Consider the following 57,671-nt stretch of genomic DNA (forward strand, 5'->3'; position numbering starts at 1 on the left):
GCACCGTTGGCTTTCAAAAAATTCACCATCTCTTCCTGTTCCTTTTCCTCTGCCATGCTTAATGCCGTTTTTCCATTAGGTGCTTTATGATTTATATCCGCTCCTGCATCTAGTAAAACCTGAGCCATTTCTAAGTTTCCTCTAATAGCTGACCCCATTAATGCCGTATACCCCTCTTTAGTAACAGCTTCAATATCCGCTCCAGCATTTAATAAAGCCTCAACTATTACTATATGATCTTCTATAGCAGAAACTATCAATGGACAATATCCTACATTATCACCTTTGTTAATATCAGCATTATTTTTTATTAATTCTTTTACAATATCACTGTGTCCGTCTATACATGCAGCCAATATAGGTGAAGTACCATCATCAGCTGTAATATTAACATCAGCATTATTTTTTAATAATTCCCTCACTACCTCTATTCGTCCAAACCTTGATGCATATATTAAAGCAGATCCTCCATTAGATCCTTTTTCATCTATATTTGCCCCAGCTTTAATTAATTCTCTTACAATAACAGCATCGCCAATAATAGCTCCCATCATTATGGCAGTATCTCCAAAATTATTCTTTTCATTTACATTAACATCTAATTTTATAAGCTCTTTAACTATATCAGTATATCCGCTGTCTGATGCCACCATTAAAGGCGTACTTCCATTAACATCTTTTACATTAATCTCAGCCCTTGCATTAACAAGCATTTTAAGAACAGATAAATTACCATTAACACAAGCCCACATTACAGCAGTCCATCCATCTTTATTTTTAATATTTAAATCAGCACCTTTTGATATTAAAGTTCTTATAGTACTATTATTCCCCTCTAATACCGCAGCCATTATAGGAGTATTTCCAAAACTATTACCAATATTAATATCAGCACCGCTTGATAACAACTCTTCTACAATCTTATCCAACCCAAGAAGCGAAGCCCATATAAGCGGAGTATTGCCTTCTGCATCTTTAACATTCACATCAGCACCATCTTCTATCAATTTCTGTAAAGTCTTAATATCATTATTGGCTATAGCCTTTATTATTGGTATATTTACAGGAGGCTCCTGAGACTCCTGAGAATATAAAATACCTGTAATCAAAAGAAAAATTATAATTAATGATTTTCTTAACATAATACTTTCCAAAGCATAAGATTTAATTATTATACCATATATGTAATATTATTATAATCATTAATATTACAATTTTTTTATTTTTTTAATAAAAAAAGAATTATTCATATTGATAATAACATGTATACATACTATTGTTTACAAATAAATTACACAATGAAGAAAAGTTGATGCTATTTTGGAAAAAAATATTTTTTATTTATTTAATATTAATTTTTTCACTATTTGCCGCTGAAAAAACTCCAATGGATTACCTAAACGACAACACCCCATTAAAACCTACAAAAGTATTTAATAATGTATAGGTTCTGTGAGTGTTGCCGCTTGGGTAATAAGTACATCAGAAGGCTTAATATTAATAGATTCTATGTGGGACAACAGAGATGCAAAACTCATATAAGACGGCATTAAATCTTTTGGATTATATCCAAAAGATTTGAAATATATTAGACTTGTTTCAAAACTACTTGACAAGATTATATATGAAAATTTCGTAATTTTATAATTTACAAAATAATGTTTCACATGTTTTATAAATTATTATTTTAGTATATAAATATGCAGTCCTTCGCCGCAGGCGTACTTCGTATGGGTCACCAAAAGAAGTGGGGTGTGGGGGCTAGTCCCCACAAAATTATAAAAAATTAGTTTTGAAACAAGTCTATTATATTAAGTCATGGACATGGAGATCATTACGGCGGAGCTAATTATTTGAGAGAAAAATACAAAGCTAAAGTTATACTTACAAAAACAGATACAGATTTAATGTACAATTTAAATACAGGGGCAAATTCACCTCGTTCTCCAAAGACAAAAGTTGATATATATTCAAAAGATAAAGATATAATAAAACTTGGCGATACAAGCATAACTATATTAGAAACTCCCGGACATACACCCGGATGCACTTCTTTTATATTTCCTGTTAAATTCAGAGGAAAAGAATACACTGCTGTGCTTTGGGTAGGAACAGGTCTTCCAAAAGATAGAGATTCTATATAAAAATATAAAACTTCAGCCGAATATTTTAAAAAAGAAGCTGTTTCAAGAAATGAATTAGTATCATTAACAGCACATCTATTTGCAGATAATGGATATGCTAACTTAGAAAAGGCAGGCAGTCTAAAAGAAACAGAAGAAAATCCATTTATTATGTCAAAAGATAATATGGAAAAATATTTAAACTCTTTAATAGAAAGAGCTGAAAAAGAATTAAATAAATAAAAATAATTATTAACAGAAAATTAAATATATACTATCATAATATTAGTTTATGATAGCATTTTTTATGAGGAGTATAATATTAAAAATATAGGATATGATGTTTGCTATACTGCAAGAAAAATATATCAGTATATAGGCAAACAAATAAATGGATTTGATATTACACCGGAACAATTAATAGTTTTAAAAGAGCTTGCCAAAGAGGAAGGAATATCTCAAAAAGAATTATCATTAAGACTTGATAAAGATCAAAATACTGTTAAAGCAATGATAGATAAATTAGAAATAAAATCTTTCATAATAAGAAAAGAAAATAACCTAGATAGAAGAGCTTTTTCATTATTCCTTACAGATAAAGCCAAAAAAGATCTTCCTATTATAGAAAATTATGAAAATAAAGTTTTGGAAAATATAGTAAAAGAATTAAACAATGAAGATAAATATAAATTCATATCTATATTAGAAAAAATCAGAAAAAATATATCAGATGTATAAAGGCAAAGAATAATATCTAATTATAAAATTATTCTTCACCTTTAAATATTATTTATTGCTGAAATAATACAGCTTTGAAATTTCTTGCTATATTACAAGCAACTTCATAAAAATGTTCAGCAGGCTCTGCTTCAAATACTTGATTCAAACATTCATTAAATAAATTAAGCCAAACATCAAAAAGTTTGATATCAAAAGGAAGTAAGTTAATATGAGGCTGTACAGGATTTCCCATATATAACCTTTGATTTAAAAGCATAGTTTTCCAAAATTTTGCTATTTTTTCTTTATGTCTTTCCCAAGAAGCATCATCGATACCAACTGCCCCATTAAATATAGGTCCTAATTGCTCATTTGTTCTAATTCTGGCATAGAATATATCCATTAACTTTTCTATACCCTCATTGTTTATTTCATTGTATTTCATACTTTATCCTCGTTTTTATTATTCAATATATTTTTATTATTTTACTTATTTTTCTTATAAATTACAAGTATATTTTTAAATAATTAATATTGTCATCAATCATCATATTTTATTCATTATAGAATTTAAGTTTTAGCATTTATTAAGATATAAGGTAATAGTTAGTTACTGCATATTTTTTAATTATTAATTACTAAAATTTTTTATTATAAATGGCATTTTATATTTTTAATATTTTAATTTTAAATAAAAAAATACGGGAAGATAATTAATATATCTTACCCGCATCTTGATATAAACTAATAAAAATAATATTATTTTTTAGTATAATCGTAGAAACCTTTTCCTGTTTTTTGTCCTAGTAATCCACCTCTAACCATTTTTCTAAGTAAAGCACTAGGTCTGTATTTAGGATCACCTGTTTCTCTTTGTAGAACTTCCATAATAGCAAGCACTATATCAAGTCCTATTAAATCTCCTAAAGCAAGAGGACCCATTGGGTGATTAGCACCTAATTTCATAGCATTGTCAATACCCTCAGCAGAAGCAATACCCATAGCATATAAATCAATAGCTTCATTAATCATAGGAACAAGTATGCGGTTAACAACGAAACCAGCTGTTTCATTAACTTCTACCGGAGTTTTACCTATTTCCTGAGATATTTTGATAACTTTTTCAACAACATCTCTAGGAGTATTAAGTCCTGAAATAACTTCAACTAATTTCATAACAGGAGCAGGATTAAAGAAGTGCATACCTACAACAGGTCTTCCTATTCCTGAACTTATTTCTGTGATAGAAAGAGAAGAAGTATTAGAAGAGAATATACAATCAGGTTTACAAATTTTATGTAATTCAGAGAAAGTTGTTTTTTTAACTTCCAAATTTTCAAAAGCAGCTTCAATAATTAAATCTGCATCTTTACAAATATCTTTTAAACCAGTAGTGATTTTAGATAAAATTTTATCAGCATCAGCCTGCTGCATTTTACCTTTAGCTACTCTTCCAGCAAAACTTTTAGCAATTTTTTCTTTACCGCCAGCAGCAAATTCTTCTTTTATATCGCACAAATAAACTTCATAACCTTCTGTTTGAGCAAAAGCTTGTGCTATACCAGAACCCATAGCACCAGCACCAATTACACCTACTTTCATTTTATAACTCCTTAATTTTTATTATTACAGCTATAACTCATTTAATAAGATTTATTTTTTATCATCATTAGATTTATAGCTTTAAATATTTTATTATTTATTAACAAATTTTTCAACTTTTCTTTTTTCTAAGAAAGCTTTCATACCCTCTTTTTGATCCTCAGTTTCAAAACAATCGCCAAATAATTTCTCTTCTATAACGATAGCTTTGTCCATATCAACTTGTAAGCCTTCATTAATAGCTTTTTTACAATTTCTCACAGCTATAGGAGCAGCAGCAGCTATAGAATTAGCCAATTTTTCAGCAGCAGCCATAAGTTCTGCCTGAGGATAAACAGCATTAACAAGTCCTATTCTTAATGCTTCATCAGCTTTAATATTTTTAGCACTATAAATTATCTGTTTAGCCATGCCTACTCCAACTATTCTAGGAAGTCTTTGAGTACCTCCGAAACCAGGAGTAATTCCTAAACCTACTTCAGGCTGACCAAATATAGCATTATCAGAACAAATACGAATATCGCAGCTCATAGCTATTTCACATCCTCCGCCCAAAGCAAATCCATTAATAGCAGCTATTACAGGAATAGGGAAAGTTTCTATTTTTCTAAATATATCATTTCCTTTTTTACCAAAAGCTTCACCTTCTGCTTTGTTAGATGTACTCATTTGAGATATATCAGCACCAGCAACAAAAGATTTTTCACCGGCACCTGTTAATATTAAACATCTTATATTATTAAGATCTACAGAATCAAAAGTTTTTTCGATTTCATCTAAAACCTGAGAATTTAGGGCATTAAGAGCTTTTTCTCTGCTTATGGTTATAATACCAATCATACCTTTTTCTTCATATTTAATGAATTCCATTTTTTCTCCTTATCACTAAAATATTATCATAACCCATAATTTTTATATTATTACTAGCCTTTGTATTAAATAAATAATACAAAGGCTAATAAATTAATAACCTTAATTATTTAAAAGTTATTTTCATTAATAAATCAGACTAAACACTATCTATATTTAATAAACAAAAAAATACTATTCTCTTTCTACTATAGTAGCACAGCCCATACCGCCGCCGATACAAAGAGTAGCAAGTCCTCTCTTAGCATTTTTAGCTTCCATTTCATGAAGTAATGTAACTAAAATTCTGCAGCCTGAAGCACCTACTGGGTGTCCTAAAGCAATAGCTCCGCCATTAGGGTTAAGCTGTTTTTCTACATCAATACCTAATTCTTTACCAACAGCAACTGACTGAGCAGCGAAAGCTTCATTAGATTCAATGATATCGAAATCTTTAATAGTTAATCCTGTTTTAGCCAATAATTTTTTAGTAGCAGCAACAGGTCCGATACCCATAATTCTAGGTTCAACACCGCCTAAACCGCCTGCAATCCAAGTAGCCATAGGTTTAATACCTAATTCTTTAGCTTTTTCTTCGCTCATTACTACTACTGCAGCAGCTCCGTCATTAATACTAGAAGCATTACCAGCTGTAACTTTTCCGCCGTCTGGTTTGAAAGCTGGTTTTAATTTAGCTAAACTTTCTACTGTAGTTCCAGGTCTTGGACCTTCATCTTTATCAAATACTACCTCACCTTTTTTAGTTTTAATAGTTACAGGTACTATTTCTTTTTTGAAAGCGCCAGCTTCCTGAGCTTTAACAGCTTTTTGCTGAGAATTAGCAGCAAATGCATCTAATTCTTCTCTTGTAAGTTTCCAATCATCGCAAACATTTTCTGCTGTTATACCCATGTGATAGTTATTGAATGCATCCCAAAGAGCATCATTAACCATAGTATCGATTATTGTATCATTACCCATTCTGTAACCATAACGAGCTTTTTTAAGTGCATAAGGTGCTAATGACATATTTTCAGTACCGCCGGCAACTACTATATCAGCATTTCCAGCAGCTATCATATTAGCAGCAATATTTACTGCATCAAGTCCTGAACCACAAACAACATTTATTGTCATAGCAGGTACTTCTACAGGTAAGCCTGCTTTTATAGAACTTTGACGAGCAACATTCTGACCTTGTGATGCTTGTATAACACAACCCATATATACCATATCAACTTGATTAGGAGCAACTTTAGCTCTATTTAAAGCTTCTTTTATAACTATTGCACCAAGTTCAGCAGCTGGAACTGTACTTAAAGATCCGCCCATACTTCCTATTGCTGTACGGCAGGCACTTGCTATTACTATTTTTCTAGACATTTTTAATCTCCAAAGAATTATTAATTTTCACATTCATATTTAAATATAAAATATCAATGTGTTGCTTTTATTATAGTACATTTTTTTATTAAATTCAATTAAATATTAATTTTTTTTATTATAAATAATAATAGTATATTATCTGCATCATTCTTAGTAATAAACTAACTAAATAACGACTTTATTATCACATAATTACAAAATAAATCACATTGATATATATTAACATATCATACATCTATATTATGTATATATAATTTTTTATATCTTTTTATTAGTTTTTATGATAAAATATAAATACTATGATTAAAAATATTGTAAAATTACCGCAATCTGTAGCTAATCGTATAGCTGCTGGAGAAGTTATAGAAAGACCTGCATCTATGCTTAAAGAATTATTAGAAAATGCAATAGATTCAGGGGCTTCAAATATAGAAGTTTCTGTAGAAGAGGCCGGAATTAAATCTATGATAGTAGAAGATGATGGAATCGGAATAAGATTCAATGAACTTCCTCTAGCCATAACTCATCATGCCACAAGCAAAATACATTCTATAGAAGATTTGGATTCAATATATACATTAGGCTTTAGAGGAGAGGCTTTAGCATCTATATCTGATGTTACGAATTTAGAAATTGTTTCAAAAAATGTAGAAGAAAGCAATGGAGGAAAAATAGTAGTAGAAGGAGGTAAGATAATAGAACATAAACCTGCTGCTGCTTCACAGGGTACAAAAATTATAGCTAAAAATTTATTCTTTAATATACCTGCAAGATACAAATTTCTTAAACATATTTCAAGAGAATTTTTCCTAGTCAAAGAAGTTTTTGATATGGAAGCATTAGTACAGCCTAATATTTCTATGAAACTTAAAAATAATGGTAAAGTTGTAAGTTCATATATAAAAGCGGATACTTTAAAGGAAAGAATAGAAAATTATTTATCTGACAGCAATATATTTAGAAATTTAATAGAAATTGAGATAGAAAAAGATGATATATCAATATACGGTTTATTTTCAAATTCTAAAATAAGCCAATCTATAAGAAAGAATAATTTCATATTTCTAAATAAGAGACCTATAGAAAATAGAGTTCTTGCCTATGCTATAAAAAATGCATATTCAAATGCCATACCTAAAGAGAGATATCCATTCTTTTTCCTATACATTAATATTGACAGCGGTAAAATAGATGTGAATGTGCATCCTAGTAAAAAGGAAGTAAGAATAAAAAATGAAAGAGAAATATCAGGGATACTGTATAATACTATAGTAAACAATATAAACTCAGGAAACAATAATTTAGATTCTGTTAACATAGAAGTAGATATTGATAAAGATATAACACCTACTTTTCCAATGCAGAATAATAATTACAATACATATAATAATGAATCAGCAAATGAAAAAAAATATGATAATATAAACTATTCAAATAGCAGCTATATAAAATATGATTTAAATAATAACAATAACAATATAACGACAATAGAAGAAAATAGTATTAATAATAAAGCAATAAATTTAAACAATAATAATTTTAATAATACAGAATTTGGCGAGTATACAAGAGCCATAGGACAGGTATTTTCCTCATACATAGTAGCCGAACGCGGCGGAGAAATGTATATAATAGATCAGCATGCCGCTTATGAAAGGCTTAATTATGAAAGAATATACAAAACTCTTATCTCAAAAAAAATAGAGTACGAAAAACTTCTTATACCATGCGAAATTGAGTATAGAAATTATGAAATAGATATTTTAAATGCCTCAAAAGAATCAATAGAATCAATAGGTATAAAATTCGAAGCCAACTCAAAACATAGCATTATAATAGAAGATATACCAATATATATTCCTAGAAACCAAAAAATAGAGAAAATAATAAAAGACATTTTGGATATATATATTTCAAAAGGAGATAATAACAATTTAGAAAAAGTAATAAAGCATACTTGCTCTACTATATCATGTAAATATTCTCCGAAAGCTGGAGATAAACTTTCAAACAGTGATATGCAGACATTACTCGATTTACTTGAAGAAGAAAATATACTTACAAATTGTCCCCATGGAAGACCTTTTGTATTAAGACTTTCAAAAGAATATTTAGATAAAAAATTCTTTAGATGATATATTTTTTTATTAATAAACTTGTTTCTAAACTAATTTTATTTATTAATTATTTGGACTAGCCTTTGAATATAATAGTAGTACCAAACAAGTTCTTTTGTGATGCTGTAAGTACCGACAAAGTCAGCCTCACAGGTGTCAGTAGGTGTTGGCATACCAAAGAATGAATTTTATATATTATTTAAATATTATTATCCTACATTTAAAACTAAAACAATATATAAAAAATTACTATAAATAAAAATCATAGAATGTGTTTTAATATTACTATATAAATTCACAAATTTCAGCATCTCTACTCTATTCATCTAAGTTAAATTTATTTGTATAATATCCGATTTTAAAATGTAAAAATAACTTGAAAATCTTTAAATAATAATGTTAAATATATTAATAATTTTAAGGCAGGTTTATTATTAGAAATATAAAAAAGAATATAATAATTATTTTCCTTATAATAATAATGTTATTTGCAAACTCTTGCGACACTTTTGATATGTATATAAGAAAAGCATTAGACGGTGTAAATTTATACGAACTTAGTATTTTTGGGGAATCACTTGGACGAGATATAAAAGTTGTAGAGCTTAGAGGGTTTGATGTAAATAATTTTAGAAGCGACAGAGTTTCATACTATATAAATAGATATCAGGGTAGCTGGAAACCTTATATGCAGAAAATTATAGACAGAGCCCAAATATACTTACCTTATATAAAAGAGGTATTCAAAGAAAAAGGAGTTCCGGAGGATTTAGTATATTTACCTATAATAGAAAGCGATTTCAATCCTCAGGCAGTTTCTCATGCAGGTGCTGCCGGACTTTGGCAGTTTATGCCTATGACAGGTGCTATATATAATCTTAAAGTTAATTATTGGTCTGATGACAGATTTGACCCTGAGCGTTCTACAAAAGCAGCTGCAGATCATTTAGTAAGACTCGATAAAAACTTTAAATCTTGGGTAATAGCTTTAATCGCATATAATGCCGGAGGAGGAAGAATATCAAGGGCTATAAGAGAAGTAAAAAGCAATGATTTTGAGGATTTACTAGAGGCAGGCGTACTTCCTAAGGAAACCGAGGAGTATATACCTAAATATGTTGCTGCTGTTATAATAGCTAAAAATCCTGAAAAATTTGGTTTTAAAGTAAATAAGCCTAAAGTAGTATTTCCTCAGGGTGATTTAGTTTATGTTGATGATGCTGCTGATTTATCCGTTATAGCTAAGATGATAGATGTTGATACTGAAGATTTAAAAGCTTTAAATCCTCATTTAGCAAGAGGGGTAACACCTCCAGGTATGGTTAGGTATCCTTTAAGAGTTCCGGAAGGATTGGGAAATAAATTTAATGAAACTTTTGCTAAAATACCTGCTTCAGAGAGAGTTACTTTCAGAAGACATGAAGTAAAAATGAATGAAACTCTTTCTCATCTTTCTAAATTTTATGGTGTGCCTATAAATGCCATAGTAGAAATAAATAAATTAAAATCAAGAAGTCTCAATATAGGTCAGCAAGTAATGATTCCCATCCAAGGTCTTGACAATGCTAAACAGGTGGATTTGGCACAATATGAAGAAGAACAGCAAAGAATAAGAGAAGGTAAATTTGTTTATTTTGAATCTTTGCCACCTCCTGACTATGAATATAAAGATATAATGTATCATGTCAGAAGCGGAGATACTCTTTGGATTATCGCAAGAAGATTTCATATTGATATAGCAGAAATAAAAGCTTGGAATAAATTAAACAGCAATGTTCTTTCTATAGGAACAGAAATATTTTTAAGAATTCCTGTAAATAAATAATATTATTTGAGTTTTTCATTTATGAGAGTTTCTAATCTATTCAGTATTTTAGTTCTTCTCTCCCAAAGATAATCAACCATAGAATCATATATTTTTATTTGTTTTTGAAAAGAATCAAATAATTTGTCATCTTTATGTAACTTTTCTATTTCTTTGATAAGTTCTGTATTGTCTTCATCTTTTTTAAAAAATAGTAATGCATTTTTATTAACTAAATCAAGTTCTATATTTTCATCGCCATTATATATAGGTATGCAGCCTGATTTAAAAGCATCAAAAAGTTTTTCAGTTATATATCCATCGCTAATAGTATTTTCAGGACATATATTGAATTTAAAATCTCTTAGATATTCTATTTTATCATTATTAAAATCTTGTTTTAATGTATCATCATTATGAAATAACTTTCCCGGACAGCTTATATTATCTATTTTAGATATTTTATCATACATTTGAGTTCTTATATTGGTTGCATCATGACTAGCGACCAATGAAGCAAATTTATTTTTTTTGGATTTAGCACTATTAATATTATCTATAACTTTTTTTATATCATCTTTAGTATAATCTTTATTGTCTAATAATCCATAAAAATTATAAAATATCCAAATTGGAAAACGCACATAATTTTGATATTTATTTTCATCTAATCTTTCAAAACTAAGTGATAAATCAACATAATCAATGCAGTTATCAGAATATTGTGCCCAAGTTTTATCAATAGCATTTTTAGATACGCATTCACCCGTATAAAATATTTTTATTTTAGCTTTAGAATTCTCTAAAAAATATCTTTTACCTACAGGTCCGAAATACTCTATATCTGGATTATACCCTATTTCTAAATCACTAATATAATATTTTTTTATTAAATTATAAAAAATGTTTTGACTAAACTCTTTTTCATTTACAGACCAATCATTCCTTACAAAAAATGTTTTTTTATTTTTTATATTATTTTTATAATGATTATAGTTTATTTTGTATCCTAAATCTTTTAAATAAATAGAATCCATTCTTATTTTATTTCTTATGCTTCTTATAGGAATAGGCCAAACTAAATACTCAATCAAATTCTTTTTTAATAATAATTTATAGCTCATAAATACTTTATTTTTTTAATTTATCTAAACTTAAGCCTACACTATTTAAATCATATTCAAGCATTATTTTTACTAGTTCTTTAAATGTAGTTTTTGGTTTCCATCCTAATTTTTCTTTAGCTTTTGTAGGATCTCCAAGTAAAAGATCAACCTCAGCAGGTCTATAATATCTAGGATCTATCTCTACATATTTTTTCCAATCAAGTCCTACAAGTCCAAAAGCTTCATCTAAAAATTCTCTTACTGAATGAGTTTCACCTGTAGCTATAACATAATCATCAGCATTATCCTGCTGCAGCATAAGCCACATAGCCTCAACATAATCTTTAGCATATCCCCAGTCTCTTTTTGAATCCAAATTACCTAAATATAATTTATCCTGTTCTTTATTAAGTATTCTAGCTATAGCATGCGTAATTTTTTTTGTTACAAAAGTTTCACCGCGTCTTGGACTTTCATGATTAAATAGTATTCCATTACATGCATACATATTATAGCTTTCTCTGTAATTGACAGTTATCCAATATGAATATAATTTAGCACATGCATAAGGACTTCTAGGATAGAAAGGTGTTTTTTCAGTTTGCGGAGTTTCAACAACTTTTCCATATAATTCGCTTGTTGATGCCTGATAGAATTTCGTTTTTATTTGAGTATCTTTTATAGCATCAAGTATTCTTATAGTACCAAGACCTACAACATCAGCAGTATATTCCGGCATATCAAAACTTACTCTTACATGACTTTGAGCTGCTAAATTATATATTTCATCAGGCTGTATTTTTTCTAATAATCTTGATAAATTTGAGCTATCTGATAAATCTCCGTAATGAAGAAACATTTTTACATCATTAATATGCGGATCTCTGTATAAATGATCTATCCTTTCAGTATTAAATGATGAACTTCTTCTTATTATGCCATGTACTTCATATCCTTTCTCTAATAAAAGTTCCGCCAAATATGAACCATCTTGTCCTGTAATTCCTGTAATAAGTGCTTTTTTCATGTTATATCCTATTTGTTATAGTTTTTTAAAAAATCTTCATAAGCTATTTTTAATCCGTCTGCAAGTTCTATTTTGTATTTCCAACCTAAAGAATTTATTTTACTAACATCAAGCAGTTTTCTCATAGTGCCGTCTGGTTTAGAGCTGTCCAATTTTATTTCTCCTTCAAAACCAACAGTTTTTTTTATTAATTCAGAAAGTTCTTTAATAGTAACTTCTTTTCCAGAGCCTATATTAATAAATTTACCTATATCTTTAGCATTTTTATTTTCCATTAAATAAAGGCAAGCCTCTGCTAAATCATCAGAGGACATAAACTCTCTCAAAGGAGTGCCACTTCCCCAAATAACAGTTTCTTTCAAATTATTTATTTTTGCTTCATGAAATCTTCTAATAAGCATTGGTATAACATGGGCATTTTCAGCATGATAATTGTCATTTATACCATAAAGATTGCATGGCATTACAGCAATATAATTTGTATTATACTGTCTATTGTAAGCATCGCATAATTCTATACCAGCTATTTTAGCCAAAGCATAAGTCTGATTTGTACTTTCTAAATATCCAGAAAGCAAATATTCTTCTTTTATAGGCTGAGGACATTCTTTAGGATATATACAGCTTGAGCCTAAAAACATCAATTTTTTAACATTATATTTATATGATGCTTCTATTATGTTATTCTGTATTTGAAGATTATATAATAAAAAATCAACAGGGTATGTGTTATTTGCGTATATTCCGCCTACCTTTGCAGCTGATAAAAATAACCACTCTGGTTTTTCTTTTTCAAAAAAATTAAATACTTTTTCTCTATCTCTTAAATCTAATTCTGAGTGAGTTTTTCTTATGATATTAGTATATCCATTCTTAGTAAGTACTCTGTCTATAGCACTTCCTACTAAACCTTTATGACCAGCTATGTATATTTTTATATTTTTATCCATAACTATTATTTCCTCTTATTATTTATCTTTTCCTGTTATAGCTTCTACAATATTCACCAAATTTCCTATAGAACGATTGAAATACACCAATACATCTCCGTATAAATGAGCATTTAAAGCAGGTATTAATGATTTATCAACATTATCATAATGTCTTTCTCTGGCTTCATAATAGAATGCTTTTATTTCATGATATTTCTGCATAGCTTCATCATAAGTCTTTTCCTTATTTAAAGAATAATATTCAAGTATTAATCCTGATAAATAATCTATAAAATCTTTATTATTATGAAGCATTTTTATTATATCTTCTTTTTGAGTTTCATTGAATAATGTCTTCTTTTCATTTCCTTTAATAATAGCCTTTCCTAAATCTTTTAAATTATCCCCTAAATTCTCATAATATGTACTTATATTAATAAGAGAGGCAATATTAGCTGAATTTAAAGTATTTTTACCTAGTAATTTTAATAAAAAAGCATGAATTTCCTGATCCGTATTATCCAGCATTTTTTCATGATCCCTTATCTTTGTAAGAAGCCTTTCACTAGGATTATCAAATAATTGCTCTATTCTTGCAAGCATTTTTTTTAGCAATATCTCCCATATATGTTACTTCCTTCCTTACTTCTATTTCAGCAGAAACAGGCATATTAAGAAGTTTATCAGAAAGAACACTCACATGCTTTTCATCTTCTTTATCTTTAATAATGAAACAAACTATCTTTTCTAACTTTTCTGTTAGGAAATAAAATACTATAACATTTATAATATTAAACATAGTATGTGCAGCCGCTATATAAAATGATATATTGACATACTTATTATTTACTACAAGATTAGGATCTCCTATATTCATAAGCCCCACAATTATATCAACTAATTTTATATAGTATGGGAATAGGAAGAACATATATATAACACCGAATATATTAAATAAACAGTGAACTAAAGCAGCTCTTTTAGCATTTGTAGAAGCTCCTATAGTAGCCAAAACAGCTGTAATTGTAGTACCTATATTTTGTCCTAATATTAATGCCACACCTGTAGGGTAATCTATCAATCCTACAGTTGCTAATGATATAGTAACACCCAATGCCGCACTGCTTGATTGTATTATTGCAGTAACAATCATACCTATCATTACGCATAAAAATCTTCCGTACATTGTATTTGCATTTGCCATTAAAAAGACTTTTTCAAAATCTTCAGAGCCTCTCACACCTTCAAATGCCATTTTCATAAGTATAAGTCCGTAAAATATCATACCAAAACCCATCAGTATTTCACCAAAGAATCTTAATCTTCTATTCTCCGAACCAAATATTACTATTATAGAACCTATGCCTAGAGAAGGCAATGCTAGTACATCTATATTCAATGATATTATCCAACCTGTAACAGTTGTACCTATATTTGCTCCTAATATGATATTTATTGCCTGAGAAAGTGTAAGAATATTAGCATTAACAAAACTTACAGTCATTACAGTAACCGCACTGCTTGACTGAACTATTGCTGTTATTAAAAAACCCAAAGCTATTCCAAATATTTTATTTTGAGTTAGTTTATGCAGTATTTCTTTTAGTGCATTTTCTGTACTTTCCTGAAGACCGTCAGAGAATACTTTAAGACCGTACATAAAAAGTCCGAATCCGCCGACTAAATAAAAAGACAATGTTAAAAGCATATATATATATCCTATAAATTTTATAAAACTAGGCCTGCTTAGAATATCATAAATAGATAAAAAGTCAATCAAAATAAATTATTATGTTAACAAACCATAACATTTATATACTTTTATCTAAAAATAATATACGATAATATATACAAAGTAATATACTTCTTCAAAAAGTAGTTAATAAGATTAATTACAGAAATTATTTAATTTTAAAATTGCAAATACGATGTTTTAAATGCTGCATAATCTATTATTTTAGCATATAAACATGCATTTTTTGTTTGCTTATACCTGCCTACACCAGCCATAGGCAAGCTTTACGAGCAGGACTTCTTCGGAAGCAAAATAAGTAAAGCCTTACTAAGTATGACTTGTTCCTCTCAAGGCTAGTCGGCACAATTATATAAATAGTTTTAAAATAAGCCTATACTAGACTTGTTTCAAAACTCAAATTTTTAATATTTATAGTTTTTTAATTTAATATTTTTTTGATTATAGTTGGGGCTTCACAGTCGTGCACCGCTCTGCGTACTTCGTAAAACCCCACTTCTTTTGTGACGCCTGTCCGCCTTCGGTGTGGCACATACGAAGTACGCCTCACTGTGTGTGCCTACGGCAGGCGAAAGACTGCATATTTATATACTAAAACAATAATTTATAAAACATGTCAAACATTATTTTATAAATTATAAAATTACGAAATTTTCATATATAATCTTGTCAAGTAGTTTTGAAACAAGTCTACTATAAAATTACTTAATATGGAATTCTAAAAATACGGATATATATCTTATCACAACTTATGTATTTTATTAATTTTTCATTTTTTTCTATAAAAAATATATTAATTCTTCTTTTTTTTAGGTTAATATTTTTATTAATAGAAATTCGAGTTTAATATAGCCTCAAACATACTTCATAAAATACAACATTTCAAACATTTTTTTAAATTTTCATATAAAAAATTGAAATTTATAAAAAAAATATTAATTTAACAAAAAAACCGGTAACATTACTATTGACAATAATACTATTTAGTGTATAATGTTTTCAACAAATAAAAATTAAAAATAGGGGGATTAACTATGAACGAACAATTAGAAGCTATTTATAACAAAATAGTGAAAAGAAATCCTGGCGAAGTAGAATTTCACCAAGCAGTAAAAGAAGTATTAAGCACTTTGGAAGTTGTATTAAAGAAAAAACCTCATTATGTTGAACAAAAAATAATTGAGAGAATGTGTGAACCTGAAAGACAAATAATGTTCAGAGTTCCTTGGATGGACGATAAAGGCGAAATACAGGTAAACAGAGGATTCCGCGTACAGTTTTCAAGTGTAATAGGACCTTACAAAGGCGGACTTCGTTTTCACCCATCTGTTTATTTAGGTATTATTAAATTCTTAAGTTTTGAGCAAATATTCAAAAATGCTCTTACAGGCTTACCTATAGGCGGTGGTAAAGGCGGTTCTGACTTTGACCCTAAAGGAAAAAGTGATAATGAAGTTATGCGTTTCTGCCAAAGCTTTATGACAGAGCTTCAAAGACATATAGGTTATGATATTGATGTACCTGCAGGCGACATAGGAGTTGGCGGAAGAGAAATAGGTTATTTATTCGGACAGTATAAAAGACTTAAAAACAGATTTGAGCCAGGTGTATTAACAGGAAAAGGTTTAGGCTACGGCGGTTCTTTGGTTCGTACTGAAGCTACTGGTTACGGACTTGTATATTTCACTGACCTTATGCTTAAAACTAACGGCAAAAACGGTTTTGAAGGTAAAAAAGTTGTAGTTTCTGGTTCTGGTAATGTTGCTATATATGCTATGGAAAAAGCTGCTCAATTAGGTGCTAAAGTTGTTGCTTGTTCTGACTCTAACGGAGTTATTTACGATGAAAACGGCATTAATTTAGACACTGTAAAAAGATTAAAAGAAGTAGAAAGAAAAAGAATTAAAGAATATGCTTCTGCTCATTCTTCTGCTAAATATTTAGAAAATGGAAACATTTGGGACATTGCCTGCGATATTGCTATGCCTTGTGCTACTCAAAATGAGCTTGATGCTAAAAGTGCTGAAACATTAGTTAAAAACGGATGTATATCTGTTACTGAAGGAGCTAACATGCCTGCTACTCCTGAAGCTGTTGAAATATTCCAAAAAGCTGGAGTATTATTCGCACCAGGAAAAGCTACAAATGCTGGAGGTGTTGCTACTTCTGCCTTAGAGATGCAGCAAAATGCTTCTATGGATAAATGGGATTTTGATTATACTGATAACAAACTTAAAAATATTATGACTAATATCCATAATACTTGCTATCAAACTGCTGAAGAATACGGTTGTAAAGGTGACTATTTGAAAGGTGCTAATATAGCTGGATTTGTTAAAGTAGCTGATATAATGATACCTTACGGTTTAGTTTAATACTTTATAGTTTTTGGTAATGCTGTTAGTATAAAAATACTGACAGCATTATGTTTTTTAAATAATTCTAAAGCAATCTAATATAACTCATCAAATATAAAAAATTATATATATTTAGCTGCCCTAACCTTCCCAATAAAATACAATATTTATTAAAAATAAAAAATTTTTAATAAATTCAATTTTATTATATAATATAAACAATGTTTTAAAAATTATATTTAGGATTTATTAATATGAACAAAATAGAAAACTATTTTTTACAGCAAAATAAAATAAAATTTTCAAATGTTGTATGCAGTCAGCATAATAAAAAAATAGTATTAAGAAATCCAAAAAAAGCACAGCAGGCAGTAAAAAAAGAAGAAAAAGATATTAAAGATGAAGGCATAGAATTAATGAAAGAAATAAAAAATGAAGATTTAAAAAAGATATATAGCGAAGTAGAAAAATGCATGAAATGTGAGGCATTATGCAATAGCAGATTAAATGTGGTATTCGGACGAGGTGATGAAGAGCCTGATATAGTATTTGTAGGAGAGGCACCGGGGGCAGACGAGGATAAACAAGGACTTCCATTCGTAGGAAGAGGGGGAAAACTTCTTGATAAATGGATTGAAAGACTTAATATAAATAAAGAAAAATATTATATAATGAATGCACTGAAATGCCGTCCGCCTGAAAACCGAGATCCTTTGCCTGAAGAAAAGGCAAACTGCAGAGATTTTTTTGTAACTCAATTAAAAATACTTAATCCTAAAATAATATGTGCATTAGGCCGTCATGGATTCGGTAATTTAATAGATTTTGATTTAAAAACTCCTTTCGGAAAAGCTAGAAATAAAGTACATTACTACAATAATAATGGAAAAGATGTGCCTGTTATAGCAACTTATCACCCTGCTTATATATTAAGAAATCAAAAAGAGGAAGATAAAGTTATAGCAGATTTGGAGTTTATGCTCAGCGAATTAGAAAAAATAAAAAGTAATTAATATAAATTTCATCATAAAATACTATTTATAATCTTTATATAAGCTTGAATGTTGACATAAAAACGATAAATATTATAATATTAAAAATTACATATATCTATTATCTATTATCTATTATTGTATTAATTATGAAAAAAACTATTTTATTTATAATGATATTAATAAATTCTTTTACCATTGTATTTGCTTATCAATATGAATCAAATACAAACGAAACAGAACCTAATTATGGAGAAATATTTTTTAAAAAACTATTTGAAGAAGCAGTGGAAAAGGGTTTAGAAATGGCAATAGATAAGGGACTTGAAATTATAAATAATAGAATAGAAATAGAAAGACTTAATTCATATATTAAAGATAAAAAAGAAAAAGAGGCGTATCAATTACTAACAAAGTTAATTTATGAAAAAAAATAAATGATAAATACATACCGTTCTATTATATAGAACTTTCATATATATCTAGCAATATATATGATGCTATAAAATATATAGAAATAGTAATCACTTCATATCCGAATTCTGAATATTTTAACGATGCCTATTATTTAAGATATTTTTACAGAGGTTTTATAAATTATGAAGAAAAAGAATACGATTCTGCTATTGAAAATTTAAAAAATGCTGCAAATCTGAAACCAAATAGTGAATATAGCTGGTATTGGTTAGGAAGAGCATATTATAGTGATGAGGATTATAATAAAGCTACAGAAAGTCTTAATAAGGCGGTTAATTTAAATCCTAACGATGAATATAACTGGTATTGGTTAGGATTGTCATATTTATATAATAAAGATTATAATAAAGCTATAGAAAGTCTTAATAAGGCGGTTAATTTAAATCCTAACGATGAATATAACTGGTATTGGTTAGGAGGAGCATATTATAACAATAAAGATTATAATAAAGCTATAGAAAGTTTTAATAAGGCAGTTAATTTAAATCCTAATGAGGAAAGTTACTGGTATTGGTTGGGAAGAGCATATTTAGAAAATAAGTATTATAATGAAGCTATAGAAAGTCTTAATAAGGCGGTTAATTTAAATCCTAACGATGAATATAACTGGTATTGGTTAGGATTGTCATATTTATATAATAAAGATTATAATAAAGCTATAGAAAGTTTTAATAAGGCGGTTAATTTAAATCCAAATAAAGAAAATTACTGGTATTGGTTAGGAATGGCATATCTATACAATCAAAATTATAATAAAGTTGTAGAGAGTCTTAATAAGGCGGTTAATTTAAATCCTAATAATGAAAGTTATTGGTATTGGTTAGGAAATGCATATTTAGAAAATAAAGAATATAATAAAGCTGTAGAAAGTCTTAATAAGGCGATTAATTTAAATCCAAATAAAGAAAGTTATTGGTATGAATTAGGAAGTGCATATTTAGAAAATAAAGAATATAATAAAGCCATAGAGAGCTTAAAAAAAGCTGTAGAATTAAATTCTCAAATTAGTACATATTACAGAGTTTTAGGAGATGCATATAGAATTATTAATGATAAAGTAAATGCCAGAGAAGCTTATATGAAATCATTGGAATTAAAACCTGATGATAGTAAAGCAGAAGAAGGACTTGAATTGCTTAATAAATAATTGTTTAATTAAAATAAACATAAACAACCATAGTTTGTTAAAAATGTATAATGTATTTTTAAATATGTAGCAAAACAGCCCGCATATGGTTAGAACCCATATACTTAATAAACTCTGATACGCTTTATTAAATACGAAATGTTTGTATATAATTCAGGTATTATTATATATTATATTAAATGTAAAACAAAAAATAATACATAAAAAATTATAAATAAATATATTACAATTTTATTAAAAGTAAGTTTATTATGGAATAAAACAAAAAAAATTTTAGCAAAAACATATAATAATTTCATATTGTTATAAGATGTATATAGTATAAACTTATTGTAAATTACTTTATTGAATAAGTTTTAAATTAAATAAAAATGAAGCATTTTATAATAAAATAGGAGTTTGCTATTGAAGAAATATTTTATTTTAATGTTAATAACATGCAAATGTCTTATGCCTAATTCATTTGATAATATAATAGATGCGGCAGATTATGAAACTTATGAAGCTTATGAAAATATAGAATATTCCAATATTCCAAAAAAGCCCACTATATTTGATTATATAAATCATCAAAATCAATTATCTGATATTATAGAAAGAATAAATAAATATTTGGATAATAATGGAGATATTAATGCTGTAAATAAAAACGGCAACACTTTACTTATGGAAGCAGTATCTATAGGATACTATGATTTAGCTGATTATCTAGTAGATAAAAATGCTGATATATCTATAACAAATGCTAATGGAGAAAATGCTTTAATACTTTCTTCACATTATCCATATATAATGAATCTACTTATAAATAATAATGCTGATATAAATATTGCTGACAATAACGGTAAGACAGCACTTCATTATGCCTGCGAGTATGGTGATTTATATTCAGTAAAGCTTCTAATAAAAAACGGTGCTGATATTAATAAAAGAGATATATTAGGAAAAACTATTCTTATGTATGCTGTTGAAAATGAACATCTTTTATTAATAAAGTATTTAGTAGAGGATTTAAAAGTTGATATTAATGAAAAAGATGATTGGGGTCAGAATGCCATGTTTTATGCTACAAAAATAGATACGGCAAGATATCTCATTTATAATGACATGAATTACACTGATGTTAACTCAATAGGATTAAAGCCTTATGAAGTTATGAAATACAATGGCTATATAAATGTATCAAACTATCTGCAAAAGTTAGAAAAAAGAAGATAACTTATAAAAAATACCTTTAAGTATTTTTTTTATAAACCGAGAATATTTACAGTATATTGGAGTTTATATGAATATCAAGGTTATTTTACTATTTATTACTATAAATATGCTTCTTTTCCCTCAATATCTATCTTTAACTAATAATAATATATTAGTTAATATAGGAGAAGGAAGAGTTGATTATACTACATATACTATATATGCAGATGCAACAGCCGATTTTGTTACAGATACCCGTCTACACCCTGAAGCATTATTAATATTACAGCAGCAGGCTGAAGAAGAAACTATGAAAACACTATACGATACATTGGGAAATATTCCTATAGACAGTGAAGATAATATATACAGCATAATAGAAGAAAATAGATTTTTAAAAGAAAAAGTAGTAAATTCCATAAATAATGCAAGATTAGTAGGTATATCATATCCTACAAGAACAAGTGTTAAAGTGCTTATGGCATTGGATATCATAACAAATAATCTTATGTCAGATTTAATAAATAATATAAATATGTACAAACCAGAACCTATAGTAACATATTTTGATGCCGGTACAGATTATGACAGTCTTGTTATAGATGCAAGAAATATAGGTTTCGTCCCTTCATTATTTCCTACAGTATACGATGAAGATGGTAATGAAATATATAGTTTAGCATATATAAATAAATCTATAGCATCTACAAATGGATATATTACATATTCAACAAATTCTTTTCTTACAAATCAAAATATTACAAATACACTAGGAAAAAAACCTTATAATATTGTAGCTTGGAGAGCTAGAGGCAGACTTTCAAGTGATTTAGTTATAGGTAATGAAGATGCAAGTATCATTATGAGCAGCCCTAATCTAAAAAATGCAATAAAAAATTGTAAAGTTGTATTTATAATAAACTAATTTATTACACTTTTATTATTCATTTTTTTTGAAAACATGATATAGTATCTATTATATTTTGGGGATTATTTCTTATGAGTATTATAGAAAATTACATAGATGATATTTTTAAAAATCATCCGTATAAAGATGATATAAAAAAATATGTCAATAATGAAAATGATAGTATAAACTTTAATACCGAAGAAATAAAATTGGACATTTCTAATAATCACAGAATATATTCAAATTTATTGGATCTATATATCAATGATAAGCAAAACGATAGTTTAATCAGATTATTCAAAATTATATCCACACAAAAAATAGAAAATATATATATTTTTGAAATACTTGTCATCAATATGATATCCGGTATGAATATAAAAGAAGCATTTCTTAAATGCATATCTATGAAAAAAATTAATTATTGGAACAGAGATTATAAAAAATATTCATATAGTATAAATCCTATATCAAATGAAATAATGAATGCTAAAATTAATATACTTATATACTATTATTATGCTTTAAAATATTTCCCAAAAGAAACAGAGCAATACATAGAAAATATATGCTCATCAAATATAGATGACATCATAAAAGAATATGAAGATGATATATTAATAGCTTTGATGGCTTTAACTATAAAGATATATTTAGGTGATTATAGTAAAATACCTATTATATTAGAATATTCAAAAAAAGTAAATTATTTAGATTCTATACTTTCTCTTTTTATTATATTGAATATAGATAATAGTATATCAAAGAGATTTATAGAGTTAATAGAAAATAATATGCTTAATGAAAATAATGATTTATTTATAAATTTGGCATATATGATTAAATTGTTTTTTTTAACAAGAAAGAATTTCAGTGAAAAATTTGCAAATAAAAGTTTTGATGAATTCATACATGATCTTTCAGATTTTAATATACCGCAATACTTTATATTTCTTATAAAATATTTAGACACAAATTTATCAATAAATTCAAGTAAAGTATTTGAAGCAATAAAAACTCTATACAGCAAAGATAAAGAATCATTTTATAAACTATATAACATATTAAAAAAAGTTGAAATACCATATATTATAGAAATAAAAGCAGTATTAAACTGTGTACTTTTGAATGCCAAAGATGATAAGGCGGATATTTCTGTACTTGACAATAATATAGATTATTTTATAGAAAACATAAAAAAAGAATTAGAAAAAATATACGATATAAAATCTGATAATATATTTGAATTATTAGAAAATAAAGCTATAAACAAATATGATTTATCTGTTAATATAAGCAAAGAATTAATCTTTACAACAAAAATAATAGTTCTTATGTATGACTATAATGAAAAGGCGAGAAAAGTTGTTCGTGCTTTATTAAAATCATTACCATATAATTTAGCTATACCTTTAATGATTAAAGACAGAAAAGAATTCTATAATATTAAATTAAAAGAGATATTAGATTACTTACAGGGATATGATTTAGACTTAAAAGACTTAATAATAACATATCTATACACCTACCCTATTTATATTTTCAGCACAAAATATATATTAAAGCTGGTTACTAAAAATGCTGATTATACAGTAGAAATGTTTCATGATAAAACATTTTTAAAAGCAGCCTCATATAAAAGTTATGCTCTAATAGATTTTTTAGAACTTCTATATAAAAAAGATAAAGCAGGTTTCACAAATTATTCTGCTATTTGCTATGTACTGCATTTAAAAAATAAAGAAATTATCAAATGTGCTTTAAGTTTAATAGAAAAAGATGAATACAATTCAAGAGCCTATATTGAAAGCAGTATACATGCCTATAGAAAAGATATTCAGTTTGAATTAAAAAAAATAATAAAAAAATGGAATTGCAATAGAAAAGGATTTAAATTCAAAACTCTTGAAGATATAAATCAATATATAGATGATTATTATGATGATGATTATGAGAATTTAATAGATTTTGTAGATGAGAATTTAATATCCGATGTACTTCTTAGAAGCGATAAAAGTATAAAAATACCTGTAAAAGTTATGAAATATATATTGCTTGAATATATGCTTCTTGATGAGCCTTATAGAATAAAAGATATAGATAGAATGATAGATTTATTTGATATGGATTCTGTAAGAAGTACATTTGAAAAAATATATAAATATTGGTCTGATAACGGATGCGATGAAAATAAAAAAAATATTATAATACCATACTGTATTTATGCAGACTATAATCAAATAGCAAGTTTATACGACAGAATAGAATATTGGCATGATAATTTCAAATCATCTTTAGCTGCATATATAATACCTGCAATAGCTATGAACGGCGAAAAGTTTGCATTAATGATAATAAATAATATCATATACATGTCTAAAAATAAGGTATTAAGAAATGCTGCCATATCATCTTTTGAAAAGGCATCTGAGTGTTTGAATATACCTATTGATAATTTATTCGATAAAGTTATACCTAATTTAGGTTTCAATGTGGAAAGAAATAAAGTAATAAGTTACGGTAAGCAAAAATTTACGCTTCAGCTATTAAGTGATTCTTATTTAGAAATAATAGATAATGAAAATCATAAAATAATAAAAGAACTTCCAGAACCTATGGAAGGAGATGACAAAACAAATGTAGAAGAGGCAAAAAAAGATTTAGCTAATATAAGGAATTCACTTGAAGCTATTATAACATATCAAAAAGAAAAATTAAAAAAAGTAATGTTTAATGCTAGAAAATGGGATTATGAAACTTTTTTTGAAGTATTTGTAGAAAATCCTGTAATGCAATATTTCACTCTTGCATTTGTATGGGGTGTTTACGATGAAGACGGAAATTTGATAGACTGCTTCAGATATATGGAAGATGGTTCTTTAATTTCTATAGATGAAGACTTATATGAACTTCCTCAGCAAATTAAATGCTATATAACTTTATATCATCCTATTGATTCAGATGAAGATACTTACAAAACTTGGCATTATCAATTAGAATTATATGAGATAGAGCAGCCTGTAGAACAGATTAAAATAAAAAGATATATATTAGAAGAAAGTGATGTAGAAAATAATTCTATAATCTCTTTTAAAGGTCAAAAACTATCATTAGAATATATGGACAAATTATCTAAGGAATTAAATATAAAAATAGAATATTATAATGAATATGTATCTTACTATATGGCAGATAATGTTCTCAAAATAATATGCGAAATAGACTGCAGTATATATGATGAAGATGTATTGATTGACAGTATCAAATTTTATGAATTAGAAAAATATAATAAATTTGGTAAGATAATTTCTCCTTTTGATATAGAAAGAAGATTTATTAGCACAATGATTTATTATTTATCTTTAGGTTTTTATGATTAATAATTCTCTATCAGCAAATACTTATATAAAAACAAGAACTGCAATCAAAAATGATTTAAGACTTAATTATCAAACTAGAGTATGGCTTGATGTTATATCGCTGCCTGCAATAGAGCTTAAAGAAAAGATAGAAAAAGCAATGGAAGAAAATCCATTTTTAGAGTATGACTTTAATGATAATTATTCAAAATCTTCATCAAGAGCATCAGAAAATGATATTAATTCTATAATAGAAAATACGGTAGAAAATTCAAAAGAAAGCCTATTTTCTCATTTAAAAAGTCAAATAGATATTACTTTTAACGATAAAAAAGAAATAGAGCTTGCAGAACAAATATGCAGTTTTATAAATGAAGACGGATATTTAACTATTGAAAGCGGAGAGATTTCCAATATATTAAATGCCGACATAAAACAAATAGAAAAAATAATTTCCATAATAAAAACATTTGATCCTTACGGTGTTGGGGCAAAAAATATCAATGAATGTCTTTCTATACAATTAAAAATGAAGCAGAAGGAAGCTGATGATAAATCTATATATGATACTGCAATAAAGATTGTAGAAAATTATTTAGATGAGTTATCAAAAAAGAATTATGAAAAAATAGCTTTGAATTTAAATATAGATGTTAATACAGTATTAAAGGCTTTAAAATTAATACAGACATTAGAGCCCTACCCTGCCAGAGAATATGATACATCGGCTGTTAAATATATAGTGCCGGAATTATTTATATTTAAAGAAAATGAGCGTTGGATTGTAAAAACAGACGAAACTTTTATACCCCACTTGAAAATTAGTAAAAAATATATTAAACTATTAGATAGAGAAGAAAGTAAAGATAGCATAAACTTTTTAAAAGAAAAAAAGAAAGAAGCTGAAAGCCTTATAAATGCCTCTAATGATAGGAAAAAAACTTTATTAAAAATAGGCGAAGCTTTGCTTAAATTTCAGATAAATTTCTTTGAGTATGGAAAAGAGTTTATGAAGCCATTAACTTTAAAAGATATGTCTTTGGAGGTGAGTTTAAGCGAATCCACCATAAGCAGAATAGCTAATGGCAAGTATCTTAACACTGTTTGGGGTACATTTTCTATAAAATATTTTTTCTCTAGAGCTGTAGGCGGCGGGCTTGGTTCTAGGGGCGTTAAAGAAATTATAAAAAGAATTATAGAAAACTCTCAGGCAAAATTAAGTGATGAAAAAGTCAGACTGATACTCAAAAGTGAAGGTATTGACATTTCAAGAAGAACCGTAGCTAAATATAGAAAAAGTATGAATATTTTTTCATCAAGAAACAGATAAAACAAAAGGAGACTTTATGCATCAAAATATTATTGGAAAGAATGTTAGAATTACTAAAAATGTTAGAGAACATATAGCGAATAAGATGCAAAATATCAAAATACATGCAGACAGAATAATAGATGCCAATATTATTTGCGACTATATGCATGGTGAATATACTGTACAGGGAACTATAGCTTTTGGTAAAAAAGTATTTCATGATAAAGAAAAAGAAAAAGATTTGTATGTAGCAATAGATACTATGTTTCAAAAGATAGAAAGAGAAATAAGAAAATCTAAAGAAAGAAATATAGACAAAAGTCAAAGAGCTGTTGTAGATAAATCGGTTCAGACAGAAGAAGATGACAACTCTTATTCTATCAATTCTGTTGGAATATACGAAAAGCCTTTAGATGAGTTGGATGCTGTATTGCACTTTAATAGCGATAAAAAACCTTATATGGCTTATTTACCTATTAAACAAGGAGAAGATTTATTCAGTATAAAAATAGGAAAATTTCCTGTGTTCTTATTTAAAGGCAACGATGATAAAGTGCTTGAAATATATAACAATAATGAAGAATATTGGAATATAGATGAAGTTAGTGTAACTCCTGATAATCACATAGATGCAAGCAAAAGTGAAAATTATTTGATAAAAGAATATAATGTAAGTGAAGCTGTAAATTATCTTACAGAAAACACTGATAAAAAATTTGTTGTTTATATCAGCAGCATAACAGAACAGGCAGAGGCTTTGTATAAAGAATCTGATAATTCATTTGTTCTAATAAGAATATTTGATATTTAATTTATAATTACCATTTTGGAGGGAATAATAATGAGTTTAATAGATTATATCAATAAAGATTCTATAATGATAGATGTTCAGGAAACGGATAAAGAGCGTCTTCTCTCTAAAATGGTTGAGCGACTAGATGAATGCAAATTACTTATCAATAAGAATGATGCTGAACATGCTATTATGGCTAGAGAACAATTAATGAGTACAGGTGTAGGAAACGGTATAGCGATACCACATGCCAAAACTGATGCTGTAGAAAATATTGTACTTAGTGTAGCAACTATAAAAAATGGAATCAATTATAAATCTGTAGATAAGAAAAAAGTATTTGCAGTTTTTATGCTTCTAGCCCCAAAAACTTCAGCTAGTGAAAATTTAAAAGTGCTTACAGCAATAGCTAAAATACTAAGAGATAATCCTCATTTCTTGGAAAAACTTATCAATGTTGAAAAACCTGAAGAGATTATGGAACTTATCGCTAAAGAGGAAATGAAAATATAATGCCTAAAATAACAGTATCTAAATTCCTTGAACTTAATGAATCTAAAAACAATGCTCTGAAAATAAGACGCTTAACAGGTCTTATAGGAATGGAAAATGAAATATTAGGCTATGATATAAACAGGCCAGGTATGGCATTATTTAAATATTTCAAAGATTTTGCATACCAAAGAATACAAATACTAGGAAAAGGCGAAGCTAATTATATTCTAACTTTAGATGAAGAAAATAAAATAGATGTATTTGAAGAAATGCTTAGTTATCAAATACCTATATGCATATTCACTTACAATATAAATCCGCCTGAATCATTTTTGGAAATAGCTAAAAAAAATAATATCTGCGTAATAATAAGCGAATTAAAAACATCTGATATGATTAGAGGAATAGAAGCCCTAATAGAGGAAGAATTCCTTGAATCTTTCACTATACATGGAGGATTAGTAGAGGTCTTTGGTGTTGGAGTTTTAATTTTAGGTAAAAGTGGCGTAGGAAAAAGCGAAGCTACTTTAGAGCTTATATCAAAAGGACATAGGCTTATATCTGATGATATAGTTGAATTTAAAAAATTGAAAGACGGCAGAATAATAGGAAGAAAGAATGAATACATAAAGCATAATATGGAAGTTAGAGGAATCGGTGTAGTTGATATAAGCAGGCTTTCAGGTATGAGTGCCATTAGAGATAAAAAAAGGCTTGATTTAATTATAGAACTTGAACATTGGAAAGATGATGAACAATATGACAGAATGGGATTATTTGACAAAACTTATAATATATTAAATACCGAAGTCCCTTATCAAAAAATACCTGTTCGTTCCGGAAGAAATGTATGCATACTGATAGAAACCGCTGCTAAAAATTATAGATTAAAACAGATGGGATATAACAGTGCTAAAGAATTAGACAAAGCATTAATAGCCCAAATAGAAAAGAAAAAAGCAGATACCGTAAATAATTATTGATTATTATTTTCATCTTCTATTTTTAAATAAAGTATATCATTATTATCACCGCTTACAGATGTAAATCCATTTATTATAGCTGTTTCTATAAATCTATTAGGAGATGAATATTCTGCTTCCTCAGCACTAAGCACCTTAACCTCTTTTTCTAAACGCTCTATTTCATTATCTAGTTTTGATAATTCTGCAAGTATTTCATTAGCTTTAACATTTCTTGCAAATGTAAAAATACTCATTACTATTACGAATAATATTATAACTATAAAAAGAGATCCTATAGAATATGTTTTCTTTTCTTTTTTATCTATATTTTGCTTCTTTTCATTCATATATTTATCTCCAAAATTATACCTTTTGAGCTATTCTCATCTTAGCACTTCTGCTTGCAGGATTAGATTTTATCTCTTCATTTGTCGGAAGTTTAACTTTATTATTTAGAAGTTTAAATATACCGTCTTTATTCTTAGTCTTCTCATTTTCTTTAAAAAATCTTTTTATTATTCTATCTTCTAAAGAATGATAACTCATAACTACAACCACACCATTTTTTTTGAGTATAGAAGGTATATTCAATATTGATTTTTCAAGTATATTAAGCTCATCATTAACTTCTATTCTTATAGCCTGAAAAACTAAAGTTGCCGGATGAATTTTTCCGTATCTTTGTGATTTATCTGTATTATGAAATATGATATTTTCTAATTCTCTTGAAGTTTCTATTTTTCTTCTATTTCTCTCCCGTACTATAATATTCGCCATTTTCTTAGCATTACTAATTTCTCCGTAATCTCTAAATATTCTCTCCAATTCTTCTTCACTATATCCGTTTATAATATCATAAGCACTTTTATCATTGAGTCCTAGCCTCATATCAAGTCTTACATTATCTTTAAAAGAAAAACCTCTCTCAGCTTTCTTAAAATGAAATAAAGACACCCCTAAATCATAAAGCATAAAATCAACATTACCAATTATACTATCATCTAACTCTTCCATCATCTTATCATAAGTATTATTATAATAATGAAACTTATCATAATTTTTAAGTCTTTTTTTAGCTATTTCAAGAATGGCTGAATCCCTTTCAAAACTATGAACTTCAAGATTCAAATCAAGCATTGCCTTAGTATGTCCGCCCTCACCTAATGTGGCATCAACGGCTATTTCGGCATTATCTGGTATGAAGCTAAGCACTTCTTTAAGCATAACAGGTGTATGCACTATATCTAGTTCAATATTATTATCCATTATAAACATTATCGGAACAATTAGTATTAAAATAATTTTAATAAAAAAACAAGTATAATTTTTTATATTGCTTTTTTTACAGATTTTATTATCATATATAAATTAATATCTATTAATAAAGGAGTTTTGTATGGGAAAATTGGGAAGAGCTTTATGGTTAATTTTTGGTATTCTATTGATAATATCAGGTATAGCGACATTATTTAATCCAATAGAAACTGTTTTAATATTGGCTTATACAATAGGATTTTTAACAATATTCTCTGGAATAAGTGCTATATTCTATTTCTTTAGTTTAAAGCATAAATCAGGTTCAAGTTTAATTCTTCTAGATGGTATAATATCAGCAATATGCGGTATTATAATTATTTCTAATTTACAAATAAGCGGTGCATTTATACCTTATATGGTTGCTTTCTTTGTAATAGTAAGAGGGGTTGTTGCTATATCTTCTTCTATTGAGCTTAAAAATTTAGGATATAATCAATGGGGACTTTCAATATTAAGCGGAATACTTACTTTGATTGCCGGAATTATTTTAACTTTAAATCCTTTACTTGGTGCTGTTTATGTTAGTTTTATAATCGGATTATCTTTAATATTATATGGTATAATAACATTGCAATTATGGTTTGCTTTCGGTAAATTCTTTAAAATATAAAATTATACAGGTCAATATGTATTGATTTTATTTACTAATATTGTTAAAATGAATTCAATTATTAATTTGGGAGAAATTTATGTTTGAAAAGAATTTGAACAGCACTATATGCTTTTGTAAAAATATAAAATATAAAGAAGTAATCGATGCAATTAAAGAAAATAATTATACAACATTAGAAGAGGTTATGCATCATACAAAGGCGGGCATTACCTGTTGGAGCTGCCGAGGAGATATAAAAGATTTATTAGAAGAATATAAAAAAACAGGAAATATACAAAGTGTAGAAGACAAATAATAAAATAGGAGATATATAAATTGCTGAATAATGATTTTATATGTAAATGTAAAGAGCTTTCTATTGAAGAGATAAAGTATTTAGAAAAAGAACATAACATAAAAACATTAAAAGAACTTGTAAAACATACTAAAGCGGGAACAGAATGCGGAGGATGCCGAAATAAACTAAAAGAAATGTTTAAGTTCAATTTAAAGTAATTATGTAACATAAAAAAGGAGGGTATCAAAAAATACACTCCTTTTTTATCATCATTAATTCATTAATTATTTAATAATATCATAAATAGCCTTTGCATTAAGACCATATTTATTAATAAGCTCTTCAACTGTTCCTGATTCTCCGAAAACATCTTTCATACCAACTCTTATAAGTTTAGCAGGATATTCATCTGTCAAAACTTCGGATATAGCAGAACCAAGTCCTCCTATTATAGAATGCTCTTCAGCACTAATAAGTTTCTTATGCTTTTTAGCCATTTCTACAATAATTTCTCTGTCTATTGGTTTTATAGTATGAATATCTACAACTGTCACAGATATTCCGTCTTTCTCAGCCATTTGAGCAGCTTCTAGAGCTTCAGGAACCAATATTCCGCAGGCAAATATACATACATCTTTACCTTCTCTAAGTACATTAGCTTTTCCTATTTTAAATGGAGTATCCTGATTTGTTATTATACCAGTAGCAGGTCTTGCCATTCTTAAATAGCATGGACCATCATATTCAGCAGCAGCAAATACAGCTTTTTCTGCTTCAACTGCATCGCAAGGTACAATTACTGTCATATTTGGTATAGAACGCATTAAAGATATATCTTCAATACTTTGATGACTAGCACCATCTTCGCCTACAGATATACCAGCATGAGTAACGGCCACTTTAACATTTAATTTAGGATAGCAAATAGAATTTCTAATAATTTCAAAAGCTCTTCCCGCACCGAACATAGCAAAAGTAGAAGCAAAAGGTATTTTACCTTCAATGGCAAATCCTGCAGCTGCTCCCATCATATTTTGTTCAGCTATTCCCATATTAAAAAATCTATCAGGGAAAGCAGATTTAAAAAGTTTAGTCATAGTAGATCCGGATAAATCTGCATCTAAAACTACAACATTTTTATTTATTTCACCTAGACGCTTTAAAGCCTCTCCATAAGCATTTCTTATTGCCTTTTTTTCCATAGTAATTATTCCTTAAATTTTATACTTAAACAAAAATTTTCATTAATCAAGTTTATTTAACTCTTCCATAGCCTTTTCATATTCTTCTTTATTAGGAGCTTTTCCATGCCATCCTACAGCATTTTCCATAAAAGAAACTCCCTTACCCTTAACTGTTTTGGCAATCACACATTTAGGCTTTCCTGATACTTTTTTATTAAACACTTCCTCAAGTTCTTTTTCATTATGTCCGTCAACAACATAAGTTTCAAAACCAAATGCTTTCATTTTAGCTTCTAAATCACCCAAACTCATAACATCATCATTTTTACCATCTATCTGCAATCCATTATTGTCTATTATAAGAGTATAATTATCCAATTTATAATTAGCAGCAGCCATAGCAGATTCCCAAAAAGTACCTTCCTGAGCTTCTCCGTCTCCGGCTACAACAAACACTCTGGCATCTTTTTTATCTAGTTTATAGCCTAAAGCAGCACCTAAAGCTATACAAACACCCTGACCCAAAGAACCTGTAGAAGCCTCAATACAATCTAAATTCTTTTTAGAAGGATGTCCCTGAAGTCTTGATCCTAATTTCCTGTAAGTTAAAAGCTCATCGGTTGGAAAAAAACCTCTATGTGCCAATACAGAATAAAGTACAGCAGAAGCATGTCCTTTAGACATAATAAATATATCCCTACCGTCCATTTTTGGATTCTTAGGATCTATATTCATAATCTTAAAATATAGTGTATGCATTATTTCTACCAATGATAAAGAACCGCCTATATGTCCTGAATTGGCATTATAAACCATACTTACTATATCTTTTCTTATCTGAGTATTTAAAGAAGACATAATAATAATTCCTTATTTAATATTATTTTTCTTAATGATACAATGCAAAAATATTATTGTCAAATAATAGACTTGTTTAGAAAGTACTTGACAATATTAATTATAAAAATTATTTAATTTAAAATTATAAATATAATGTTTTACATGTTGCATAATTTATGCATTTTAGTATATAAACATGCAGTCTTTCGCTGTAGGCGGGCTTTGCCTGCCGACACCTGCCGACACCTGCCGACACCAAAGGCGGACTTCGTCGGCACGCTTCGCGAGGCGGACTTCGTCGGTACGCAGAGCGTGGCACGACTGTGTACTTCGTAGCAAAGCCCCAACTATAATTTAAAAATATTAAATTAAAAATTTATAAATTTAGTTTTGAAACAAGTCTAATATACTTTTTTATTAATTATTCATTATTAAACATATTATTTATATACTCTATATCTTTTTTACTGACACTTCTAATACTTATATTACTGTTAAAATCTTTCTTTTTATATTTCATTTCTTTTATATAATAACTTTTAAGAAGCCTATTATTCTCTATAAATATAGTTTTTAGTTTTTTATCCACACTCTTTATATAATGTTCAATACTTAAAGCTATATTAACACTATCCGTTTTCCAAGCTGATAAATATTTTAATGGCTTACGAAATTTTGTATAATTAGCACCCCTACCCTTTGAATGCTTATTGAATCTATTTACAAGATTATTAGTAATGCCTGTATAGTATGAATTATTTTCACAAAGTATTATATAAACATAATAGCTTTTATCATATTCCATTTCTTATATCACTTATTATAGTATCAACATCTATATATATGTCATTATTATATTTTTCAAAAATCTTACATACATTGTTATAATCTTCTATAGTGTCAACTGTAGTTCTAAGCTCCGGCATAGCAAATTCTTCTTTAACTTTAGGATTTTCTATTTTAAATTTATCCGGATTTCTGTAATGATACTGTGTAATATGTTCATGTTCAAATTTGTCTTTAGAATCATCATCAGCTATTTTTAATGCCTCATAATTTATAACTTCCACACCGCTGCCGTAAGGAAGTAAATCATAATGACTCAAATCAGCATTCTTTTCTATATGATAATCTATAATCATATCCAATGCTTTAATGCTAACCAAAGGATTATCACCTGTAGCACGAACAACTATATCAGCATTAAACTCTTCAGCAGCTTTTCTATATCTGTTAAGCACATCTTCTTCGCTTCCTATAAAATAACTGCATTTCAATTTATCAAATATATTTTTAAAAGCCTCATAAGATTTTTCTTCAGTAGCAACAACCACATCATCAGCTCTTTTAGAACTTCTTAATCTTTTAATAATAAGCTCAAGCATACTATCGCAATTAGCAATAGGTTTTAATGCTTTTTTAGGAAGTCTTGTAGAACCCAATCTTGAAGCTAGTATAATAACTATTTTTTTCATATTTTTCACAAACTCTTAACCAAATCATTAATCTTTATAATCTGAGCCCATAACTCTTCAACCTTACTCAAATCAAATATAGTGCCTGAATCTGAAGGACTTTTATCAGGATTAGGATGCACCTCCATAAATACGGCATCTATTCCCAAAGCAACAGCAGATTTCAATATAGCAGGTATAAACTCCCTAGCACCTCCTGACTGTCCATTATTAGCAGAAGGCATTTGAAGAGAATGGGTAGCATCATACATAACAGGAGCATAATTTTTCATTATCTCTAAGTTCTTCATATCAACTATCAAATTACCATACCCAAACATAGTGCCTCTTTCACATAAAAATAATCTGTTTTCATTGATAGCATCAGTACATTTATCAGCTATATATTTACAGTCATAACCGCTTATAAATTGTCCTTTTTTAACATTAACTGCTTTTCCTGTTTCGCATGCTGCTCTAAGCATATCAGTTTGCCTGCATAAAAAAGCTGGTATCTGTAAAAAATCAACATACTTAGCAGCTTCTTCAGCATCAGTAGGTACATGTATATCTGTTAAAGTGAGAAAATTAAACTCTTTAGCTACATTCTGAAGTATTTGAAGTCCCTCTTTCATTCCAAGACCTCTGAAAGATGAAAGAGATGTTCTGTTTGCCTTATCGAAACTTCCTTTAAAAACTAATTGTATATTTAATTTATCTTTTATTTCTTTTAATTTTTTTGCTATAGTCATTGTCATTTCTTCGCTTTCTATCACACAAGGACCGGCAACAAATATTAAATCTTTATTTTTATTAGTAATACCTTTATAATCAAAAATCATATTATATCCTTTTAAAATACAAAAATTATGTTTATATGATACTATATTAAAACTTAAAGTCAATCTGATTATTAATGATTATATGATGCATTCGCTACAGTATTTCTTAATATTACAGCTAGTTGTATATAGAATATTATAACAATATATGAATAAGTCTTAGTAATTTTTATTATACAATTATATATAAAATTTTAAATCCTTATCTCACCTGTTAAAAGCATTTGCATAATACCTTTCTTCTGCTCCTTTCTCAACTCTAACTGCTTTTTAAGATTCTCAATTTCATCATCTATAACTGAAAGAAAACCTGAAATTTTTTCCTGTTCTTTAATACTTATACATGGTACTTTTAAAGTAATTATATCCTTAGCATATATATGAGGCTGTGCTCCTCCCGTCTGCATATAATATATTAATTCTTGTATATAACTTAAATAATAAAATAAAAATTTGATATTATATTTTTTATTTTCAGTATATAAAACATTGCAGTCAGAAGCCCAGATTTTATCATTATGAAGCCAAACATAACCAGAATAAGCTCCTGATGCACTGATAGTTATGCAAGGAAAATCATGTGTATACTCGCTATGATAATATGCTGGAATTTTACCTCCTGCTATAACAGGAATATCTCCGGATAATATTTTATTTTTATTTATATTTTTTCCTTTTTCTATAAAAATAATATTTTTTTCAACTAAATCAGATATTTTTATTTCTTTCCACTCGTCAGTAAATCCGTTAAATCTAACTTTGCCACTTAACACTCTCTGCATCACGCCTTTCTTATACTGATCTTTTTTCTCTATTAAGTTATTAAAATTCTCTATCACATCATCACATAAAGACAAAATTTCTGATATTCTTTTTTGCTCTTCCAAAGGAGGTATAACACAATTATATTCTCTTATTAATTTTAAAGATACATTTTTTATAGTTGTACCTGTAGAATAGCTATGTATATAATTTTGAAATTTTGTACCGTCTAATAAATATTTAAAAAATTTTCTATCATTATTTGAATTTATATTCAAATAACATACGCTTTTTCCTAATACTACTTTTTCATCATTATATAATGCTGTACTTCCTATTGTACCATTAATAGATAAAAATATTGTAGTATCATTTAATATTTTTTTATATTTATTATATTCAGCTTCATCTACTTTTTTTGAATCATTTTTTAAAACTATTTTTCCATTAATTAAATTATTTCCATTTATGAAATAATATTCACCATCATCATTATATTTTGGTGTTCCATGCAATCCGTCCCCTATTATAGAACATATATTACTCAATTTGCATTCCTTCCAGCCTATCGGTAATTGTAATTTGTTACTGCTCATAATAAAAAACCTCGACAACTATAAAAAGTATAAACAATATGATAATTTATTCAAGTGATAAAAAATAATAAACTTGTTTCAAAATGTCATGAAGCTGTATATATTGTGATTTCATTGATTTAATATTTTAATTCTTTGATAAATTGTAATATATACTATAGAGTAAATCAATTTCTGATTATTACAAATTAAAAATATTATTATAATAGGTCAGTATTTCTGTCAATTAAATGATATGAAAAGGCTAACAGAATATAATATAATTACAGGAAAAACTCCTCAAAGTGAAAGATATATAATATACAAAAAATTTAAAACCGGAGAAATAAAAATACTTATAGTAAGTAAAGTTGCCAATTTATCTGTTAATTTGTAAGATGATAATGTTTTTAATACAAATTTTAGGAACTTTTGGTTAAAGATAAGAGGAAGCTAAAAGATTTGGAAGAGTTCTTCTTTTCAATAATAAACACAGATACAAAAGAATAATATTTTAATCATAAAAGATAATTATTTTTAAGATAAAAAGGATATTATCATGAATTATTATATAAATATTCATTTGAAGAATTAGAATTTAATAATTAAAAGTTTAGCTAATAAAAAATAATATATTATAGAGTTCTTATTCCCAATGCTGCCATTTCATCATAAACAGCTATAACATTATATTTAGATAGAACTATTTGATATTGTCCTGAATTGTAAAAAACACCTACCACACCTTCTATTTTTTCAATCTCAGCATCTTTAATTTGTTCCCTGTTTTTAACAATTAATCTCAATCTCGTAGCACAATAGCTAACTAATTCTATATTATCCTTACCTACTTCTGATATTATATCCTCTGCTATTTTTTTATAATCTAATTCCATAAAAAACCTCTTTATACTTTAATATCTTTTAGTAATTATATATATTTTTTATATATTTACAATAGACTAGTTTTAAAAGTACTTTACAAGATTATGTATAAAATTTAGTAATTTATTAACTATTATTTTAGTATATAAAAATGCAGTTCTTTACCTATCTACACCTGCCTGCACAAAATGTAGACTTAGTTTGTACCCATGCGAAAGCAAAAAAGTTGACTGTTACTAAGTACGAATTGTGCTTCGTATAAAAGCCGCAACTATAATTTAAAAATATTAATTAAAAAGTCATAAATTTAGTTTTAAAACAAGTATAATATATTTACTTAATCAACAAAATAGTATATAATCGGACTAAATCTAATATCGGAGTTTTAATTATGATTAAATTAATTGAAATGAAAGAAAATTTACAGAACAGAGATTTTTACAAACAATTATATGAATATTCTTTTCCTCCTGAAGAAAGATGGAATTTTGATATGACTTTGGAAAATAAAGATAATCATAATTATAAATTTTATTCTATATTAGATGATGATATTCCTATAGGCTTAACTATGCTTTGGGATTTGGAAGATTTCAATTACGGAGAATATTTAGCTATAGATAAAAATTTAAGAGGAAAAAAATACGGTTCTCAAGTGCTTACTAAAATACTAGATATGCTCAAAAGCAAATTAATAGTTATAGAAGTAGAACCTTATGATTTAAATGAAACAGCCAAAAAGCGTATAGAATGGTATAAAAGATTCGGACTTATACTTGCAGATTATAATTATGATATGCCTTGCATAGATGAAAATCAAGAAATATCAAGCATGAAAATGAAAATAATGACAAGCAGAAAATTGCAAGACAAAAATGAACATGACAATATAATAAAAATAATATATAATAAAGTATACAAACCTAGATTAGATGAATTAGATAAATGGAAATAAAACTAATTGAAAGTATTAACTATTCAAATTATAGCGAAGAAATTATAAGAGACTCTTTTAATGTACGGGAAAATTGGAGTTTAAAAGAGTCATTAAATAATCAAAAATTCAAAAAAAATCTTTATGAAATTAAAAAAGATGATATTCATATCGGCGTTTGTTTATGCTGGATATTAGAAGAATTTTTATATATAGAATATTTTGCAATAGAAAAAAAATATAGATCTTTAGGCTACGGCTCTTATGCATTAAAAGAATTAATGAAAATGTATAGCAATATAATAGTGGAGGTTGTACCTGAAAATACTAATGATTTAGCATATAGAAGAGTAAATTGGTATAGATCTCTAGGTTTTTATTTATATAATGATACATATCCATACCCTTATTTTCTTGACAATGGAGAAGTTTTATTTATAGATTTCAGATTAATGTCATCAAATGAACTCACAAGTTACGAATATAAAAAAATAGTTAATCTACTTCATAAGAATATATACAATTTATATTGATTTACTAAAATATTTATACTATCATATAGATATAATAATCACATTTTGAGGTATTGAATTATGAATGATAATAAATACTCGCAAAAAATAAAAGAATTAATAAAAGAAATGACTTTAGAAGAAAAGACATCTCTTTTAAGCGGTAAAGATTTTTGGTCTACAAAAGAAATAAGCAGATTAAAAATAGATTCCGTATACTTAACCGACGGACCTCATGGAGTTAGAAAACAAAGCACAGAATCAGGAGAATTAAGTTTGCAAAAATCTCTTTTATCAACCTGCTTTCCTACCGCCTGCTGCTCTGCCTGCTCATTCGATCCTAATATAATGTATGAAATGGGTGAAGCTATATCAAGAGAAGCAAAAGCAAATAAAGTTTCAGTGGTATTAGGACCGGGAGTAAATATTAAAAGATCTCCCCTTTGCGGAAGAAATTTTGAATATTTTTCAGAAGACCCATATCTAGCCGGAAAAATGGCATCAGGTTGGATAAACGGTTTAGAAGATAATGGAATACAAGCAAGCATTAAACATTTTGCTGCTAATAATCAGGAAACTTTAAGACTGATAATAGACAGTGTTGTTGATGAAAGGGCTTTAAGAGAAATATATTTATATGCCTTTGAAATAGCTATAAAAGAGGCTAAGCCTTCTACTGTTATGTGTTCTTATAATAGTGTTAATGGAACATTCGCATCAGAAAATAAATATTTGCTTACAGATATACTTAGAAATGAATGGGGATTTGATGGAATTGTTATTTCTGATTGGGGGGCTGTAAATGACAGAGTTGAAGCTCTAAAGGCTGGACTTGATTTACAAATGCCTTCAACTAATGGCGAAGATGATAAGAAAGTTTATAATGCTGTTAGAGAAACTATTATAGATGAAAAAACATTAGATAAAGCTGTAGAAAGACTTTTATATTTCTCTCTATATTCTATGGATAATATTTATGATAATTTTGATTATGATAGAGAAGAACATCATAATATAGCTAGAAAAATTGCAGAAAGCTCTATAGTATTATTAAAAAATGAGGACAAAATACTGCCTGCCAAAAAAGAGAGTAAAATTGCTGTAATAGGAGAATTCGCTCAAAAGCCTAGATATCAAGGTAATGGAAGTTCTCTTATAAATCCTTATAAACTAGACACTGCAGAAGAATATTTCAAAGAAAACAATATAGAATTCAATTATGCTAAAGGATATGATTCAAGCTCACCTAATATAGATAATACTTTAATAGAAGAAGCCGTAAATATATCAAAAGATAAAGATATTGTTATAATATTCGCAGGACTTATCAACTCTTATGAATCTGAAGGCTTTGACAGAAAACATCTAAATCTACCGGAAAATCATAATCATTTGATAGAAGAAATTTCAAAAGTAAATAAAAATATAGTTGTTGTACTTTCTATTGGTGCACCTGTTTTAATGCCTTGGATTGATAAAGTAAAAGGAGTGCTTAATTTATATTTAGCAGGAGAAGCTGCTGTAAGTGCCGCTTTCAATATAATATTTGGTATAGTTAATCCTAGTGGTAAATTAGCTGAAAGTTTTCCTTTAAGTTTGGAAGATAATCCAAGCTATAAATATTTTCCTGGAGGCAATAAAGCTGTTGAATACAGAGAATCAATATTCGTAGGTTACAGATATTATGATAAAGCACAGAAGGATGTTTTATTTCCATTCGGGTTTGGATTATCATACACAACTTTTGAATTCTCGAATTTAATTGTTTCAGATGCCAACACTATTGCAGGACTTGATAATATACATTTGGTTTTTGATATAAAAAATACAGGCGATGTATTCGGATGCGAGGTTGCTCAGATTTATATTTCTGCCCCTGAAAACAATGTATTTAAAGCACAAAAAGAATTAAAAGCCTTTATAAAAGTATTTTTAGAAGCGGGTGAAACTAAAACTATCATATTAAAATTAAACAAAAGAAGTTTCTCTTTCTATAATGAAGATACAAAACAATATGAAATAGAAAGCGGAATATATACTATATATGTAGGCAATTCATCAAGAAATTTATTATTAAGTAAAAGTATGGAAATAAACTCCATTAATTATTATCAGAAAAGAATTGAAAGCTATTTCAACTTTAAAGAAATAAATATTTCAGATAAGGAATTTCAGCAGCTTTTAGGAAGAAAATTAAAACCTATAAATATTAAAGCCTCTAAACCTTATCATCTTAATAATAATTTGAAAGATTTGCTCGATGAAGATATAGCAAAAGATTTTTATAATAAACTCTTATCAGGACTTAATGATATATTTAAAGATGATAAAACAGATACTAAAAAGATGTTTGAAAGTATGATACTTGAAACTCCTCTTCGCTCACTTCCTACTATGAGTGCTGGAATCATTACAAGAAACGATGTTGAAAATTTAATAAATACTTTAAATAAATAATCAATAAAAAAGCGGCAGAATTAATAGTAATATCTGCCGCTTCTATTTTAACTCAATGATTAATCATCAAATTTCTGTCCCATTATCTGACCATTACCTGTTACCATAAGCTCCATCATATTATTTAATTTTAATTTATAATTTCCCCACTCTTTTTCTGCATCAATAATAGCAGCCTGCGGATATGCATTTCTCACAGCTTGTACAACTGCAGTAGGAAAAGCGGCATCAGGTATAGGAGCATATTCGCTATCTATATTTTCCCAATCTCCATTAGCCAAGAAGTCTATAGATACTCCATTAGACAAATTTACATCAAATTTTCTTCCGTCTCTTTCAACTTTCCAAATTTGAACACCCGGAAATACTCTTTGTATAAATGCAGTAGCTTGCTGAGGCAATGCTGAAGGCGGAACTACCATATCAGCAAAAAGACTAGAAGCCGAAAAAATAAATAATGATGCTAAAAATATAAATAATTTTTTCATGATTTACTCTCCTTAATATCTTAAATTAATTTATAATTTTTTATATTTTTTATAATGTTATAATAATATGGGTAGAAGATCAACTCCTACCCGCAACAAACAAACTTAAACTAACAAATATTAGATAATTGTACCGCTTTTAACTATTGTATTTTTAGGAATTATTACAATACCATCTCTAATACAATAGAATTCACTATCCTGATGCTGTATTTTCTTTTTATTTGTAATAACAACATCATTTCCTATTCTTACATTCTTGTCTATAATGACATTTTTAAGAGTGCATTTTTTACCAATACCTATTTTAGGAATATGCTTAACATTTAGTCTTTCAATATCATCGCTATCCTCATAATAGTCGCTTCCCATCATAACTACCCTTTCTAATGTAGAACCGCTCTGAACTACAGAACGAACACCTATAACGCATTCTTTTATAGTAGCATTCTCTATCCTGCATCCGTCTGCTATAATACTAGATGTTACAGCAGCCTTTTCAACTTTAGAAGGAGACAAGTAACGAACATGTGTATATATAGGAGCCTTTTCATCATAAAAATCAAAAGGAGGATTCTTACTTCCGAAAGATATATTAGCTTCAAAATAAGCCTTAATAGTTCCTACATCTTCCCAATAACCTTGAAAAGCATAACTGAATACTTTATATTTTTTTATAGCTTCAGGAATAATGTCTTTTCCGAAATCTATCATAGATACATCTGCTAAAATCTCTTTGAGTACATTTCTTCTAAATACATAAATACCCATAGAAGCCAAGTATTCTTTTTTAGGATTTTCTATATTAAACATTTTCTTTTGATCTTCACTTAATTTTAAAGTATTAAGTACATCATCTTCTTTTGGCTTTTCATGGAAGTTAGTAATCTGACCTCTTTTATTGACAAGCATAACGCCGAAACCTTTAGCATCTTCTCTAACAACAGGTACAGTACCAACAACTATATCCGCACCTGTTTCAAGCATATGCTGAAGCATTACATTATAATTCATACGATATACTTGATCTCCTGAAAGTATTACAACATTATTAATAAATTCATTGTCAAAATGCTCTAAATTCTTTCTAACCGCATCAGCAGTTCCCTGATACCAATCTATATTAGTATCTGTTTGTTCAGCTGCAAGTATGCTTACATGACCGCCAGAAAAGTTATCAAATCTATAAGCATTATATATATGATTATTCAAAGATGCACTATTAAATTGTGTTATAACATATATATTTCTAAACCCGCTGTTTATACAATTAGATACAGGTATATCTATCATTCTATATTGACCACCCAAAGATACAGCAGGTTTAGAACGAGCTTTTACCAAAGGATAAAGCCTTGTTCCTCTGCCGCCTCCAAGTATCAAAGCAACCGTATTAAATGATCTCATAAAAAACTCCAGTGATTTTTTGTTATACTAAATAATTCATATAATATAAGTATAGTAAAAAAATTATGACTTTTCAAGGATTATTAATCATATATTACAATACATTAAAATGTTTTAAAGCATTATAAATACCATTATTATCTACATCATCAGTGATATAATCTGCAGCCAATTTAACTTCCTCATTGGCATTTCCCATAGCAACACCTATAGCAGCATGTTCTATCATAGTAATATCATTGCCGCCGTCACCGAAAGCCATAGTTTCAGATAAGTCTATACTGTAATATTCTATTATCTTGTCTATGCCTATATGCTTGCCTCCGCCTTTTGTATTTACATCGGCAAAGTAAGGATGCCATCTGCTGGATTCGCAATTTTTAAATATTTTACTCATTAATTCTTTTTCTTTTTTATCATCTACAAATAAATTTATCTGCAAAATATTATCTGCATTTTCTTCTAAAAAATCATAATAGTTATCAATTGCTGGTATAGGAAGATTGATAGACTCAGAAACTTTTTTAACTTTATCTGTAACATAATTAATATATATACCGCTATTCATCATTACAGAACATGGAAATTGTTCTTTATTCTTTAAATAATCTATCAATGAATATATTTCTTCTTTAGCTATTGAGTGTCTGTAAATGGACTTATCTCCTACATAACAGTCAAAACCATTTGCTGTTATATATCCGTCAAACTCTAAATCATCTAAATTGTTTATATGATTTTTTATTCTTCCTGTAGCGATAAAAACCTTAATACCTTTTTCTTTTAAAAGTCTTATAGCCTCTTTAGAAGAATCTGAAACCTTATGAGTATTAAAACTAACCAAAGTACCGTCTATATCAAAAAATACAGCCTTAACCATATAGAAATCCTTAATTTATAATTAATCTAATATATTAAAATGTTTTAAAGCCTTATATACTCCGTCATTATCAACATCATCAGTAATATAATCCGCTATATTTTTTACATTTTCATTGGCATTTCCCATAGCAACACCTATGGCAGCATGCTTAATCATGCTTATATCATTGCCCCCATCTCCTATAGCCATAGTTTCAGATAAATCTATACCATAATATTCTATTATCTTATCTATGCCAACTTCTTTACCTGCATATTTTGAATTAACATCAGCAAATGAAAAATGCCATCTGCTTGATTTAGAATTTTTTAATATATTATCCATTAAATATTTTTCTTTATCCTCATCTACAAAAATATTAAGCTGAAGAATACTTTCATAATTATTTGCTATGTAATTATTAAAATCTATAAAATCAGGGACTTTAACATTTGCCATATTATAAAGATGAGAAATAGCATCACCCTTATAATTAATATACAAATTATCACTTGTTATGACAGTACAAGGAAACTTATCTTTATTAAGATAATCAACCAAAGAAAATAGATCATTTTTATCTAAAGAAGCTTTATATATTTCCTTATAGCTTCCATTATCATTTACAAAACAGCTTCCGCCGTTTATTGTTATATAGCCGTCAAATTCCAAACCATCTAAATTATCTATCTGAAATAAAGCCCTTCCGCTTGCTATAAAAACCTTTATCCCTTTTTCTTTTAAAATTTTAATAGCTTCTTTGGAATAATTAGAAATTTTATGCGTATTGAAACTAACCAAAGTACCATCTATATCAAAAAATACTGCCTTTATCATCTGTTAGTACCATCTTTTATTTTATAAATTTGAAATCTGCTAAGAATTAAACAATAATACGATTATTATTTATTAGATGCAGCTTGTTTTTTAATAAATAAAAGACCTAAACAATTTTAGGTCTTTTATTATAAAGATTAATTAAGATATATTATTCAATGCCCCTAAAACAGCATCTGCAAATTCTTTTGAAGAAGCAGGACCATTCGCTGTTATAATATTTCCTGAAACAACAACATTATCCTTCAAAACATTGGCATTACCATGTCTTACATGCGATTCATCAGCGGATAAACAAGTAACATTAATTCCTTCTAGTATCTTAGCATTAGCCATCATTACAATACCGCTTCCTATACCAGCAACTATCTTTTGATTATCCAAAAATAACTTAGCAAGTCCCTGAGTACGCCAATCGTCCCATAAAGTTATGCTTCCTATTCCTCCTATAAATACAACAGCATCAAATTCAATGGCATCAACCTCACTGAATAGTAAATCAATATTAGCCATACCGCCTAATTTACCCTGAGCTGTACCTATAAATGTAGAGGATACTTGTGTTTTATAACCAGCCGCCTCAAAAATTTTTTTGCTCTCAAAATATTCTTCATCTTGAAAATTCTGGGCAGACATAACATACAATATTTTATTAGTTTTTCCCATTAACCATCTCTCCAATATTTATTCAAATCATTATAAACCGCAATTTATGTCATAACTATTCTTATTCAAAATGGCAAGTTCATAAGCCTTAACATATTCTTTAGCACTTTTCTCCCAAGAATTATCTATTTTCATAGCCCTTTTCTGCATAGCAGTAAATCTATCTCTATGATCATAATAAACACTTACAGCCCAGCCTATAGTATTATATAATGCTGAGGGGTTAGAATCATAGAATTTAAATCCTGTACCTTCTCCTGTTTCCTCATTATAGTTTTCAACAGTATCTTCAAGACCTCCTGTAGCATGAACTATAGGTAAAGTGCCGTATCTTAAAGAGTACATTTGATTAAGTCCGCAAGGCTCAAATAAAGAAGGCATTACAAACAAATCGCATCCTGCCTCTATCAAATGTGATAATTCATTGCTGTAACCTATATAAGAACCAACTCTTCCAGGATATCTCTTAGGTATATCTCCAAAGAAACTTTCAAGACCTTTATCTCCTGTACCAAGTATACAAAACTGAACTTTCATATTATTGACTAAAGAATCTATTATAGAAGCTATAAAATGATATCCTTTCTGATCAACAAATCTTCCTATTGCCCCTATCAAAACAACATCATCATCTTCCTCAAGTAAAAATCTTTTCTGAAGTTCTTTTTTACATACCTTTTTACCTTCCATCTTATCTGCAGAAAAATTTTCAGGTATAAATTTATCTTTTTCAGGAGACCAAACATTTTCATCAATACCATTAAGTATTCCAAAAAAACTTGTTGTCTTATTCTGTAAATAAGGCGCCATACCATGACCTCCATAAGGAGATGCAATTTCTCTTGCATAAGTAGGACTTACAGTAGTAACTACATCAGAAAAGAATATTCCGCCTTTAAGCAAATTTATATTACCATGATCCTCAAAAGTATCAGGGCTAAAATTATTCCATCCTAAACCTAAATAATCATAAGTTGTAGCAGCATTATATATACCTTGATAATTTGCATTATGTATAGTAAGCATACTAGCAGCATGTCCTATTATATCATTCCAGTGCCAAGTTTTTATATATGCGGAAATAGCAGCTGTCTGCCAATCATTAGCATGAACCACATCTACATTTAACTGCAAATCCTTACATAATTGTAAAGCAGCACGGGAAAAGAATCCGAATCTCCAAGCATTATCCTGATAATCATTGAAAGAAGCATCATGATAAAGCCCTTCTCTGCTGAAAAAATTATGATGCTCTATGAAATAAAAATCTATCCCATCTTTTACGGTCTTAAATACCGAACACCATTCTTCGCCATTACCCATCCATACTCCCATAGTAGGAAGAACATTCTCTAAATAACAGTCTTGAAAATTAATATCTCTATATTTAGGAAGCACTACAAAAGCTTCTACATCTAGTTTCTTTAAATAAATAGGCAAAGCACCAACAACATCAGCAAGTCCGCCTGTTTTTATAAATGGTGTTGCTTCAGAAGATGCTATCATAACTTTTATTTTTGACATATAAAACTCCTAAAAACTAGAATATATTTTTAAATATATAACTTTATTTAAAAACTTCAAGCGAAATTATGAATTTAGAATATTATTTAATAAAAAAGTTTAATATAATAGAAAAATTCTATTACATATAATTTTTTTTATAAATTAAATACTAATCTCTAATATTTCTAAAACTTTATCTCCGGCAGGTACTTTTATAGTTACAACATCGCCGACTTTCTTAGATAATAATCCTTTAGCAATAGGAGTTACTATAGTTATTTCATTTTTGCTCATATCTGCTTCTAATTCGCCCACTATTCTATATTCAAAAACCGCATTTCTAGTTTTATCTTTAACTTTTACCTTTTTCCCAAAAGTTACAGTGTCTTTATCTAAATTAGCAGGATCTATTATTTCACAGCCTGCCAAATCACTTTCCAACTTTGATATTTGAGCATTCAATAATCCCTGCCTTTCTTTAGCAGCATGATACTCAGCATTTTCTTTTAAATCGCCTTTTTCTCTAGCCTCTGCAATAATAGCAGGCAATGTTTCAAACTCAGCCTTTAATTCAGCAAGTTTAGATTTAGCTTTATCATATCCTTCTTTTGTTATCGGTTTAGCCATTTTCAATATCCTTAAAATTAGTAATTTTGATATTATAAACTATTTTCAAAATATTTACAAACAAAAAAGACTAATGATTAATATTAAAATAAGATAATTTATATATTGTTAAATTCATGTCTCCAATAGCTTTAAAAGAATATTCATCAGGATAATATCGGCTAGAAAATACCATCTCACCTTCATTTATAAATATCTCTATAGCAGAAGTATCTATCAATATTCTTAAATTTTCTAACTTTTCTAAATCAGCACTTCTTTTATATCTTCCTCCGCCTATTTTCCTTCCTATATCATTTACAAACTCTAATATAAATTTATTATCTCTATATTTAATAGAAACACCTTCTGAAATTAATAATTCAAAATTATCAGAACTTTTTATATTATCAATTAAAACTTCATAAGAGCTAATATCTTTAGAAATTAAATTATCAGATAATGAATCATAATAACATTTATTTTCAAATATTTTTTTCTCTCTTAATTTATCCAAACTTCTATGAGGTTTTTGATAAAGTTTTCCATCTTTAAAACTTAACTCTCTAGCTACAGTAAGACAATGCTGCCAGCCGTATTGAACAGTTAAATTTTTATGATAATCTTCTGTATCAGGAACTCCCATCCAGCCTATAATAACTCTATTTCCATTCTCATCTAAAAATGTCTGCGGAGCATAAAAGTCAAATCCTCTGTCAAGAACTGTAAAATCATTAACCTCTATATATTCTTTATTTTTATAATCATCATTAATTAAAAAATATCCGGAAAGATATATATTTTCGTATACGCTTTCAATTTGTTTCACACCTTGAGGACATGTTATTAAAATATTCTGTCCGTCTAAATTAAATAAGTCAGGACATTCCCACATATATCCGAATCTATATTCAGACCTTACAGTACTTGTATGCTTCCAATTAATTTTATCTTCAGACTTAAATATTAATACTTCTCCAATATCATTATTTCTATCTATGCCATACTTTCTGGCTCCCTGAACCATATAATAAGAATCATCTTCTTTCCATACTTTAGGATCTCTTATATGATTAGTTATATCTTTAGGATAATCTTTCATTTCCATTAAACATTCTTTTTCAGAGAAGTTAATACCATCTTCGGAGACAGTAAGCATGGTATTAGCCTCTCTTCCGCTTTCTATGTAATCATGCCTGCCTAAAAGTTTTACATTTCCTGTATAATAAACATATAACTTATTATCTTCTATAAGTGCAGAACCTGAATACACACCATGACAATCATATTTTTCATCAGGATATATAGCAGCTCCAGCATATTTATAATTTATTAAGTCTCTACTTATATAATGCCCCCAAAATTTCAATCCGCCTTCAACATCAAACGGAGAATACTGAAAAAATATATGATACTCTCCTTTAAAGTATGATAAAGCATTTGGATCATTGAGCCAGCCTACAGGAGGCATTAAATGAAACTTTAATCTCCATTTATTGTTATTATCATTAAAATATTCAATTTCTTTTCGTTTTATCGCTTCTTCAAAAACTTTACTAACCAACCTCATTTCATTTCCCTTATGTAATAATACTTAATATCATGTATAAAAAATATATACATGATATTAAGTAAATAAATTATTTTATTGGATTTATGTAGAATTATTTTGTAAGTGTCTATTTTAATTTTTACTCATCATCTTCCTGCATATACTCATCAGGAACCCCAAAAAACCAAGTAATAGTAAAAGATAAAACCACAGTAATTAAAGCAACAGCAGCATAACTAGCTAACTGCTTTCCATCATAAATATAAAGCAATGCACCTGGTATTCCTGTAACTCCATTAGCAGTAGCCTGTAAATTTAATAATCTTGCTATTAATCCTGTTATACCAGCAGCAATAGCACCGCAAACCATAGGTTTTATTCCATATCTTATATTTATACCAAATATGGCAGGCTCTGTTATGCCAAGCCAAGCTGATAAGGCAGCACCATATCCCATAGCTTTTATGCTTTTTCTTCTAGTTTTTAATGTAACAGCTAAACAAGCAGCACCTGCAGCTAAATTAGCAACGGATAAAAGAGGATTAATAGGGTTTAAAGAAGTAGCAGCAAGCAATGATATTTCTACCAAATTCATTATATGATGTACTCCTGTTACAACTATAAATATTATTCCAAACCCTATTATAAATCCTCCTATTCCAAAAGGTAACGATAAAGAAAAATTTATAGCTATCAATATCCATTGTTCGACTATATGGAAAATCGGTCCTATCACAGCTAAAGATAATAATAACATTATAAGTAATGTTAAAAATGGTGTTGCTAGTATGTCTATTATATTTGGTATTACTTTTCTTAAATTCAATTCTATTTTAGAGCCTATAATACCAGAAATAAGTGCAGGAAGTACGCTTCCTTGATATCCCACTATAGGTATAAATCCGAATAACATTATAGGCTTAACTCCGCTGTCAGGATTGGCTACCAAATAAGCATTAGGTAAAGCAGGTGAAACAAGCATTAAGCCTAATAATATACCTAATATAGGAGAGCCTCCAAAAACTCTGAATGTTGACCAGCATACCAAAGCAGGCAAAAATGCAAATGTAGTTTCTGTAAGAACAGTCATTAATGTCATAATAGAAACAGGTATATTAGATACTTTTAAATTAAATAGTCCCAAAAAACTGTCATTAATTAAAGCACCTTTAAAACCTAAAAATAAACCTGTGGCAATCATAGCAGGCATTATTGGTACAAATACATCGCCAAATATACGAATAAACTTTCTAAAATTATTTTTCTCTCCCACTTTTTTAGTTTCTTCTGTATCTTGATTTGCGGCACCTGTAACACCCAAATTAATAATTTCAGCATAAACTTTATTTACAACTCCCGTACCTAATATTATCTGATATTGACCAGAATTGAAAAATACACCTTTAATGCCTTCTATCTTCTGAACTTCTGAGTCCTTTATACTCTCCCTATTTTTTACTATTAATCTTAATCTAGTAGCACAGAAAGTTGCAGAAATAATATTATCTTTATTAACTACTCTAATAATTTCTTCAGCAGTTTTTTTATAATTGATAGCCATAATAAAAATCCTATTGAAATTTCTTTATATGTAACCGGTTACATTATATATTATAACAATATTTTTATATTTGTCAAGCATTATATATTTTTTTATAAAATAATTATATAAATTTGTATTTTGATATAAAAAGTATATAATTTATTAATGTACTTATTTCAGAAGTACTTAACATAGAATATGTATAAAATTTTAGTAATTTATTAATTATAAAAACAATATTTTATATGTTGTACAAACTATTATTTTAATATATAAATACATAGTTCTTGCTTTCCAACACCCGATGTAGGTACTATTCGAGATGTATACTCTTAGCTACACATATTGTTGTGAAAGCATAACAAAAAAGCGGACTATTTACTTTAAATAACTAGTCAACACAGTTATAAATAAAATTAATTTTGGAACAACTCTAATATCAGGGTAGTAAAAATGGGCACAAATAAAAAAATTACAATGAAAGAGATAGCTGAAATAGCAGGTGTTACGAAAACAACAATATCCAGATACTTTAATGGAGGATATATAAAAGAAGAAACCAAAAAAAGAATCAAAGAAATAATATCTGAATATGATTATGAGCCAAATACATTTGCAAGATTAAAAGCAAAAAAAAGTCATATTATAGGAATAATAGTACCAGCTTTAGACTCTACGGTTGGAGCAAGAGTATTAACAGGGATAGAGAAAACGCTTAGAGAAAAACATTATATGCCTATAATAATGAATACAAATCATCAGCATAAATTAGAACTGCAGTATATAGAAAAATTGAAAAGATTAAATGTTGATGGTATAGTATTGAGTGCTACATATATAACAGAAGAACATAAAAACATATTAAAAAAATCAGATATACCAATAGTAATTTACGGACAAGAATGCAGTGAGGTTATAAGCATAGTCAATGATGATTATAATGCTGGTATAGACATAGGAAAATACATAGGGAGTAAAAATCATAAAAATATAGGATTTATAACAGTTGATGAAAATGATATTGCTGTAGGGATAACAAGAAGAAATGGAGTATTAGATGGATTAAAAAAATACGGCATAGAAAATATAAGAATAGAAGCAGCAGACTTTTCTTATGAGAAAGCAAAAATAGCTGCCGAAAAATTATTAAAAAATAGAGATATTGATGCTATAATATGTTCAACTGACAGACAGGCATTGGGTGTATATAAAGTATTAAAAGAAATGGGATTAAAAATTCCAGATGATGTATCTGTAATATCTTTCGGAGGATATGATATTGATGAAATAATAGAGCCGGAACTTTCAACAATAAAATTTGATTCTTTTAATGCGGGAGTATGCACAGCAAATACATTAATAGATTTAATTAATAATATAAAAGTAAAAGAAGTTATATATGTAAATTATGAATTTTTAGAAAGAAAAAGTGTAAGATAAAATAAAAAACAACCGACTAGAAAAATTATAGCCAGTTGTTTTTTAATTTTTAAAAAGTATTTTCAAATAATCAATTACAATCAATATCTATATAATCACCCAATTTGAAATGATTATTAAAGTCAGCATATTTATCTAAAGTTTTTCTCTTTATAAACTTTCCATATCCTTTACTGCCTAAAAACTTATTATCTTTAAATACTATTTTTCCTCTTGATATAACAGTATCCACAGAACATAAAAGCTCCATTCCTTCATAAGCAGTATAATCACAAGCACCATGCATATTTGATTTTGTAATAACTGATTTTTTATTAGGATCTATTATAGTAATATCAGCATCAGCATTTGGGATAATAGCGCCTTTCTCTGGATAAAGCCCGTATATCAAAGCTGGATTATAGCATAAAGTTTCAACGAATTTATTAATTGTTATTCTTCCTTTCATAACTCCTTCAGAGAACATTAAAGGATATCTCTCCTCTACTCCGCCTGCTCCATTAGGGCATTTAGTAAAATTATCTTTTCCTTTAACCTTATCAGTTTCATAATTAAAAGGACAATGATCTGTTGCTATAACCTGAATATGACCTTCGGCAATAGCTTTCCATAATCTTTCGCTGTCCTCTTTTTTTCTTAAAGGAGGAGACATAACAAATTTAAGTCCGTCTTCTCTGTCATACTCTTTGTCTGTCAAAACTAAATATTGAGGGCAAGTTTCAGAGAAAATATTTTTGTGACCTAAAGCCCTCGCATTAACTATCTCATCAACACTCTTTCCTGCAGAAGTATGCACTATATATACAGGAGCATTTCCAGCTATGACAGATAAATGTATAATTCTATTAACTGCCTCAGCTTCAGCTTCAGGAGGTCTGCTTATAGGGTGATAATGTGAAGAAGTTTTACCCTCTTCAATAAATTTCTTTTTTAAATATTCTATAACATAATGATTTTCAGCATGAAAAGCAGAAACAGCATTAAGCTCTTTCATCTTCTTTAATACACGCACAACATTATCATCTTCTATTTTATAGTTATAAGTTAAATAAAGTTTTGTACTTTGCAAACCTTCTTCTTTAGCTAATACTTTAAGACCTTTAAGCACATCTTCATCAACATGCTGTAGAACTCCATGAAAACTGTAATCAATAACAGCCTTATTATCAGCAAGAGTATGATAATATTCTAATTGATGAAATACATCGCAGCCTTTAGGTCCAAACCCCATATGATCAACTATAGTAGTAGTACCTCCGCAAGCAGCAGCGATAGTACCTGTATAGAAATCATCAACCGCTCTCCCTATACCAACATCTATATCCATATGAGTATGAACATCAATACCTCCCGGCATTACATATTTATCCGAAGCATCAATAATCTCTGCATCTTCGCATTTTAAATCAGCACCTATTTTAGAAATTTTTTCACCCTCTATTAATACATCAGCTTTATAAGTTTCTGAAGCATTAACTACAGTACCATTTTTTATAATAATTTTTTTCATATTATAGTCCTATAATTATAACTTTTATTTATTATTTATACATAAAAAATTTAATCACAAAAAGTATCTGACAAAAACTATATTTATTATCAGAAGCATATAATTTTTTATTATAGGTCTTCTATTTCTTTTATAGTTAAACCCGTTATTTTTCTTATATCTTCAATACTCATATTCATATTTTTTAGGTTTAATGCTATAGTTTTTGTCTTATTTATTTCTCCTTGTTCTATACCTTTCTCTATACCTTTCTGAAAACCTATTTCTATACCTTCTTTTCTTCCTTCTGCTCTCTCATACTGTAGCATAGCAGCCTGTCCGTAAAGAAAAGTATCTCTTTCATTATAAGCTGACATCTCTTTTTCATCGGCTACAAATCTTTTATATTTATCTATTACTTTAGACATGATACCGTTACCTCCTACTAACTTATCAATATCTTTCTCCAAATCTTTGGTAGTAAAAAAATCAATCCAAGATAAAAGTTTATTTCTATTATATTCATCTATACTAGTATTTTTTAATATTTCTGCAAATCTTTTAATTTCTATAAAATGTATCTGAAAATCATCAAGTCTAAGACTAGGATTATGAATATCAGCAAATGTTAAACATTTATGCTCTCTTTTTATATCAGTCTCGCTTCCCATATCCAAATTGAAATTAATAAAACTAATACTAATCATCTGGCTTATACCAATATATAAATCACTTTCTTTTAATTCAGAAGCTATATTTTTTGCAATATAATACAATATTCTTTTTATAAAATTGTTATTTCCAACTAACTGTACTTCAATGAGTATCTTTTTACCATCTTTGGTTTTTGCTTTAACATCCAATATTGATTCTTTTAAATTCTCATTTTCTGCTAAATTGTAAGGATTGATTATTTCAAGATTACTCACAGATTCAAAACCAACATCATTTAAAACAGCATTAACAATATTTTCTAATATATCTTCATCGCCTTCAGTACCGATTAGATATCGTACAAATAAATCATTAAGTCTGTTAATCTCTTTCATAAATTAATTATACTAAAAATTTCATTAATATCAATTTATAAAACAAAAAAACTATATCATTGACAGGAAATAATTTTCAATTTATAATCAATTATATGCAGTACGCATGGAGGGGTATATATGAAAAAAGTATTTATTATATTATTCTTGTTTAATATTCTTTTGTATTCTAAGACTTTAGATGAATCGTTGTTTTCCGCTGTAGAAAATAATAATATAAAAAAAGTTAAATCATATTTAGAGCAAGGTGCAAACTGTAATGCATTAGATTCTTATGATAGAACAGCTTTAATAAATGCTTCTGTAAGAGGATATGATGATATAGCAAAATTACTTATAGAAGAAGGTACTGATGTCAATATTAAAGATAATGCAGGTGCTACAGCATTAATGTATACTGCTAGAAATACAAATTATGAAATGGTTGAATTTTTATTAAAAAATGGTGCTGATGTAAATATTAGAGATACATCAGGAGAAACTGCATTATATTATAGTATTGAGCATAATAGTAGCGGACAAGAAAATGAAACAGAAAATGCTATAAAAATACTTAATTTATTAATAAAGTACGGTGCTGATGTAAATACCAAAAACGATGAAGGAGCATCTCTTCTTGATGCATCCTATAGGATTTCAGAATCTTTTGATAAAAATAAAGAAATGTTTAAAATATTAGTTGAAAATGGTTTTGATTTAGAGTCAAGAATAAAGACGGGTAGTTCTGATTATGATTATACTCCTTTAATGATTGCTGTTTATAAAGAAGACTATGATATGGTTAAATATTTGCTTGATAAAGGTGCCAATCCTAATACAGCAAATAATGAAAACAAAACCGCTTTAATGATTGCTAATGATGATGGAAAATTTGATATTTCAAAATTACTTATACAACAAGGTGCAAATATAAACACACAAGATGAACACGGTCTTACAGCATTAATGAACGCTGCTATGATAGGAGACTATGAAATGGTTAAATTTTTATTAGAAAATGGTGCCAATATAAATACTAAAGACAATGATGGAAACACTGTATTATATTATAATATTCGCTATGATCATTACGAAAAAGAAGAAATGCTAGAAAATGCTAAAAAAATATTTAATTTATTAATAAAATACGGTGCTGATGTAAATACTAAAGACAATGATGGAGCATCACTTCTTGATAAATCTTATAGACCTTCAACAGCATTGGCACAAAATAGAGAAATGTTTAAAGTATTAGTAGAAAATGGTTTTGACTTAGAATCAAGAATAAAGGCTGGGGAGCATTATCCTCCTGATTATGATTATACTCCTTTAATGATAGCAGCTTTAAGAAATGACTATGATATGGTTAAATTTTTAGTTGAAAAAGGTGCTGATGTAAATGCCAAAACACATTCTGAATATAGCTCAGTAGTAACTCCCCTATTACTCTCATTAGATTATGAACATATTGAATCTAGATATGATGAAAATTCATCTGTTGCAGAATTTTTAATAAATAATGGTGCTGATATAAATGTAAAAAATAATCATGGAGAGACACCTTTAATGTATGCTTCCAAACTTCATAATATAAAAGTGGTAGAACTTCTAATACAAAAAGGTGCTGATATAAATGCTTTCAATAATTATGGAAATACAGCCTTAATATATGGTGTAAATAATTTAGAAACAGTAAAATTATTAGTGGAAAATGGTGCAGATGTAAACTTTTATAAAGGAGGAAGTACTGCTTTAATATCAGCATGTGACTATAGTCCTGAAAGAAATATAGATGTAATAAAATATTTAGTTTCAAAAAAAGCCAATATAAATGCACAAGATAATGAAGGAGACACAGCTTTAAATAAAACTCTTGATACTTCAGATGAAGGCAGTATTGACATACTAGACTTTGAAATAGCTAATTTTTTAATAGATCAAGGTGCTGATGTAAACATAAAGAATAAACGAGAATATACTCCTTTGATATATCTTGGTATGGGTGAAGGTAATTTTAATAATAAAAGTTTTCAGGAATATCGTATAAAATTAGCTCAAGTTTTATTAGAAAAAGGTGCAGATATTAATGCTCAAGATTATAATGGATACACTTCTTTAATTTGGGCTTGTGCATCATCAGGATCAAGGTTTGCTGAACCATATGTTAAATTT

General features: G+C 28.0%; 52 protein-coding genes and 1 pseudogene (1 of these 53 only partly in view). 24 read left to right on the forward strand and 29 right to left on the reverse strand.

Translation table 11 applies throughout. The features are described 5' to 3' along the window. A partial coding sequence (locus A966_RS12115; RefSeq protein ID WP_008726034.1) for an ankyrin repeat domain-containing protein occupies positions 1-1,142 on the reverse strand: 1,142 nt, incomplete at its 3' end. 666 nt (positions 1,143-1,808) lie between these two features. On the opposite strand from A966_RS12115, the gene A966_RS13860 reads away from it, so the two are divergent. Both A966_RS13860 and A966_RS13305 read left to right on the forward strand, forming a co-directional pair. After that, complete coding sequence (locus tag A966_RS13860; RefSeq protein ID WP_256093393.1) at positions 1,809-2,144, forward strand: MBL fold metallo-hydrolase; 336 nt, start codon at positions 1,809-1,811, stop codon at positions 2,142-2,144. Positions 2,145-2,525: 381 nt separating this feature from the next. Continuing rightward, the gene (locus tag A966_RS13305) at positions 2,526-2,861 is read left to right on the forward strand and encodes a MarR family winged helix-turn-helix transcriptional regulator (RefSeq protein WP_256093392.1); all 336 of its coding nucleotides are present in this window, start codon (positions 2,526-2,528) and stop codon (positions 2,859-2,861) included. 52 nt (positions 2,862-2,913) lie between these two features. Here the strand turns inward: A966_RS13305 and A966_RS12130 are convergent, their stop codons facing one another. From A966_RS12130 to A966_RS12145, 4 genes are all read right to left on the reverse strand, one after another. Further along, positions 2,914-3,288: a group III truncated hemoglobin gene (locus A966_RS12130; RefSeq protein ID WP_008726043.1), complete on the reverse strand. Its 375-nt coding sequence runs from the start codon at positions 3,286-3,288 to the stop codon at positions 2,914-2,916. A gap of 314 nt (positions 3,289-3,602) precedes the next feature. Beyond that, the gene (locus A966_RS12135; protein ID WP_008726045.1) at positions 3,603-4,445 is read right to left on the reverse strand and encodes a 3-hydroxyacyl-CoA dehydrogenase family protein; all 843 of its coding nucleotides are present in this window, start codon (positions 4,443-4,445) and stop codon (positions 3,603-3,605) included. A 93-nt stretch (positions 4,446-4,538) separates the two neighbouring features. After that, positions 4,539-5,315 carry an enoyl-CoA hydratase-related protein gene (locus A966_RS12140; protein ID WP_008726047.1) on the reverse strand — a complete coding sequence of 259 codons (777 nt, stop codon included), beginning with the start codon at positions 5,313-5,315 and terminating at the stop codon, positions 4,539-4,541. A gap of 174 nt (positions 5,316-5,489) precedes the next feature. Then, entirely contained in the window at positions 5,490-6,677 is a 1,188-nt protein-coding gene (locus tag A966_RS12145; protein ID WP_008726049.1) for an acetyl-CoA C-acetyltransferase, read from the reverse strand. Between the two features lie 302 nt (positions 6,678-6,979). On the opposite strand from A966_RS12145, the gene mutL reads away from it, so the two are divergent. Both mutL and A966_RS12155 read left to right on the forward strand, forming a co-directional pair. Then, positions 6,980-8,815 carry a DNA mismatch repair endonuclease MutL gene (gene mutL / locus A966_RS12150; protein ID WP_008726052.1) on the forward strand — a complete coding sequence of 612 codons (1,836 nt, stop codon included), beginning with the start codon at positions 6,980-6,982 and terminating at the stop codon, positions 8,813-8,815. A gap of 463 nt (positions 8,816-9,278) precedes the next feature. After that, positions 9,279-10,622 (forward strand): LysM peptidoglycan-binding domain-containing protein, encoded by a 1,344-nt coding sequence (locus A966_RS12155; RefSeq protein WP_039955672.1) that lies wholly within the window; start codon positions 9,279-9,281, stop codon positions 10,620-10,622. Positions 10,623-10,624: 2 nt separating this feature from the next. On the opposite strand, the gene A966_RS12160 is transcribed toward A966_RS12155, so the two are convergent. The 4 genes and pseudogenes from A966_RS12160 to A966_RS12175 all read right to left on the reverse strand — a co-directional run bounded on the left by A966_RS12160 (position 10,625) and on the right by A966_RS12175 (position 15,374). Then, entirely contained in the window at positions 10,625-11,725 is a 1,101-nt protein-coding gene (locus A966_RS12160) for an LPS biosynthesis glycosyltransferase (protein ID WP_008726055.1), read from the reverse strand. Between the two features lie 7 nt (positions 11,726-11,732). Next, on the reverse strand, positions 11,733-12,734 hold the full coding sequence (gene gmd, locus A966_RS12165; protein ID WP_008726057.1) for a GDP-mannose 4,6-dehydratase: 1,002 nt from the start codon (positions 12,732-12,734) through the stop codon (positions 11,733-11,735). A gap of 8 nt (positions 12,735-12,742) precedes the next feature. Next, the gene (locus A966_RS12170; protein WP_008726060.1) at positions 12,743-13,684 is read right to left on the reverse strand and encodes a GDP-L-fucose synthase family protein; all 942 of its coding nucleotides are present in this window, start codon (positions 13,682-13,684) and stop codon (positions 12,743-12,745) included. An 18-nt stretch (positions 13,685-13,702) separates the two neighbouring features. Further along, positions 13,703-15,374 (reverse strand): annotated as a pseudogene (locus tag A966_RS12175) (Na/Pi cotransporter family protein). A gap of 1,079 nt (positions 15,375-16,453) precedes the next feature. Between A966_RS12175 and gdhA the strand changes: the two are divergent. From gdhA to hprK, 11 genes are all read left to right on the forward strand, one after another. Then, entirely contained in the window at positions 16,454-17,794 is a 1,341-nt protein-coding gene (gdhA, locus tag A966_RS12180) for an NADP-specific glutamate dehydrogenase (RefSeq protein WP_008726062.1), read from the forward strand. Between the two features lie 236 nt (positions 17,795-18,030). After that, positions 18,031-18,789: a uracil-DNA glycosylase gene (locus A966_RS12185; protein WP_008726064.1), complete on the forward strand. Its 759-nt coding sequence runs from the start codon at positions 18,031-18,033 to the stop codon at positions 18,787-18,789. Between the two features lie 128 nt (positions 18,790-18,917). Beyond that, on the forward strand, positions 18,918-19,205 hold the full coding sequence (locus A966_RS12190; RefSeq protein ID WP_008726066.1) for a hypothetical protein: 288 nt from the start codon (positions 18,918-18,920) through the stop codon (positions 19,203-19,205). Positions 19,206-19,360: 155 nt separating this feature from the next. Next, positions 19,361-20,392, forward strand: coding sequence for a tetratricopeptide repeat protein (locus A966_RS12195; RefSeq protein WP_256093388.1), 1,032 nt, complete (start codon positions 19,361-19,363; stop codon positions 20,390-20,392). 450 nt (positions 20,393-20,842) lie between these two features. Next, entirely contained in the window at positions 20,843-21,610 is a 768-nt protein-coding gene (locus A966_RS12200; RefSeq protein WP_039955778.1) for an ankyrin repeat domain-containing protein, read from the forward strand. Positions 21,611-21,677: 67 nt separating this feature from the next. Then, positions 21,678-22,514, forward strand: a complete 837-nt coding sequence (locus A966_RS12205; protein ID WP_008726072.1) for a hypothetical protein — start codon at positions 21,678-21,680, stop codon at positions 22,512-22,514. Between the two features lie 74 nt (positions 22,515-22,588). Then, on the forward strand, positions 22,589-25,879 hold the full coding sequence (locus A966_RS12210; protein ID WP_008726075.1) for a DUF4132 domain-containing protein: 3,291 nt from the start codon (positions 22,589-22,591) through the stop codon (positions 25,877-25,879). Further along, positions 25,872-27,188: an RNA polymerase factor sigma-54 gene (rpoN, locus tag A966_RS12215; RefSeq protein WP_008726077.1), complete on the forward strand. Its 1,317-nt coding sequence runs from the start codon at positions 25,872-25,874 to the stop codon at positions 27,186-27,188. Before A966_RS12210 ends, rpoN begins: the two co-directional genes overlap by 8 nt. 16 nt (positions 27,189-27,204) lie before the next feature. Continuing rightward, entirely contained in the window at positions 27,205-27,981 is a 777-nt protein-coding gene (gene hpf / locus A966_RS12220; protein ID WP_008726079.1) for a ribosome hibernation-promoting factor, HPF/YfiA family, read from the forward strand. Positions 27,982-28,011: 30 nt separating this feature from the next. Further along, positions 28,012-28,476, forward strand: a complete 465-nt coding sequence (locus A966_RS12225; protein ID WP_008726082.1) for a PTS sugar transporter subunit IIA — start codon at positions 28,012-28,014, stop codon at positions 28,474-28,476. Further along, entirely contained in the window at positions 28,476-29,441 is a 966-nt protein-coding gene (gene hprK, locus A966_RS12230) for an HPr(Ser) kinase/phosphatase (RefSeq protein WP_008726085.1), read from the forward strand. Before A966_RS12225 ends, hprK begins: the two co-directional genes overlap by 1 nt. Here hprK and A966_RS12235 read toward each other — a convergent pair. Together A966_RS12235 and rsmH are read right to left on the reverse strand one after the other, a co-directional pair. Continuing rightward, the gene (locus tag A966_RS12235; protein WP_008726088.1) at positions 29,435-29,770 is read right to left on the reverse strand and encodes a septum formation initiator; all 336 of its coding nucleotides are present in this window, start codon (positions 29,768-29,770) and stop codon (positions 29,435-29,437) included. The two genes, hprK and A966_RS12235, sit on opposite strands and share 7 nt — an antisense overlap. 16 nt (positions 29,771-29,786) lie before the next feature. Then, on the reverse strand, positions 29,787-30,689 hold the full coding sequence (gene rsmH, locus A966_RS12240; RefSeq protein ID WP_008726091.1) for a 16S rRNA (cytosine(1402)-N(4))-methyltransferase RsmH: 903 nt from the start codon (positions 30,687-30,689) through the stop codon (positions 29,787-29,789). Between the two features lie 130 nt (positions 30,690-30,819). Between rsmH and A966_RS12245 the strand changes: the two genes are divergently transcribed. From A966_RS12245 to A966_RS12255, 3 genes are all read left to right on the forward strand, one after another. Next, positions 30,820-31,350 (forward strand): HdeD family acid-resistance protein, encoded by a 531-nt coding sequence (locus tag A966_RS12245; RefSeq protein ID WP_008726093.1) that lies wholly within the window; start codon positions 30,820-30,822, stop codon positions 31,348-31,350. Between the two features lie 79 nt (positions 31,351-31,429). Further along, entirely contained in the window at positions 31,430-31,648 is a 219-nt protein-coding gene (locus tag A966_RS12250) for a (2Fe-2S)-binding protein (protein ID WP_008726095.1), read from the forward strand. A 20-nt stretch (positions 31,649-31,668) separates the two neighbouring features. Next, positions 31,669-31,848, forward strand: a complete 180-nt coding sequence (locus A966_RS12255) for a (2Fe-2S)-binding protein (RefSeq protein WP_008726097.1) — start codon at positions 31,669-31,671, stop codon at positions 31,846-31,848. A 66-nt stretch (positions 31,849-31,914) separates the two neighbouring features. Here the strand turns inward: A966_RS12255 and A966_RS12260 are convergent, their stop codons facing one another. From A966_RS12260 to A966_RS13310, 6 genes are all read right to left on the reverse strand, one after another. Next, on the reverse strand, positions 31,915-32,832 hold the full coding sequence (locus A966_RS12260) for a transketolase family protein (protein WP_008726100.1): 918 nt from the start codon (positions 32,830-32,832) through the stop codon (positions 31,915-31,917). Positions 32,833-32,874: 42 nt separating this feature from the next. Then, positions 32,875-33,672 (reverse strand): transketolase, encoded by a 798-nt coding sequence (locus tag A966_RS12265; RefSeq protein WP_008726102.1) that lies wholly within the window; start codon positions 33,670-33,672, stop codon positions 32,875-32,877. Between the two features lie 403 nt (positions 33,673-34,075). Then, positions 34,076-34,459 carry a GIY-YIG nuclease family protein gene (locus tag A966_RS12270; RefSeq protein WP_008726104.1) on the reverse strand — a complete coding sequence of 128 codons (384 nt, stop codon included), beginning with the start codon at positions 34,457-34,459 and terminating at the stop codon, positions 34,076-34,078. Further along, the gene (locus tag A966_RS12275) at positions 34,449-35,129 is read right to left on the reverse strand and encodes a cytidylyltransferase domain-containing protein (RefSeq protein ID WP_008726106.1); all 681 of its coding nucleotides are present in this window, start codon (positions 35,127-35,129) and stop codon (positions 34,449-34,451) included. Before A966_RS12275 ends, A966_RS12270 begins: the two co-directional genes overlap by 11 nt. Positions 35,130-35,134: 5 nt before the next feature. After that, a complete protein-coding gene (gene kdsA / locus A966_RS12280; protein WP_008726109.1) occupies positions 35,135-35,950 on the reverse strand; it encodes a 3-deoxy-8-phosphooctulonate synthase in 816 nt (271 codons plus the stop codon). Between the two features lie 194 nt (positions 35,951-36,144). Then, a complete protein-coding gene (locus tag A966_RS13310; RefSeq protein ID WP_008726111.1) occupies positions 36,145-37,308 on the reverse strand; it encodes a restriction endonuclease subunit S in 1,164 nt (387 codons plus the stop codon). A gap of 235 nt (positions 37,309-37,543) precedes the next feature. Between A966_RS13310 and A966_RS13870 the strand changes: the two genes are divergently transcribed. Further along, entirely contained in the window at positions 37,544-37,684 is a 141-nt protein-coding gene (locus A966_RS13870) for a helicase-related protein (protein ID WP_008726114.1), read from the forward strand. Between the two features lie 238 nt (positions 37,685-37,922). On the opposite strand, the gene A966_RS12290 is transcribed toward A966_RS13870, so the two are convergent. After that, positions 37,923-38,183 (reverse strand): PTS transporter subunit EIIB, encoded by a 261-nt coding sequence (locus A966_RS12290; protein WP_008726117.1) that lies wholly within the window; start codon positions 38,181-38,183, stop codon positions 37,923-37,925. Between the two features lie 380 nt (positions 38,184-38,563). On the opposite strand from A966_RS12290, the gene A966_RS12295 reads away from it, so the two are divergent. Genes A966_RS12295 through A966_RS12305 form a run of 3 tightly spaced genes read left to right on the forward strand, consistent with a single transcriptional unit; the run spans position 38,564 to position 42,075 of the window. Next, a complete protein-coding gene (locus A966_RS12295; RefSeq protein WP_008726120.1) occupies positions 38,564-39,127 on the forward strand; it encodes a GNAT family N-acetyltransferase in 564 nt (187 codons plus the stop codon). Further along, on the forward strand, positions 39,118-39,639 hold the full coding sequence (locus tag A966_RS12300; RefSeq protein WP_008726123.1) for a GNAT family N-acetyltransferase: 522 nt from the start codon (positions 39,118-39,120) through the stop codon (positions 39,637-39,639). The genes A966_RS12295 and A966_RS12300 overlap by 10 nt, the downstream gene beginning before the upstream one ends. Before the next feature lie 60 nt (positions 39,640-39,699). Beyond that, entirely contained in the window at positions 39,700-42,075 is a 2,376-nt protein-coding gene (locus A966_RS12305; RefSeq protein ID WP_008726125.1) for a glycoside hydrolase family 3 C-terminal domain-containing protein, read from the forward strand. Between the two features lie 59 nt (positions 42,076-42,134). Here A966_RS12305 and A966_RS12310 read toward each other — a convergent pair whose 3' ends face one another. From A966_RS12310 to A966_RS12350, 9 genes are all read right to left on the reverse strand, one after another. Further along, on the reverse strand, positions 42,135-42,563 hold the full coding sequence (locus A966_RS12310) for a PepSY-like domain-containing protein (RefSeq protein ID WP_008726126.1): 429 nt from the start codon (positions 42,561-42,563) through the stop codon (positions 42,135-42,137). A 120-nt stretch (positions 42,564-42,683) separates the two neighbouring features. Continuing rightward, a complete protein-coding gene (locus tag A966_RS12315) occupies positions 42,684-43,970 on the reverse strand; it encodes a glucose-1-phosphate adenylyltransferase (protein WP_008726127.1) in 1,287 nt (428 codons plus the stop codon). 94 nt (positions 43,971-44,064) lie between these two features. Further along, positions 44,065-44,850 (reverse strand): Cof-type HAD-IIB family hydrolase, encoded by a 786-nt coding sequence (locus tag A966_RS12320; protein ID WP_008726128.1) that lies wholly within the window; start codon positions 44,848-44,850, stop codon positions 44,065-44,067. Between the two features lie 21 nt (positions 44,851-44,871). After that, a complete protein-coding gene (locus A966_RS12325; RefSeq protein ID WP_008726129.1) occupies positions 44,872-45,669 on the reverse strand; it encodes a Cof-type HAD-IIB family hydrolase in 798 nt (265 codons plus the stop codon). 141 nt (positions 45,670-45,810) lie between these two features. Further along, positions 45,811-46,335 (reverse strand): DJ-1/PfpI family protein, encoded by a 525-nt coding sequence (locus tag A966_RS12330; protein WP_008726130.1) that lies wholly within the window; start codon positions 46,333-46,335, stop codon positions 45,811-45,813. Positions 46,336-46,365: 30 nt separating this feature from the next. After that, entirely contained in the window at positions 46,366-47,859 is a 1,494-nt protein-coding gene (glgA, locus tag A966_RS12335; protein WP_008726131.1) for a glycogen synthase GlgA, read from the reverse strand. Positions 47,860-48,003: 144 nt separating this feature from the next. Further along, complete coding sequence (greA, locus tag A966_RS12340) at positions 48,004-48,468, reverse strand: transcription elongation factor GreA (RefSeq protein WP_008726132.1); 465 nt, start codon at positions 48,466-48,468, stop codon at positions 48,004-48,006. A 70-nt stretch (positions 48,469-48,538) separates the two neighbouring features. Beyond that, positions 48,539-50,017, reverse strand: a complete 1,479-nt coding sequence (locus A966_RS12345; protein WP_008726133.1) for a glycoside hydrolase family 32 protein — start codon at positions 50,015-50,017, stop codon at positions 48,539-48,541. Positions 50,018-50,138: 121 nt separating this feature from the next. Next, a complete protein-coding gene (locus A966_RS12350; RefSeq protein WP_008726134.1) occupies positions 50,139-51,560 on the reverse strand; it encodes a PTS transporter subunit EIIC in 1,422 nt (473 codons plus the stop codon). A 435-nt stretch (positions 51,561-51,995) separates the two neighbouring features. On the opposite strand from A966_RS12350, the gene A966_RS12355 reads away from it, so the two are divergent. Further along, positions 51,996-52,982, forward strand: coding sequence for a LacI family DNA-binding transcriptional regulator (locus tag A966_RS12355; RefSeq protein ID WP_008726135.1), 987 nt, complete (start codon positions 51,996-51,998; stop codon positions 52,980-52,982). A gap of 70 nt (positions 52,983-53,052) precedes the next feature. On the opposite strand, the gene hydA is transcribed toward A966_RS12355, so the two are convergent. Both hydA and A966_RS12365 read right to left on the reverse strand, forming a co-directional pair. Next, positions 53,053-54,492, reverse strand: a complete 1,440-nt coding sequence (gene hydA, locus A966_RS12360) for a dihydropyrimidinase (RefSeq protein ID WP_008726136.1) — start codon at positions 54,490-54,492, stop codon at positions 53,053-53,055. 110 nt (positions 54,493-54,602) lie between these two features. Next, entirely contained in the window at positions 54,603-55,520 is a 918-nt protein-coding gene (locus A966_RS12365) for an Rpn family recombination-promoting nuclease/putative transposase (protein ID WP_008726137.1), read from the reverse strand. Positions 55,521-55,640: 120 nt separating this feature from the next. Here A966_RS12365 and A966_RS12370 point away from each other — a divergent pair, with 120 nt between their 5' ends. Further along, on the forward strand, positions 55,641-57,671 hold the 5' portion of the coding sequence (locus A966_RS12370) for an ankyrin repeat domain-containing protein (protein WP_008726138.1). Its footprint extends 129 nt past the window's final position; the window shows 2,031 of its 2,160 coding nt (coding positions 1-2,031); it begins with the start codon at positions 55,641-55,643; the stop codon falls past the right edge of the window.

This window comes from Brachyspira hampsonii 30446, assembly GCF_000316195.1.
GTDB lineage: Bacteria > Spirochaetota > Brachyspiria > Brachyspirales > Brachyspiraceae > Brachyspira > Brachyspira hampsonii_C.

What these genes read in the sequence shown, in the direction of transcription:
- gdhA (WP_008726062.1), top strand. Translation starts at nt 16,454, where the DNA reads ATGAACGAACAATTAGAAGCTATTTATAACAAAATAGTGAAAAGAAAT.
- A966_RS12260 (WP_008726100.1), bottom strand. Translation starts at nt 32,832, where the DNA reads ATGGAAAAAAAGGCAATAAGAAATGCTTATGGAGAGGCTTTAAAGCGT.
- mutL (WP_008726052.1), top strand. Translation starts at nt 6,980, where the DNA reads ATGATTAAAAATATTGTAAAATTACCGCAATCTGTAGCTAATCGTATA.
- gmd (WP_008726057.1), bottom strand. Translation starts at nt 12,734, where the DNA reads ATGAAAAAAGCACTTATTACAGGAATTACAGGACAAGATGGTTCATAT.
- A966_RS12355 (WP_008726135.1), top strand. Translation starts at nt 51,996, where the DNA reads ATGGGCACAAATAAAAAAATTACAATGAAAGAGATAGCTGAAATAGCA.
- A966_RS12210 (WP_008726075.1), top strand. Translation starts at nt 22,589, where the DNA reads ATGAGTATTATAGAAAATTACATAGATGATATTTTTAAAAATCATCCG.
- A966_RS12250 (WP_008726095.1), top strand. Translation starts at nt 31,430, where the DNA reads ATGTTTGAAAAGAATTTGAACAGCACTATATGCTTTTGTAAAAATATA.
- kdsA (WP_008726109.1), bottom strand. Translation starts at nt 35,950, where the DNA reads ATGATTTTTGATTATAAAGGTATTACTAATAAAAATAAAGATTTAATA.
- A966_RS12200 (WP_039955778.1), top strand. Translation starts at nt 20,843, where the DNA reads ATGCCTAATTCATTTGATAATATAATAGATGCGGCAGATTATGAAACT.
- glgA (WP_008726131.1), bottom strand. Translation starts at nt 47,859, where the DNA reads ATGTCAAAAATAAAAGTTATGATAGCATCTTCTGAAGCAACACCATTT.
- A966_RS12320 (WP_008726128.1), bottom strand. Translation starts at nt 44,850, where the DNA reads ATGGTTAAGGCTGTATTTTTTGATATAGACGGTACTTTGGTTAGTTTT.
- rpoN (WP_008726077.1), top strand. Translation starts at nt 25,872, where the DNA reads ATGATTAATAATTCTCTATCAGCAAATACTTATATAAAAACAAGAACT.
- A966_RS12225 (WP_008726082.1), top strand. Translation starts at nt 28,012, where the DNA reads ATGAGTTTAATAGATTATATCAATAAAGATTCTATAATGATAGATGTT.
- A966_RS12325 (WP_008726129.1), bottom strand. Translation starts at nt 45,669, where the DNA reads ATGATAAAGGCAGTATTTTTTGATATAGATGGTACTTTGGTTAGTTTC.
- A966_RS12350 (WP_008726134.1), bottom strand. Translation starts at nt 51,560, where the DNA reads ATGGCTATCAATTATAAAAAAACTGCTGAAGAAATTATTAGAGTAGTT.
- A966_RS12330 (WP_008726130.1), bottom strand. Translation starts at nt 46,335, where the DNA reads ATGGGAAAAACTAATAAAATATTGTATGTTATGTCTGCCCAGAATTTT.
- A966_RS13310 (WP_008726111.1), bottom strand. Translation starts at nt 37,308, where the DNA reads ATGAGCAGTAACAAATTACAATTACCGATAGGCTGGAAGGAATGCAAA.
- A966_RS12190 (WP_008726066.1), top strand. Translation starts at nt 18,918, where the DNA reads ATGAAAAAAACTATTTTATTTATAATGATATTAATAAATTCTTTTACC.
- rsmH (WP_008726091.1), bottom strand. Translation starts at nt 30,689, where the DNA reads ATGGATAATAATATTGAACTAGATATAGTGCATACACCTGTTATGCTT.
- A966_RS12205 (WP_008726072.1), top strand. Translation starts at nt 21,678, where the DNA reads ATGAATATCAAGGTTATTTTACTATTTATTACTATAAATATGCTTCTT.
- A966_RS12310 (WP_008726126.1), bottom strand. Translation starts at nt 42,563, where the DNA reads ATGAAAAAATTATTTATATTTTTAGCATCATTATTTATTTTTTCGGCT.
- hpf (WP_008726079.1), top strand. Translation starts at nt 27,205, where the DNA reads ATGCATCAAAATATTATTGGAAAGAATGTTAGAATTACTAAAAATGTT.
- A966_RS12135 (WP_008726045.1), bottom strand. Translation starts at nt 4,445, where the DNA reads ATGAAAGTAGGTGTAATTGGTGCTGGTGCTATGGGTTCTGGTATAGCA.
- A966_RS12130 (WP_008726043.1), bottom strand. Translation starts at nt 3,288, where the DNA reads ATGAAATACAATGAAATAAACAATGAGGGTATAGAAAAGTTAATGGAT.
- A966_RS12305 (WP_008726125.1), top strand. Translation starts at nt 39,700, where the DNA reads ATGAATGATAATAAATACTCGCAAAAAATAAAAGAATTAATAAAAGAA.
- A966_RS12265 (WP_008726102.1), bottom strand. Translation starts at nt 33,672, where the DNA reads ATGTCTTCTTTAAATACTCAGATAAGAAAAGATATAGTAAGTATGGTT.
- A966_RS12275 (WP_008726106.1), bottom strand. Translation starts at nt 35,129, where the DNA reads ATGAAAAAAATAGTTATTATACTAGCTTCAAGATTGGGTTCTACAAGA.
- A966_RS12140 (WP_008726047.1), bottom strand. Translation starts at nt 5,315, where the DNA reads ATGGAATTCATTAAATATGAAGAAAAAGGTATGATTGGTATTATAACC.
- A966_RS12185 (WP_008726064.1), top strand. Translation starts at nt 18,031, where the DNA reads ATGAACAAAATAGAAAACTATTTTTTACAGCAAAATAAAATAAAATTT.
- A966_RS13870 (WP_008726114.1), top strand. Translation starts at nt 37,544, where the DNA reads ATGAAAAGGCTAACAGAATATAATATAATTACAGGAAAAACTCCTCAA.
- hprK (WP_008726085.1), top strand. Translation starts at nt 28,476, where the DNA reads ATGCCTAAAATAACAGTATCTAAATTCCTTGAACTTAATGAATCTAAA.
- A966_RS12245 (WP_008726093.1), top strand. Translation starts at nt 30,820, where the DNA reads ATGGGAAAATTGGGAAGAGCTTTATGGTTAATTTTTGGTATTCTATTG.
- A966_RS12145 (WP_008726049.1), bottom strand. Translation starts at nt 6,677, where the DNA reads ATGTCTAGAAAAATAGTAATAGCAAGTGCCTGCCGTACAGCAATAGGA.
- greA (WP_008726132.1), bottom strand. Translation starts at nt 48,468, where the DNA reads ATGGCTAAACCGATAACAAAAGAAGGATATGATAAAGCTAAATCTAAA.
- A966_RS12300 (WP_008726123.1), top strand. Translation starts at nt 39,118, where the DNA reads ATGGAAATAAAACTAATTGAAAGTATTAACTATTCAAATTATAGCGAA.
- A966_RS12315 (WP_008726127.1), bottom strand. Translation starts at nt 43,970, where the DNA reads ATGAGATCATTTAATACGGTTGCTTTGATACTTGGAGGCGGCAGAGGA.
- hydA (WP_008726136.1), bottom strand. Translation starts at nt 54,492, where the DNA reads ATGAAAAAAATTATTATAAAAAATGGTACTGTAGTTAATGCTTCAGAA.
- A966_RS12155 (WP_039955672.1), top strand. Translation starts at nt 9,279, where the DNA reads ATGTTATTTGCAAACTCTTGCGACACTTTTGATATGTATATAAGAAAA.
- A966_RS12295 (WP_008726120.1), top strand. Translation starts at nt 38,564, where the DNA reads ATGATTAAATTAATTGAAATGAAAGAAAATTTACAGAACAGAGATTTT.
- A966_RS12290 (WP_008726117.1), bottom strand. Translation starts at nt 38,183, where the DNA reads ATGGAATTAGATTATAAAAAAATAGCAGAGGATATAATATCAGAAGTA.
- A966_RS12345 (WP_008726133.1), bottom strand. Translation starts at nt 50,017, where the DNA reads ATGAGGTTGGTTAGTAAAGTTTTTGAAGAAGCGATAAAACGAAAAGAA.
- A966_RS12170 (WP_008726060.1), bottom strand. Translation starts at nt 13,684, where the DNA reads ATGGATAAAAATATAAAAATATACATAGCTGGTCATAAAGGTTTAGTA.
- A966_RS12365 (WP_008726137.1), bottom strand. Translation starts at nt 55,520, where the DNA reads ATGAAAGAGATTAACAGACTTAATGATTTATTTGTACGATATCTAATC.
- A966_RS12160 (WP_008726055.1), bottom strand. Translation starts at nt 11,725, where the DNA reads ATGAGCTATAAATTATTATTAAAAAAGAATTTGATTGAGTATTTAGTT.
- A966_RS12235 (WP_008726088.1), bottom strand. Translation starts at nt 29,770, where the DNA reads ATGAATGAAAAGAAGCAAAATATAGATAAAAAAGAAAAGAAAACATAT.
- A966_RS12270 (WP_008726104.1), bottom strand. Translation starts at nt 34,459, where the DNA reads ATGGAATATGATAAAAGCTATTATGTTTATATAATACTTTGTGAAAAT.